This is a genomic window from Pseudobutyrivibrio sp. LB2011, assembly GCF_000701765.1.
Lineage (GTDB): Bacteria > Bacillota > Clostridia > Lachnospirales > Lachnospiraceae > Pseudobutyrivibrio > Pseudobutyrivibrio ruminis.
The window spans coordinates 461,374-509,073 of the sequence record NZ_JNJS01000002.1 but is presented as its reverse complement, the minus strand read 5'-3'; the positions used below and the strand labels follow the sequence as shown (position 1 = coordinate 509,073).

39 protein-coding genes (1 of these 39 only partly in view) are annotated in these 47,700 nt (G+C 38.9%); 4 read left to right on the top strand and 35 right to left on the bottom strand.

Features of this window, described 5'->3' with window-relative positions; translation table 11 throughout:
* Positions 1-263: 263 nt before the first annotated feature.
* Positions 264-515, bottom strand: a complete 252-nt coding sequence (locus tag T375_RS05820) for a heavy-metal-associated domain-containing protein (protein WP_044936103.1) — start codon at positions 513-515, stop codon at positions 264-266.
* A gap of 197 nt (positions 516-712) precedes the next feature.
* Between T375_RS05820 and T375_RS05815 the strand changes: the two genes are divergently transcribed.
* The gene (locus T375_RS05815) at positions 713-1,750 is read left to right on the top strand and encodes an aldo/keto reductase (protein WP_044936100.1); all 1,038 of its coding nucleotides are present in this window, start codon (positions 713-715) and stop codon (positions 1,748-1,750) included.
* Between the two features lie 50 nt (positions 1,751-1,800).
* Here T375_RS05815 and T375_RS05810 read toward each other — a convergent pair whose 3' ends face one another.
* The 10 genes from T375_RS05810 to pyrE form a co-directional block, all read right to left on the bottom strand.
* Entirely contained in the window at positions 1,801-3,237 is a 1,437-nt protein-coding gene (locus tag T375_RS05810) for a glycoside hydrolase family 1 protein (RefSeq protein ID WP_044936097.1), read from the bottom strand.
* Positions 3,238-3,305: 68 nt separating this feature from the next.
* Positions 3,306-5,174 (bottom strand): beta-glucoside-specific PTS transporter subunit IIABC, encoded by a 1,869-nt coding sequence (locus tag T375_RS05805; RefSeq protein ID WP_044936095.1) that lies wholly within the window; start codon positions 5,172-5,174, stop codon positions 3,306-3,308.
* Between the two features lie 156 nt (positions 5,175-5,330).
* Positions 5,331-6,158: a BglG family transcription antiterminator LicT gene (gene licT, locus T375_RS05800; protein WP_044936092.1), complete on the bottom strand. Its 828-nt coding sequence runs from the start codon at positions 6,156-6,158 to the stop codon at positions 5,331-5,333.
* Between the two features lie 242 nt (positions 6,159-6,400).
* Positions 6,401-7,669, bottom strand: a complete 1,269-nt coding sequence (purD, locus tag T375_RS05795) for a phosphoribosylamine--glycine ligase (protein ID WP_044936089.1) — start codon at positions 7,667-7,669, stop codon at positions 6,401-6,403.
* 2 nt (positions 7,670-7,671) lie between these two features.
* A complete protein-coding gene (purN, locus tag T375_RS05790) occupies positions 7,672-8,295 on the bottom strand; it encodes a phosphoribosylglycinamide formyltransferase (RefSeq protein WP_044936086.1) in 624 nt (207 codons plus the stop codon).
* A complete protein-coding gene (purM, locus tag T375_RS05785) occupies positions 8,295-9,320 on the bottom strand; it encodes a phosphoribosylformylglycinamidine cyclo-ligase (RefSeq protein ID WP_044936082.1) in 1,026 nt (341 codons plus the stop codon). Before purM ends, purN begins: the two co-directional genes overlap by 1 nt.
* 78 nt (positions 9,321-9,398) lie before the next feature.
* On the bottom strand, positions 9,399-9,902 hold the full coding sequence (gene purE, locus T375_RS05780) for a 5-(carboxyamino)imidazole ribonucleotide mutase (protein WP_044936079.1): 504 nt from the start codon (positions 9,900-9,902) through the stop codon (positions 9,399-9,401).
* Between the two features lie 112 nt (positions 9,903-10,014).
* Positions 10,015-12,066: an aminopeptidase gene (locus T375_RS05775; RefSeq protein ID WP_044936076.1), complete on the bottom strand. Its 2,052-nt coding sequence runs from the start codon at positions 12,064-12,066 to the stop codon at positions 10,015-10,017.
* 3 nt (positions 12,067-12,069) lie between these two features.
* Positions 12,070-12,408, bottom strand: a complete 339-nt coding sequence (locus tag T375_RS05770; RefSeq protein ID WP_044936073.1) for a hypothetical protein — start codon at positions 12,406-12,408, stop codon at positions 12,070-12,072.
* Positions 12,409-13,095, bottom strand: a complete 687-nt coding sequence (pyrE, locus tag T375_RS05765; protein WP_044936070.1) for an orotate phosphoribosyltransferase — start codon at positions 13,093-13,095, stop codon at positions 12,409-12,411.
* A gap of 97 nt (positions 13,096-13,192) precedes the next feature.
* Here pyrE and T375_RS05760 point away from each other — a divergent pair, with 97 nt between their 5' ends.
* The gene (locus tag T375_RS05760; RefSeq protein WP_044936068.1) at positions 13,193-13,825 is read left to right on the top strand and encodes an endonuclease III domain-containing protein; all 633 of its coding nucleotides are present in this window, start codon (positions 13,193-13,195) and stop codon (positions 13,823-13,825) included.
* 42 nt (positions 13,826-13,867) lie between these two features.
* On the opposite strand, the gene T375_RS05755 is transcribed toward T375_RS05760, so the two are convergent.
* The 7 genes from T375_RS05755 to T375_RS05725 form a co-directional block, all read right to left on the bottom strand.
* A complete protein-coding gene (locus T375_RS05755) occupies positions 13,868-14,728 on the bottom strand; it encodes a L,D-transpeptidase (RefSeq protein WP_049960312.1) in 861 nt (286 codons plus the stop codon).
* A gap of 275 nt (positions 14,729-15,003) precedes the next feature.
* The gene (gene pyk / locus T375_RS05750; protein ID WP_033151523.1) at positions 15,004-16,419 is read right to left on the bottom strand and encodes a pyruvate kinase; all 1,416 of its coding nucleotides are present in this window, start codon (positions 16,417-16,419) and stop codon (positions 15,004-15,006) included.
* A gap of 186 nt (positions 16,420-16,605) precedes the next feature.
* Complete coding sequence (fucO, locus tag T375_RS05745; RefSeq protein ID WP_044936064.1) at positions 16,606-17,754, bottom strand: lactaldehyde reductase; 1,149 nt, start codon at positions 17,752-17,754, stop codon at positions 16,606-16,608.
* A gap of 156 nt (positions 17,755-17,910) precedes the next feature.
* Positions 17,911-18,462, bottom strand: coding sequence for a TetR/AcrR family transcriptional regulator (locus T375_RS05740; protein WP_197019839.1), 552 nt, complete (start codon positions 18,460-18,462; stop codon positions 17,911-17,913).
* A 60-nt stretch (positions 18,463-18,522) separates the two neighbouring features.
* Positions 18,523-19,896 carry a rhamnulokinase gene (rhaB, locus tag T375_RS05735; RefSeq protein ID WP_044936058.1) on the bottom strand — a complete coding sequence of 458 codons (1,374 nt, stop codon included), beginning with the start codon at positions 19,894-19,896 and terminating at the stop codon, positions 18,523-18,525.
* Positions 19,896-20,741 (bottom strand): rhamnulose-1-phosphate aldolase, encoded by an 846-nt coding sequence (rhaD, locus tag T375_RS05730; RefSeq protein WP_044936056.1) that lies wholly within the window; start codon positions 20,739-20,741, stop codon positions 19,896-19,898. The genes rhaB and rhaD overlap by 1 nt, the downstream gene beginning before the upstream one ends.
* Positions 20,742-20,754: 13 nt before the next feature.
* The gene (locus tag T375_RS05725; protein ID WP_044936053.1) at positions 20,755-22,176 is read right to left on the bottom strand and encodes an arabinose isomerase; all 1,422 of its coding nucleotides are present in this window, start codon (positions 22,174-22,176) and stop codon (positions 20,755-20,757) included.
* Positions 22,177-22,336: 160 nt separating this feature from the next.
* Between T375_RS05725 and T375_RS05720 the strand changes: the two genes are divergently transcribed.
* The gene (locus T375_RS05720; RefSeq protein ID WP_049960311.1) at positions 22,337-23,251 is read left to right on the top strand and encodes an AraC family transcriptional regulator; all 915 of its coding nucleotides are present in this window, start codon (positions 22,337-22,339) and stop codon (positions 23,249-23,251) included.
* Positions 23,252-23,270: 19 nt separating this feature from the next.
* Here the strand turns inward: T375_RS05720 and T375_RS05715 are convergent, their stop codons facing one another.
* The 4 genes from T375_RS05715 to T375_RS05700 are packed head-to-tail and all read right to left on the bottom strand — an operon-like array spanning position 23,271 to position 29,122.
* Positions 23,271-25,502, bottom strand: a complete 2,232-nt coding sequence (locus T375_RS05715; protein WP_044936047.1) for a family 78 glycoside hydrolase catalytic domain — start codon at positions 25,500-25,502, stop codon at positions 23,271-23,273.
* Positions 25,492-26,352 (bottom strand): sugar phosphate isomerase/epimerase family protein, encoded by an 861-nt coding sequence (locus tag T375_RS05710; protein WP_044936045.1) that lies wholly within the window; start codon positions 26,350-26,352, stop codon positions 25,492-25,494. Before T375_RS05710 ends, T375_RS05715 begins: the two co-directional genes overlap by 11 nt.
* Before the next feature lie 5 nt (positions 26,353-26,357).
* Positions 26,358-27,818 (bottom strand): MFS transporter, encoded by a 1,461-nt coding sequence (locus T375_RS05705; RefSeq protein ID WP_044936043.1) that lies wholly within the window; start codon positions 27,816-27,818, stop codon positions 26,358-26,360.
* 11 nt (positions 27,819-27,829) lie between these two features.
* Positions 27,830-29,122 (bottom strand): glycoside hydrolase family 1 protein, encoded by a 1,293-nt coding sequence (locus T375_RS05700; RefSeq protein ID WP_044936040.1) that lies wholly within the window; start codon positions 29,120-29,122, stop codon positions 27,830-27,832.
* Between the two features lie 113 nt (positions 29,123-29,235).
* Here T375_RS05700 and T375_RS05695 point away from each other — a divergent pair, with 113 nt between their 5' ends.
* Positions 29,236-30,462, top strand: a complete 1,227-nt coding sequence (locus T375_RS05695; RefSeq protein ID WP_044936038.1) for a helix-turn-helix transcriptional regulator — start codon at positions 29,236-29,238, stop codon at positions 30,460-30,462.
* 17 nt (positions 30,463-30,479) lie between these two features.
* Here the strand turns inward: T375_RS05695 and T375_RS05690 are convergent, their stop codons facing one another.
* The 13 genes from T375_RS05690 to T375_RS05630 form a co-directional block, all read right to left on the bottom strand.
* On the bottom strand, positions 30,480-31,607 hold the full coding sequence (locus T375_RS05690) for a family 8 glycosyl hydrolase (protein ID WP_044936036.1): 1,128 nt from the start codon (positions 31,605-31,607) through the stop codon (positions 30,480-30,482).
* Positions 31,608-31,614: 7 nt separating this feature from the next.
* Complete coding sequence (locus T375_RS05685; protein ID WP_044936034.1) at positions 31,615-32,511, bottom strand: carbohydrate ABC transporter permease; 897 nt, start codon at positions 32,509-32,511, stop codon at positions 31,615-31,617.
* Between the two features lie 12 nt (positions 32,512-32,523).
* The gene (locus T375_RS05680; RefSeq protein WP_044936031.1) at positions 32,524-33,441 is read right to left on the bottom strand and encodes an ABC transporter permease; all 918 of its coding nucleotides are present in this window, start codon (positions 33,439-33,441) and stop codon (positions 32,524-32,526) included.
* On the bottom strand, positions 33,434-35,104 hold the full coding sequence (locus T375_RS05675) for an extracellular solute-binding protein (RefSeq protein ID WP_044936028.1): 1,671 nt from the start codon (positions 35,102-35,104) through the stop codon (positions 33,434-33,436). The genes T375_RS05680 and T375_RS05675 overlap by 8 nt, the downstream gene beginning before the upstream one ends.
* A gap of 131 nt (positions 35,105-35,235) precedes the next feature.
* Positions 35,236-36,819, bottom strand: a complete 1,584-nt coding sequence (locus tag T375_RS05670) for a response regulator transcription factor (RefSeq protein WP_044936025.1) — start codon at positions 36,817-36,819, stop codon at positions 35,236-35,238.
* The gene (locus T375_RS05665) at positions 36,819-38,405 is read right to left on the bottom strand and encodes a sensor histidine kinase (RefSeq protein WP_044936023.1); all 1,587 of its coding nucleotides are present in this window, start codon (positions 38,403-38,405) and stop codon (positions 36,819-36,821) included. Before T375_RS05665 ends, T375_RS05670 begins: the two co-directional genes overlap by 1 nt.
* Positions 38,406-38,416: 11 nt before the next feature.
* A complete protein-coding gene (locus T375_RS05660; protein WP_044936020.1) occupies positions 38,417-39,970 on the bottom strand; it encodes a glycoside hydrolase family 43 protein in 1,554 nt (517 codons plus the stop codon).
* A gap of 24 nt (positions 39,971-39,994) precedes the next feature.
* Positions 39,995-42,136, bottom strand: coding sequence for a glycoside hydrolase family 3 C-terminal domain-containing protein (locus tag T375_RS05655; protein WP_044936017.1), 2,142 nt, complete (start codon positions 42,134-42,136; stop codon positions 39,995-39,997).
* Positions 42,108-42,758 carry a YesL family protein gene (locus tag T375_RS05650; protein WP_049960309.1) on the bottom strand — a complete coding sequence of 217 codons (651 nt, stop codon included), beginning with the start codon at positions 42,756-42,758 and terminating at the stop codon, positions 42,108-42,110. Before T375_RS05650 ends, T375_RS05655 begins: the two co-directional genes overlap by 29 nt.
* 143 nt (positions 42,759-42,901) lie before the next feature.
* Positions 42,902-43,696: a pyrroline-5-carboxylate reductase gene (gene proC, locus T375_RS05645; RefSeq protein ID WP_044936015.1), complete on the bottom strand. Its 795-nt coding sequence runs from the start codon at positions 43,694-43,696 to the stop codon at positions 42,902-42,904.
* A gap of 11 nt (positions 43,697-43,707) precedes the next feature.
* Complete coding sequence (locus T375_RS05640; RefSeq protein ID WP_044936013.1) at positions 43,708-44,997, bottom strand: aspartate aminotransferase type Ic; 1,290 nt, start codon at positions 44,995-44,997, stop codon at positions 43,708-43,710.
* A gap of 22 nt (positions 44,998-45,019) precedes the next feature.
* Entirely contained in the window at positions 45,020-46,342 is a 1,323-nt protein-coding gene (locus T375_RS05635; protein WP_044936011.1) for a replication-associated recombination protein A, read from the bottom strand.
* A 221-nt stretch (positions 46,343-46,563) separates the two neighbouring features.
* Positions 46,564-47,700, bottom strand: partial view of a glycoside hydrolase family 32 protein gene (locus T375_RS05630; protein ID WP_044936009.1) — the 3' portion only. Its footprint extends 390 nt past the window's final position; the window shows 1,137 of its 1,527 coding nt (coding positions 391-1,527); its start codon lies beyond the right edge, outside the window; the stop codon is at positions 46,564-46,566.

Genomic DNA, 47,700 nt, shown 5'->3' with positions numbered 1-47,700 from the left:
AGGTTTGTTTCACTGTTCAGTTATCAATCTTCGTTTATTTGTTTTGCTCTGTGTGACTTGCTGTCCCTCAGTGCTCGATTATAATATCACCTGTAACTTCACTTGTAAAGCCTTTTTTGAGGATTTTATTAAAGTAAATCTATTCGCCAAAAATCACCTTTTTGTTTGAATTGTGTCAATTGTTTAAACATTTATCAAAACCCACTAAAAAAGCGGCTTTCACAAGCCGCTTTACCATTTTTGTTTTCTTATTATCAACTGTTCTAAAACAATCCAAATATTTTTTTCGTATATTCTTCTGTCTCAATGTTTTGCAAGGTATATCCAGTTTCAGCAATTGCAGCTGTAAGCTCGTCTTTATCTGGCTCTGTTTCAGATATAAATGTACTTACACCTTTTGCATATGAACTCTTTACCTTTTTTGCATCAGGAACCACTTTTCTAATCACATCATTAATATGAGCCTCACACATGCCGCACATCATTCCTTCAATCTTTAAAGTAACTTTTAACATTAATACTTCCTCCTATAATTAATCTATCTAAGAATTTCATCAATAGTCGATACTGTACTAAAGCTACCTGCATGTTCCCCTTATCCTTCTCCCATCTTTATTTATGATATTACCATATTTTAAGAAAATTAGACTTTATTCTCTCCTACATGATAAAATATCAGCAACAATTAAATATGTAATAGGAGGATTTCTAAATGAAAGATATCGTTTTAGGAAAAACTGGCATAAAAGTTCCTCAAAATGGATTTGGTGCATTGCCTATTCAACGTGTTAGCATTGAAGAAGCAGTTAGAATTCTTAGAAAAGCTTACGACGGTGGTATGCGATTCTTCGATACTGCAAGAGCATACAGCGACAGCGAAATCAAATTAGGTGAAGCATTTGGAACAGGCTATGTTGAACGTGAAGATATTATTATTGCAACAAAAACTGCTGCAAAAACACCAGAAGAATTTTGGAAAGATTTAGATACTTCACTAACAAACCTAAAGACCGACTATATCGATATATATCAGTTACATATGATGCCACAGTGTTTTAAACCAGGAGATGGCACCGGGCTTTACGAATGCTTAGTAGAAGCTAAGCGTCAAGGTAAGATTAGACATATTGGCGGTACAGCTCACAAGCTTGGAGTAGCAAAAGAAATCATTGAATCTGGTTTATACGAGACATTACAGTATCCAATGAGCTATTTAGCAACAGACAAAGAAGTCGAGTTAATCCATCTATGTAACAAGCATGAAATGGGATTTATTTCTATGAAAGGTCTAGCTGGCGGACTAATCACCAATTCAAAAGCTGCTATGGCCTTCATATCTCAATTCGATGGAGCCGTTCCAATTTGGGGTATTCAACGTGAATCTGAATTAGATGAGTGGCTTGCCTTTATGGATAGCACTCCTACCATGGATGACAGTATCAAAGCTTTTATCGATAAAGAGCGAAAAGAACTTATGGGTGATTTCTGCAGAGGCTGTGGCTATTGCATGCCTTGTACTGTGGGAATTCAGATAAACCAGTGCAATCGTATGTCTCTTATGCTTAGACGTGCGCCAAGTGCAAGTTGGTTAAATGAGTACTGGCAGGCAGAAATGGAAAAGATAAATGATTGTGTTGAATGTGGCAAATGCATGACACATTGCCCATACGAATTACAGATTCCAACACTTTTAAGAAAGAACCTCGAAGATTATCATGAAGTTCTTGCAGGAAATAGAAAAGTTCAATAACACTAAAGGCAGCCTAGCATCGCTAGACTGCCTTTTATTAAACACATGTATTAAAGATTCTCACCATTTGATTCGATTACGTTCTTGTACCAATCAAAAGATTTCTTCTTTCTACGAGCAAGAGTGCCTGTTCCATCGTCGTATTTTTCTACATAAATGAAACCGTATCTCTTTGCCATTTCACCTGTTGATGCACTAACCAAATCAATACATCCCCATGGTGTGTAGCCCATCAAATCTACACCGTCCTCTACTGCCTTTTTCATTTCTGAAATATGCTTTCTGAGGTAATCAATTCTATAGTCGTCGTTTATTGAACCATCAGCCTCAATCTCGTCCTTTGCTCCAAGTCCATTTTCAACAACCATAAGAGGAATACGATATCTGTCATAGATTTCATTAAGAGAATATCTAAGTCCTTGTGGGTCAATCTGCCATCCCCAATCTGATGATTCAAGGTATGGGTTCTTTCCGCCTGCAATAAGGTTTCCTTCGCCCTTATTTGCCTCTGGATCACCACTGATTACATTTGACATGTAGTAGCTGAATGTATAGAAGTCAACAGTACCCTGCTTAAGAATTTCTGCATCTCCTGGCTCCATTTTGATTGTGATGCCATGCTTGTCCCAAATGCTCTGAGCATATGCTGGATATTCACCACGAACCTGAACATCTGAACAATACCAGTTTACTTCTCTCATATGCTCCTGATTTGCAATAATATCAGCAGGATTGCATGTTGCTGGGTATGATGTTACGAAGCAAATCATGTTACCTAACTTGTACTCAGGATAATTGTCATGGGCATACTTAACTGCAAGTGCTGATGCAACAAACTGATGATGAAGTGCCTGGAATCTCTCCTGTGGCTTATTTGGAACTTCTGTAACAGGACCTGAATATCCCTTGATAGTACCTGTAGATAAAACTGCACCAAGTGGCATTGTACCTGCATTGATTTCGTTGAAAGTTAGCCAATACTTTACCTTTCCTTTATATCTTGCAAAGATAGCCTTGCAATAATTCATAAAGTACTCGATAAGCTCTCTGCCCTCCCATCCGTTGTATTTCTCAACAAGAGCATATGGCAACTCATAATGAGAAATAGTTACAAGTGGCTCAATACCATGCTTTTTGCAGCAATCAAAAACCTTGTCATAGAAAGCAAGACCTGCCTCGTTTGGCTCTGATTCCATTCCTGTAGGGAAAATTCTAGTCCAGTTAATTGATGTACGGAACACCTTGAATCCCATTTCAGCAAAGAGTGCAATATCTTCTTCATAGTGATGATAAAAATCTATTGCCTCATGTGAAGGATAGAGAGTACCCTCTTCGATTTTAGTAGTTACACGCTTTGGAGTTGTGTGGCTTCCATTTGTGCACATATCTGACACAGATGCTCCTTTACCATCTACGTCCCATGCCCCCTCAAACTGGTTTGCGGCTACTGCGCCTCCCCATAAGAAATCTTCTCTAAATGTACTCATTTTAAAGCCTCGCTTTCTAAATATTTCATAAGCCGGGTTGAAGTTAATCCTTCAACCCATTTTTATAACTATAGTAATGTAATAAGTGTATCACCTACTGCAGCTGAAGCAGCATCTGTAGGAATAACGTCATCATACTTTGGTGTATTTGTAATGATAACTGGTGTATCAACAGAGTATCCTTCTGAAGTAATATAATCAATATCAAATTCTAATAAAAGGTCACCCTTCTTAACTTTATCTCCCTGCTTAACCTTTGGTTCAAAGCCTTTACCCTCAAGCTTAACAGTATCCATACCTACATGGATGATAATTTCTGCACCCTTGTCAGTTGTAATACCGATTGCATGACCTGTTGCAAAGAATGCTGTAATTGTACCATCTGCTGGAGCGTAAACCTTTCCTTCTGATGGAGCAATTGCAATACCCTTGCCCATTGCACCTGAAGAGAATGCTGCATCAGCGATGTCTGATAACTGCTTTAATTCACCTTTGATTGGAGCTACAAGTGTCTCAGCCTGTGCTGAACCTTCAACCTTTACTTCCTTCTTTGCTGGAGCGTCATCCTTGTAGAAAATAAGCTCTGAAAGGAATCCTGCAACTACACATGCTAAAGTAACAACGATTGAGATAATCATACCTCTTGTATCATTTGTAGAAGTATTTACATATGCTGGGTATGCGAATACACCCATACCTGCCATCTGGTATGCCTTTACACCCATTGTACAAAGAACTGCACCTGCAACGCCTGCGATAACACATGTACGGAAGAATGGAGCCTTCTTTGGAAGTGTAAGACCGTAAATAGCTGGCTCAGTAACACCTGCAAGACCAGAAACGAATGCAGCTGGTGCAAGTGACTTAATCTTTTTATCCTTTGTCTTGAGCCAGATACCAAGAACAGCACCTGTCTGAGCAAATGTTGTACCAAGCATAGCTACAAGAATGATATCCTCACCTGATGTTGAAAGGTTTGATAATGCGATTGGTACAAGTGACCAATGAAGACCAAACATAACAAGTATCTGCCAGAAGAAACCAACAACTGCACCCATAAGGATTGGGCTTAATGCATTTAATGTATTGAAGAACAATGCAAGTACGTTAGCAATTGCAGATGCAACTGGTCCAATGATAAAGATTGTTAATACGAATGTTACAAACAATGTGATAAGTGGAACACCGAATAACTTGATTGTATCTGGAACAATTTTCTTAACACACTTGTTTTCAAACCATGCAGCAAATGCTACTGCAAGGATAACAGGAATAACTGATGATGTATAGTTTCCTGAAGGTGGCATTGAAACTGGGATTCCAAATAAGTTTGAAATATCATAATCTCCGCCTGTCAAGTATGGATAAACCATAGCAAGACCAATGAGTAAGCCTTCCATCTCTGGAAGCTTGAACTTCTTTGCTGCTGTCATACCAAGAATTGGTGGTAAGAAGTAGAATGCTGCGTCGCCAAGTGAGTAAAGGAAGTTGTATGTTCCGCCTGCTGCAGACATAACCCCAATTGCTGTAAGAAGAGCAAGTACACCCTTTAAAATACCGCATGCACAAAGCACTCCAAGGAATGGTGTGAACACGCTAGTAATGATGCTAATGAAAGCATTAAATGGATTTTGCTTTCCTGTTGATTCGATTTCATTTCCACCTGCTAATGCAGATTTGCTTTCAAGATGTCCTACGCTGATAACTGCGTCGAATACCTGTGGTACATGATTTCCAATAACTACCATGTACTGACCGCCAGACTGAATTACTGTAACGATTCCGTCTGTCTCTTTTAAAATGTCTGTGTTTGCTTTGCTTTCGTCTTTAAGTGAAAATCTGAGTCTTGTTACACAATGTGTAATACTTTGAATGTTGTCTTTTCCGCCCACATTCTGGATAATGATGCGAGCCAAGCCATCATATTTGCTTGCCATAATTTGTTTCTCCTTTTTCTCTTATATACTATACAGCCCCTGCGCACTGGACTGAATATTACCTAATAAAAAAACCCGCACGACAAAGCTATAGCCTGATTGACTATATGATTATCGTACGGGTCTAGCCGACTCTAACGCCGTAACCATCCCTGGTTAATCTCTATCTGTTATTCGAGCAATGTGTACTGTAAGGTACAACATTTCTTCGTCTGTAAGCTTTTCTGGATATTTTGATTCCATATAGCTTTTAATACGTGTGGCACAATTGTATGCCTCTGGGAATCTCTCCATAATTATTTCGAAGATTCCTGGATCCTGAGGTTCGTAATAAGCATTACGCTCAGCTCTCTGCAAAAAATATTTCAGATGAGTGATGAATCTTTCATATGAGAAGGAATCTTCATCCAAATCTTTCTTGTATGTATATTTAACTATGCTGATGATGTCATCGATGATTTCCGGAGCTTCCATAGTGTGATGGATGTTTCCATCTAATTCCGCATTTACGATATGAAGTGCAAAGAAGCCAGCCTCATCTTCTGGAAGTTCAACTCCAAGCTTGTCCTTTATAATTTCAAGGGCATGACATCCTAGGTTGTATTCAACTTTATAGTAGTTTTTGATTTCCCACAAAAGCTTGTTTTTTAAAAATGTACCGCTTTTGCTTCGTTCTATAGCAAATCCCAAATGGTCTGTGAGAGTGATGTAAATGTTGTTGCAAAGTCTTTTGCCAAGATTCTCAGATGCATATTTTATTATTTCATCTGCAACCTGAATCTCTTCGTACGGCATTTCAGAAACCAGCTTTAAGAACTGTTCATTTGCTTTTTCCATTACAAAGGTCTTTTCGATTTTGCTTTCCTCAAGCTCATCTCCTGGACGCTTCTGAAAACAAATTCCACAGCCTGTATATATTATTTCATTTCCGTTTTCATCTGATGCCAATGCAGCATTGTTGTTAAGAACTTTTTTAATTTTCATAAATACTCTCTTATAAACAAAAAATGACCGAACCTACCCCACCAAAAATAAAAGTCATACACACGACTCTGGGATATGATTCAGTCTTGCCTGTACGAACATCGAACAGTAACAATCCGAAATTTGTTATGCAACTACTTTACATGGAAATCCCTCTCCTGTAAAGAGCTGCACACAAATTTTGGAGTTTTGCAAAAAAGTGCTTTTGCCTTTTTGTACAAATTCACAATTAAAACACAATTTTATTTAAGGATGGCATTAGCAATGTCGTGTCTCATATATTTATTTTCAAAATCAATCCACTCTGTTGCTTCATATGCTTTTGCTCTAGCCTCTACTAAATCTTTGCCGAGAGCTGTGATACCAAGCACACGTCCACCGTTAGTAACGATTTCTCCCTTGTCATTTTTAGCTGTTCCAGCATGGAAGCAATAATAATCCTTGTTGTTGAACTTTTCGAAACCTGTGATAGGGAATCCCTTTTCGTACTTTACAGGATAACCATCTGATGCAAGAACTACACATACAGCTGCCTCATCTGAAAACTTAAGATCAATCTGATCAAGCTTTCCATCAATACAAGCTTCCATAACATCGATAATATCATTCTGAAGACGTGGAAGGACAACCTGAGCTTCTGGGTCGCCAAATCTAGCATTATACTCAAGAACCTTTGGTCCCTCTTCTGTGAGCATAAGACCAAAGAAAATTACGCCCTTAAACTCTCTTCCCTCAGCCTTCATAGCGTCAACTGTAGTCTGGAAAATATTCTTCTGGCAGAAATCCTCAATTTCCTTTGTGAAGAATGGGGATGGAGAGAAATTACCCATTCCACCAGTGTTAAGCCCTGTATCACCATCGCCTGCACGCTTGTGGTCCTGGGCTGAAGACATGATTTTTACTGTATTACCATCAACAAATGAAAGCACAGAAACCTCACGACCTGTCATGAATTCCTCTACTACCATTGTATTGCCGGCATCACCGAATTTCTTGTCCTGCATGATTTCTGCAACACCTGCAACCGCATCCTCATGTGTCTCACAAATAAGAACACCCTTGCCGAGAGCAAGTCCATCTGCCTTAAGTACGATTGGATATTTGCAAGTTTCAAGGTACTTTAAAGCCGCCTCAGGATCTGTGAAGTTCTCATAACCCGCTGTTGGGATATTATATTTTTTCATTAAATCCTTTGAGAAAGCCTTTGAGCCTTCAAGGATAGCAGCATTCTTTCTAGGACCAAAGCAACGAAGGCCAGCTTCCTCAAACTTATCTACAACTCCACCTACAAGTGGGTCATCCATGCCAATTATTGTCAAATCAATAGCATTTTCTTTTGCGAAAGCTACAAGCTTATCAAACTCCATCGCTTTAATATCTACGCACTCTGCAAGCTCCGCAATACCAGCATTACCTGGTGCACAGTAAATCTTCTCAACCTTAGAGCTTTTAGAAACAGCAAGCGCAATTGCATGCTCTCTTCCACCGCTACCTACAATTAATACTTTCATTCTTATTCTCCTATTTTTACCTTTCCATCAACCACAGATACACATCCACGGGCAATTAAATCGATTGCGCGTGGCATAATTATCCACTCAGCCTGCTCCATTACTCGGCGCTGAAGTGTTTCTGGAGTATCATCCTCCATTACCTCTACAGCCTTCTGGAGAATGATTGGGCCAGTATCTGTACCTTCATCCACAAAGTGGCATGTTGCTCCAGTGACTTTTACACCACGTTCAAGAACCCCTTCATGAACCTTCAATCCATAAAAGCCTGTACCGCAAAAACTTGGAATCAAAGATGGATGAATATTAATGATTCTATTTCTGTACTGACGAATCATTTCCTCCGGTATTACTACTAAAAATCCTGCCAATACAACTAGATCTACATTATATGAATTCAATTTCTCCAAAAAAGACTTATTAAATGCTTCTCGATTCTCATAATCCTTAGGCGAAATACAAACCCCTTCGATTCCCGCCTTTGCAGCACGCTCTAAAGCATATGCATTTTTATTGTTAGATATAACAACAGCTATTTCAGTGTTATGAATCTCGCCTGAGTTAATCTTATCAATGATTGCCTGGAGGTTTGTGCCACCTCCAGATACGCAAACTGCTATTCTCATTAAACTAAATCTACTCCCTTTTCTCCGTCAACAATCTTACCAACAACATATGGTGTGTCCCCAGCAGAGCGCATAGCTTCCATTGTCTTATCAACATCAGCTGGATCAACTGCCACAATCATACCAAGTCCCATATTGTATGTGTTGTACATCATCTGCTCAGAAACATTACCCTTCTTAGCCATAAGCTTGAAGATTGCAGGAATTTCATAAGAATCCTTCTCTACTACAGCACGCTTTCCTTCTGGAAGCATACGTGGAATATTCTCGTAGAAGCCGCCACCTGTAATATGTGAGCAAGCCTTTACTCTAACACCTGCATCCTTTACTGCCTTAAGTGCCTTAACGTAAATACGTGTTGGAGCAATTAAAGCCTCTCCAAGAGTTGTACCAAGCTCATCATAATATGTATCAAGACTTTCCTTTGTCATATCGAAAATCTTACGAACAAGAGAGAAACCATTTGAATGAACACCTGTAGAAGCCATACCAATAAGTACATCTCCATCCTTAAGTGTTTCACCTGTAATAATATCCTTTTTATCAACAATACCTACTGCAAAACCAGCAAGATCATATTCCTCCTCAGGCATAAGACCTGGATGTTCTGCTGTTTCACCACCTACAAGGGCGCAGCCAGACTGCTTGCATCCTTCTGCTACACCGCTAACGATTGTAGCAATCTTTTCAGGGATGTTCTTTCCGCATGCAATATAATCAAGGAAGAAAAGTGGCTCTCCACCTGCACATGCAACGTCGTTAACACACATTGCAACAGCATCAATTCCGATTGTGTCATGCTTATCCATAAGGAATGCAAGCTTTACCTTTGTTCCACAACCGTCTGTGCCAGATAAAAGAACTGGCTCATCCATGTTCTTAATGGCGCTTAAATCAAATGCTCCTGAAAATCCGCCAAGGCCGCCAAGTACCTCTGGTCTCATAGTGCCCTTTACAAACTTCTTCATGAGCTCCACTGACTCATATCCTGCCTCGATATCTACTCCTGAACTCTTGTAATCCATGTTTCTCTCCTTTGTTTCTTGTTCAAAATTTTATAAATAAAAGGAAACCCTTAATTAAAAGAGTTTCCTTCTACATATCTACAAAAATGATTTATAACCCTCAGCTTGAAGCTGGCTGTCTTTTTTCTCAACTGATTCTTTCTGCTCTACGATAAAATCGTGGAGTTTGCTTGCAAGTGCAGAGTCCGCCATAGCAAGCATTTTAACTGCAAGAATACCTGCATTTGCACCACCGTTGATTGCAACTGTAGCTACAGGTACACCTGTAGGCATCTGAACAATGGAATAGAGCGAATCTACACCACCAAGGTCGCTAGTCTTCATTGGGATACCAACAACAGGCCCTTCGAATAATGCTGCACACATACCAGGCAAATGTGCTGCCTTGCCTGCTCCAGCGATAATAACCTGAACGCCTCTATCCTTTGCGCCCTTTGCATACTCAAAGAAAACATCTGGCTCACGATGAGCTGAGATAATTCTCATCTCGTAATCTACGCCAAATCTCTCAAGTACTTCTACAGCCTTTGCCATTACCGGCATATCACTGTCGCTACCCATAACTATACTTACCTTTGCCATTCCATTATCCTCCATATATCTCGCAAGTCACGGCAACAAGCCTTAGTATTTCTCCACTCGACTAGAACGTCTCGCTTGAGAGATCTAAGAGCTTGTGGCCTACTTGCTATTTTTACATATCTAATGCCTTGTTGAGCTCTTCGGTACCAGCAACTACAAAGCGACCTTCGCGTATGATTGGAAGCTCACGGCCATCTGCTGTAATAACTGTGATATCCCCTAACTCATAGTAAGGAATTGTAATATCTGTGTGGCAATTAAAATATGCCTTTGAAAAGTCCGTCTTACGAAGTAGTGAGCAAGAATTGTCTCTTGCGATACATTCCTTGCCATCTGGATTGTACATAGGTACATCCTCGGCGTGAGAATAGCATGTATCACCTACTGCAAAGTGTGGACCTGTTTTTTCTGCTATAAGGATTGGAAGCTTATCTGCAATGGAGTATTTCTGTCCCATTACAAAAGCTCTGGTATTTGTTCCGATAGCAAACTCTCCCATAGGAAGAGTGTCATGCTTATGCAGAACATTGTCGTAAATATATTTTTTATTTTCTTCTTCAGTTTCAAAATTGCTACATGTGTATGAAACAATCTTGCCATCTTCAAACTTCATTTCAAGATTGCGGTATCCAAGCTCATTAAGATATACCTGAGTGACATGAAGAACACCATTTGTTCCCTCAAGCTCTGGGCTTGTGAATACCTCACCAACTGGGATATTAACATCTGCAACACAGTTCTCGAAATTAGTCTGGTGCGCAGGGTCATCCAAGTGATGAAGCTTAACTGTAATATCAGTGTGATTGTCTCCACGACCTGTAATGTGAACCTTTTCACCTTGGTCTAATACGTCGATGATATGCTGCTGAATATTCTTGTATAACTCATAATCCATTGTGTTAACAGCAACTGTCTCGTTAAAGATTTCATTGAAATCCTTACCAATCTCAGGGATAGGATAAGCAATAATTGTAAAGCTACGCTCTTCTCCCTTGATGTATTGATTGTTTATCTGACCATTCTGGCTTGCATAGTAAACATTAAGCTCATTTTGCTTGTCAGAGTATACTGCATTTGCATCTCTATTAGCTGGTTCAAATGGAACCTCTCCAAATGTCTCGATGACAGCTGGGCCACCATATACTGCAGCAAGCTCCTTGTGCTTTTCAAGAGTGTTCTTTTGAACCTCAAGGAATCTGTCTGCCATGCCCTTATCCCAATAGTATGCTCTGTCATCCTTGTGATCATACTCGCACTGCTTGTTAGGTACGCTTGAGAAAAGGTTGCGAGATGATGTGCCACCAAATCTAACAGTAGCTGCAAGGCCTGCTTCGTCGAAAAGGCGAATTGCTTCACGAGTCATAAGCTCAAATCCAACCGGAGCATTGACACCAACTGTATCTTTGATAGAAATATCCTTGCCAGTTACCTCAAAGCCTTTGATGTAGCCCTGAACGTAAGTCTGTGCCATAGCCACAACATCTTCGTGTGGAAGGCTACGCAAGTGGGCTGCAATTCCAAGCTCATTTGGTCCGATATACATACCATATTTGTACATATATCTATCATCTGAAAGATCGTCCTCCATGATGATTCTTGTGTAGAAATCATATTCAGGATCAACCATTGATATAATCTGCTCTGATAAGAACATCTGGCAATAATCATGCTTGAATGAGTAAAGAGCATTTAAAATGCTTTCACGACGATATTTATCTTCGTCCTCGATTTGGCATTCTCCATAAAGCTGAAGAAGAAGCTCACAATAGATTGTAAACTTATCAACTCTACCTGCAAAAGCAGCTTCGATAATGCTTGCGATAGAATAGAATGCTGCCGAAAGAGGCCCACCTACTTCTTCACCAAGCTTTTCTACTGCATATGTAGGGCAAAGAAAGCTATTCTCATAATTATCTTTTTCGTAAATAGAAAAAATAGTTTTATTGTCCGCCTGACACTGCTCGAGACTGCGCTCAGCAAGTGTTCCATCGATAGCTTTATTCATGATTGGAAGAACCGTCATCACAAAATCTGCCACCTGATTAAAATATGCCTGAAGATTCTCAGGTAATTCTTTATCTTCTTTTATCTGAGATATGCGCTCTGTAGCAAGCTCAAAGCGTTCCATTATATCGTCAGACTCTTTGTAAAAAGTACTGCTCATATGCTAACCTCTAATCAATCCAATAATAAGTGTTGCAATCCAAACTATCATAATAACTGAGCTGATAGCAAGGCATACAATTCTGTATTTAAGCTCCGTCTTAGTCTTCATTTGGCCCACATTGTAAACAAATGCTCCAAAAGCTACGAGAAAGCCTAAAGTTCCAAGGCCGCCGCCAAGCCAGCGAGGTGTCTCGCCTGACATATAAACTGAGGCGGTAATAATGCCACCATATATAATTAGTGAAATCAACGAAACTCCTGCTGAATACATAGCTTCCATTGGCAATGCTTTTAATTGATTGCCATAGGAGCTTCGTCTGTGAAAACGACTACGTGCCATTTACTGAACTCCATATTCCTTATAATATGCATCGATACGTGCCTTCATATCGTCGTCGATAACGACCTTGCCCTGGCACTCTCTGTTGTAAAGATGCTCTACAACTTCATCCATTGAAACAATTGCGCCTGTTTTGAAACCGTATGTTTCTGCAACTTCATCAAGTGCTGTCTTTGATTTGTCTCCTGAAAGACCAACCTCCTGGCGATTTAAAGAAACCATAAGGCCAACAATTGTAACATCACCCTGAGCTCTAACGATTGGAACTGTTTCTTCCATGCTCTTGCCAGATGTTGTAACATCCTCAATCATAACAACTCTGTCGCCGTCAGAAATCTTGTAACCAAGAAGTGAACCCATATCTGCTCCATGGTCCTTTTCTTCTTTACGATTACTGCAGTATTTGATTTCCTTGCCATAAAGCTTGTAAAACGCTTCAGCTGTGATGACTGCAAGAGGAATACCCTTGTATGCTGGTCCAAAAAGAACATCAAAGTCCTCGCCGTAAGCATCGTGAATTGCCTTTGCATAATACTCGCCAAGGCGCATAAGCTGGCTACCTGTAACGTAGGCACCTGCATTCATAAAAAAAGGAGACTTACGCCCGCTCTTCAATGTAAAATCACCGAATTTGAGGACGTCAGACTCCACCATAAACTCTATAAATTGTGACTTGTAGCTTTCCATACATTAATCTCCTATCGAAAACCCAAATATTTTTCAAAAACCTCTCAGATTGTAACATACACAGCCATTCATTTCAATTATATGTTAGAATAAGTCCATGAGAAAAAAAGAACTTGCTTTATTAGTAATTGAACGATTAGAAAAGGAATATCCATATAGCGATTGCACACTGGATTACGATGATGCCTGGAAGCTTCTGGTGTCGGTACGTCTTGCAGCCCAATGCACAGATGCAAGGGTCAATGAAATAGTACCTCACCTATACGAAAAGTTTTCTACAATTGATTCGTTAGCAAATGCTGATGTAAATGAAGTAGAAGCAATTGTTCGTCCATGTGGCCTGGGTAAATCAAAGGCAAAGGATATCGTTGCTTGCATGAAAATGCTTCGAGACGTGTATGATTCAAAGGTTCCTGACACTATGGAAGAGCTTTTAGCACTACCTGGAGTTGGTAGAAAATCTGCAAATCTCATTTTGGGTGATGTATTCGGCAAACCTGCAATAGTAACTGATACACATGCAATTCGACTTTCTAACAGAATTGGTCTTGTAGATAATGAAAAGGATCCAACTAAGGTAGAGATGGCTCTCAGAAAGATTGTTCCACCAGAGTCTGGGAATGATTTATGCCATAGGCTTGTGGATCATGGCCGTGCAGTTTGTACTGCCAGAACAGCTCCTTACTGTGATAAGTGCTGCTTGGAAGATATTTGCAAAAAACGTATATAATATAAAGAAGCTTTGCTACAAAACTGTAACAAAGCTTCTTTTTTATAATTGAATAGTATATTGTTTTTCAACTGATGTATATCCTCTGTTATCTGCAACCTTAATCCAAACAACATAAGTTCCTGAAACATTAGGATTGTAATTTCCATTTATCTGAATTGAATAATTCCAATTATCAACTTCTGTACCATCACTGTATCTTGCGCCGATAAACTGCTTAAGAGCCTCAGCATCCATTCCAACATATCCGTGAATAATTCCATCACCCGAATCCTGCTTCAAGTACTGTGTAGGAACAAGGTTCATCCACGGATTATATGCAGCTTCTTCTGTAGGATCATAGCCAATAAGACCTGCATTTACATCAAGCTTAACAGCTGCTGGTCTTCCAAGTGGTCCTGGATTTGCAGCATCATCGTAAACAATTACAGGTGTGCCAGCCTTACAGTTGTCATAAATCCACTTTAAATCACCAACCGCCATACGAACACAGCCCTGAGATGCGCCCTGGCCTAGCATATTAAACTGAGTACCTCTGAGAGAGTTAACTGTAGGTGCAGCATATGGAACTGAATGGAAAAGGATATGTCCATTAAATCTAATAGCATAACGTCCATAGCTATTTCCAAAGAGCTCTCTCCACTCGTAATAATTAGATGTAGTAAAAGAACCTGTTGGTGTATCTTCAATATTTGCTCCAACTGAGCATAAATAAGCCTTTACTGGTATTGTGTACTGCCCCTGTGCATCAAGAGACATTACAGTAACAACATTAGCTACACGATTTACATATAAAGCATATGGGGTAGCAGCTTTTGCTTCAATAGAAGTGCTTCTGATACTAAAGAATAAAGATAAAACTAGTGTGATTGCGATAAAACTTTTTTTGTGTCTGAAAAACATATATAACCTCTCTAAAAAAACATACTTGAGGATTATATGAAGTTTTCAAAAACAAATCAAGCATAAATATTATTTTTTATGAAATTTTTGAATATTGGAAAATTTATAACAAAAAGATGCCTATAAAATGTGAAAGAGACGCCAGCGGAGCGTCTCTTTCAAAAGGGAGAATAATGTTATGAAAAAATTGTATCTCTCTCGAGATGAGTATATATTAACTGAAAATTTTGTTTAAGTCGTGTAAAAGTTGTGAATTGTCTGTGAATTCTCAAATCTTACTGAATACTCTCTACCTTAATTGTATTTGTGTTACCTACGTTACCATCGATTGGGCCACCTGTAAGAACTACGCGGTCTCCGCTCTTAAGGTTAAGCATCTGCTTAGCACGGCCAACTGCATGATAGAACATAACATCAAGTGATGTGAACTTATCAACGAGAACTGGTGTAACACCCCAGCTAAGTGCAAGCTTTCTCCAAACCTTTTTGTCTGTAGTCATAGCGATAACATCTACTGGACAACGGAAACGGCTAACACGCTTTGCTGTGTAACCAGACATTGTGCAAGCAACGATAGCCTTTGCCTCAACGTCGATAGCCATTGAACATGTAGAGTGGCAAACAGCATCTGGAATAGAAGCGATTGCGATGTCATCCTTGTGGAAACGACCATTGTAGTTGATGTCGTTCTCTGTAGTCTCTGCGATTTCTGCCATTGTAGCAACAGCCTGTACTGGGAACTTACCCTGAGCTGACTCGCCTGAAAGCATGATTGCAGAAGTTCCATCGTATACAGCGTTAGCAACGTCAGAGATTTCAGCACGTGTAGGACGTGGATTTGTAATCATAGACTCAAGCATCTCTGTAGCAGTAACAACTCTCTTACCAAGCTCACGAGCTCTTGTGATAAGCTGCTTCTGAACTGCTGGAAGGTTTACAAATGGGATTTCAACACCAAGGTCACCACGAGCAACCATGATACCGTTAGCAATTTCAAGAATCTCATCAACGTTATCAACACCTGGCTGATTCTCGATCTTAGCGATAACTTCAACATCCTTACCACCATTCTCATCAAGGAATGTTCTAAGCTCGATCATATCCTGCTTTGTTGAAACGAATGATGCAGCGATGAAATCGATGTCATTCTCAAGACCGAAAAGGATATCCTTCTTGTCCTGCTCTGAAAGGTATGGGCCTGACATAACCTTGTTAGGGAAGCTCATTGACTTCTTGTTGCTCATAGTACCGCCGGCTGTACACTTTGTAATAACATCGTGGCCTTTGATTTCTGTAACTTCGAAGAATACGATACCGTTGCAAACTGAAAGTACATCACCTACGTTAAGATCCTTGTGAAGGTTCTTGTGAGTAACTGATACTCTAGTCTGATCACCTTCTACATCGTCAGTAGTGAAGATGAATGTGTCACCTTCGTTAACTGTAACTGAGCCATCCTTAAATGTTTTGATACGATACTCTGGTCCCTTTGTATCAAGCAAGATAGCGATTGGCATGTTAAGCTTTTTGCGGACTTTCTTAACTAAATCCATCTTCATGCCCTGCTCCTCATGATCACCATGAGAGAAATTCATTCTTGCTACGTTCATTCCGGCCTTAGCCATAGCTGTAAGAGTCTCCTCATTCATGCTGGCTGGTCCGATTGTACAAATAATCTTTGTCTTTCTCATTCTACAAAACTCCTCTATTTAGACTAAAACTTAGTTAACCTAAAAAATAAAAAAATCCTATCTATAATAGCATTAATTAAATTTTAAGTAAACATTTATCCTAATCATTTCTTATTATATATTAAAAAAAGTGTCCTGTGAAACTAATAATCACAGAACACTGTTTTTTAACTATTTGTTCATATTTTATGCCATGAGCATACGGAACATGTCAATTACCTGCTCCTTTGTAGCCTCACGAGGGTTTCCTGGGTAGCAAGCATCATTAAGAGCATCTGTTGCAAGCTGGTCTAAATCCTCTTCCTTGATCTTATCAAGAGTTTTTGGAATACCTACATCCTCAGAAAGCTTCTTAACAGCTGCGATAGCTGCATCACGGTACTCATCCTGTGACATGTTATCAACGCCTTCTACTCCCATAGCTCGAGCAACCTCGCGAAGTCTCTCCCCAGTATACTCGCGATTGAATTCCATAGAAATTGGAAGGAACATAGCACATGCTACGCCGTGTGGTGTATCATAGTGTGCTGAAAGTGTGTGAGCCATTGCATGGTCAATACCTAGACCAACGTTTGAGAAGCCCATACCAGCAATGTACTGGCCAAGAGCCATGCCCTCACGGCCTTCCTTTTTGTTTTCAACAGCATCGCGAAGATTCTTTGAAATAAGACGAATAGCCTCGAGATGGAACATATCTGTCATCTCCCATGCTGCCTTTGTTGTATATCCTTCAATTGCATGTGTAAGAGCATCCATACCTGTAGCTGCAGTAAGTCCCTTTGGCATAGAAGACATCATCTCTGGGTCAACAACTGCAACGATTGGCATATCATTTGTATCTACACATACAAACTTTCTTTCCTTTTCAACGTCAGTAATAACGTAATTGATTGTAACCTCTGCTGCTGTACCTGCTGTTGTTGGAACTGCGATAATAGGTACGCATGGGTTCTTTGTAGGTGCAACACCTTCAAGTGAACGAACATCTGCAAACTCTGGGTTTGTAATGATGATACCAATTGCCTTTGATGTGTCCATTGATGATCCGCCACCGATAGCAACAATACAATCTGCACCAGAAGTCTTAAATGCTTCTACACCATTCTTTACATTTTCGATTGTTGGATTTGGTTTAATATCTGAGTATACGCCATAAGGAATACCTGCTTTATCAAGTAAATCTGTAACCTTAGCTGTAACTCCAAATTTAATAAGATCTGGATCTGAAGCAACAAATGCTTTCTTGAAGCCATGAGCCTTAATCTCATTTACTACTTCCTGGATTGCACCAGCACCATGATAAGATGTTGGATTTAAAGAAATTCTGTTAGCCATAACAATACACTCCTTTTTTGTAACAAACATTGTGTTAAAAAAATAACACACCCTACGATTGATATTTTATCATCATAGGGTGTGTCAATATAAGTTACAGATATACGTATGTGTAACATTTTCATAAAATTCACAAATCGCTAAAATAAAGGCTTTCTAAACCAAATCAATCTCTTTGAATAGCTTGTGTAACATATCTGGCATTGCATCTATCATTAAATCAGCCAGCTCTTCCTCCGACTCTTTCATGCCCTTCATAAGCCACTGAACGGTCATGTAAATAGAAGCCTGACAATACATCTCAAGAAGCTTTCTCATATGTTTATCAAGATTATCACCAGTCTTCTCTCTTATCAAATCACAGTAGAACTCGTAAATCATGATAAAGTCATGATCCTTGAGATTGTTCTGGTCGTCCCCCTTAAAGCCTGCTGTAAAGAATAATCTCTCCTGCTTTATGTATGCAAACTTTTTAATAAGACCTTCACGAATAGTTTCGCCCTGTCCCATCTCCTTAAAGGACTGCTCCAAAAGCCTGTCGAAGTACCAATTTATAAGGTCATATTTGTCGATAAAGTTGCGGTAGAAGCTTTGTCTGGAAACACCACATACGTCCACAATCTGTTTGACTGTGATGTTTTCAACTGATGTTGTTTTCATGCAGGTTTTCATAGCTTCTGCCAGCTTGTATTTGATGTCTGATTTCATAATAAAACCTCCCGCAATCATTCTAAATGACTAAGGGAGGTTTTACAATTATATATGTACTTATGCCAATAGCTTTCGAAACTCCTTTAGCCCTGCCACTTCACCTGCAGCCACCAACTGAGCACCGATGTTGCCAAGGGCTGTAGCCTCTGATGGGCCAGCTATTACAGTTTTTCCAGTTGTTTCTGCTGTGAGTTTATTCAAGTAGCCAGCTTTTGAGCCTCCACCAACTACGTTGATAATATTAAAATACTTGCCTGTAATCTTTTCTACCTCATAGCAGGCCATTTTATAACATACCGCCAGAGACTGGTAAATAACCTTAGCCAGCTCTCCTGGTGTTTCAGGAATCTTCTGTCCTTGATTTTTGCAGTATTCTTTTACTGCATCAATCATGGAAGCAGGTGCTAAGAAGACTTCAGCATTTGCATCTACTATAGAATCTATATCTGCCTGCTCTGCTAAATTACAAAGCTCAGCAAATGAATATTCCTGGCCTGCTGCAATCAGCTCATTTCTTACCGACTGAATCATCCAAAGTCCCATGATGTTTTTAAGGAAACGGAAACGTCCTTCATAACCACCTTCGTTGGTGAAGTTGGCTTCCATTGCCTCTTTTGTGCATATGGCCTTCATGTTCTCACTACCTAAAAGTGACCATGTACCTGATGAAATATAAAGTACATTGTCGGATGTGTTAGGGACTGCAAATACAGCTGATGCTGTGTCATGAGTAGGTGGAAGCACAACCTTGCAGTCGAATCCCACTTCTGCCTTAACTGAATCAGAAAATATGCCAATGCATGCGCCTGGCTGCTTAATCTCTTCGAATAAATCCTTATTGAAACCTAGCATCTCAATAAGTTCATAGTCCCAGCTCTTAGATTCTGGATTGAGGAGCTGTGTTGTAGAACAATTGGTGTATTCATTCGACTTAACACCAGTCAATAAATAGTGCAGATAATCTGGAACCATCAAGAAGCTATTGGCATTCTCAAGATAGCCCGCCTTTTTATCTGCCATAAGCTGATATATGGTATTGAAAATAGCCTTTTGAATTCCAGTGCGCTCATATAGCTTATCCTCAGGAATGATTTTATAAACCTCTTCGTCCATTCCAGCTGTTCTGCTATCGCGATATCCAAAACATGGGCGAACCACATTATCATTTTCATCTAAAAGAACATAGTCCACTGCCCATGTATCAATGCCCATTGAGGTTGGGATTTTTCCAAGCTCCTTGCATTTCTTTAAGCCAATAATTATCTGTCTAAAAAGCTCATCAATATCCCATCTCTTATGACCATCCACCTCAATCATTCCATTGGAAAAGCGATGGATTTCCTCTAAAACCACTTTGCCATCTTCAAGATGGGCAAGCATATGCCTGCCCGAAGATGCCCCAATATCTACCGCTAAATAGTAATTTGCCATTATCTTTCTCCAATAACATTGCTCTTCTTTTCGTATAAGCATTCTTCATTAATCTGAACGCCAAATGGTGCATTTAATGCTCTAAACTCATCTGGCTGAATTGTCTGGCGCTTCTTATTTGTCATAGAAAGAACCTTTACAAGAACCTCTGCCGCCTTTTCTACTGTGTGCATAAGACCGAATGCAATATCAAAATCAGTACCGCATACAAACATTCCGTGATGAGCCCAAACAGCAACATCCTTTGTTGCCATGATTTCAGATGTTGCAACTGCAATATCTCTTCCGCCTGGAACCATCCAAGGTACTACTCCGATTCCCTGAGAGAATACGATTGGGCACTCTGTAGCCATCTCCCAGATTTCTCTTGTGAAGATTTCATCCTCAAGCGGAAGAACATATGTAAGAGCAATAACATTTGTTGGATGACAGTGATATACAACGCGAATCTCAGCATCTCTCTTCTTGCAAACCTCAAGGTTCATAAGGTGTGATGGAAGTTCTGATGTTGGTCTGCCACCATTTACGAATCCCCATACGATTCTGTATTTGCTACCAGTCTCATCTACTTCAATAATTCCTATAGAATCTGTTGGATCGATAATTACATTTCTAAAATACTTTCCAGAACCTGTAACAAGGAAATACTCTCCTGCTAAATCCTTAACTTCTGTTCCGATTTCTCTCCAATCCCCTGCTACAAACTCTTCCTTTACGCTTTCTACTTCCTCAGGCTTAATTCTATAAGAAAGGTTTCCGCCATTGCGCTCATGCCAGCCCTGCTCCCAGCCGTCATTTGCCATTCTCATAAAACCTTCTACAAACTTTGCTTCTAATACTTTCATTTCTATTTCTCCTTTATCTAACTACTACTTCAACTGGTACGTTAAATACCTTTGCAACTTTTTTGATTGTTTCAATATGGTGACCAACTGCTGCACCAAAATGATGTGTAGGACCAGTCTCGCTCCATCTGGTTACAAACTCTGCAGCGCTGCAGCTGAATCTTGTACGCATCATTGTGTCGCCGTTCTGAAGAATCTTTCCTTCTTCGTTAACACCCTCAGCAACTACGAACTTGAAGTGACCTTCGCCATCCTGCGTGATACCAAGGTAAGTGATAGGTCCTGTAGGTGGATAGAACTGTGTAAGATATCCGCCGCCTGTCTTGCCATGGAATACATCCATCATCTTCATTGTTGGCTTCTTGGCCTGAGAGATGGCTGCATCTCCAGATCCTGAATGTCCAATAAGTGTCACATCATCGTTGAAATCGATAGTGTACATTTCTGCCAGCTGACCTGTACCAGAGATAGTCTTCAAAATGCTCATTGCCATAGCAACCTTCATATCTCCTTCAACCGCACAAGCAGTTCCCTGCTTTATCAACATAGAGAAGGCTGGAATAAGAAGGCTGTCCACCTTTCCAGCAATTCCCTTAGCAAATCCATCATAGTGAGATGCTACGAGACCAAGCTGCTCGTCCTTAACCCACTGTTCAAAGGCAACAACATACTTTGCCATTTCCCATACTTTATCTACATCGCCACCACCAACAATGTCGAATGTATCTAAGATGTCCTCAGCCTTTGCTTTAATAACGGCCTCGTCTGTAATGTCATCTGCAATAGCCCAAATCTTTTCCCAGTCAAACTGCTTTGTGTAAAGCCCCATTCTTCTGTAAAGATTTGACTCATCGATATATAAATCCATCATGCCTGGATATGGTCTTCCAATCTGGGCAATGTTTGTATCTCTGAATCTGCGACGGCAATTTGCTGCAAGGCACCACTCACCAATTTCTCTTGCAACATTTTCATCGCCACCTTCTACAACACCTGTGATTACAGCGCTGCGCTTACCATAGCGATTAAGATCTGCCACCATTTCACCAACTGCACCACATGCATATGCCTCTCCAAGCCACTCTGCTGTACCAGCTGTATCATAATCAAGTGCCTTAAGCTTCTGTACATTTACAAGGACTACAGGAACATCTAGATCCTTTACTGCTGGAAGCATGTTGTAGCTTGTTGCATATGTAAGAAGCTGCATGAAAACTAAATCTACATCTGCTGCTCTAAACTTATCTCCTGCGGCCTGTGACTGCTCCTTTGTTGTAACCACACCGCCATCGATTATTTCTACAGTGTCCGGAATTGACTTTTTAAAATCCTCAAACTGCTTTTCAAATTCTGGTACCAACGATGGAAACTGTGGTAAATATGCGCCAAGGGCGATAGAAAACACACCCACTCTTGCTTTTGTTTCTACTAACATCTTAACCCTCCTAGAACTTTATTTGCTCTTTATTTAAGCCTATAATATAATGATTTTATTGATGTAACTAGAACAGCAGATTATATATTATGGGACCTTATTTGACATTATGAGAAATGATATTTATGAACTTCTAAACCGAATAACAGACGAGGAGAAAATGATTCTAGAAGGGGATACCAGCATCAGAAAAGAGCTGTATACCTCTGAGGATGAATTTGTAATAGATTCAGGAAAGCTACTGGCTCAAGGCAAGCTAATCGACATTAGGCCTCACACCAGATTTGCATATTTCCCTACACACAGACACAACTATATAGAAATGGTTTGTATGCTAAAGGGCCATTTAACAACTCATTTTGTGGATGGTGAAACTTTAACTCTACATGAAGGGGATATTTTGCTTTTGAACAGACATGCCAGACACGATATTGAGCCATGTGACAAAGATGATATTGCTATTAACTTTATTATTCTTCCTGAATTCTTTTCCCGCACTCAAATATTCTATGATAGAAATGATATTTTGAGAGATTTTATCGTAGCATCCCTTTCAGAAAGAAAAAATTATAATGACTATCTTCTATATCATGCCAAGGGCATACTACCTGTTGAAAATTTATTAGAGAACTTAATCTGGACTCTCACCTATCACAAAAACGATATGAACACTATCGCTATGTCCACAATGGATTTGCTTCTGATGAATCTTTGTACTCTCTCATCAGATACTTTGACTGATATGAGCCGTGGTAGTAACTCAATCACAATTCAAGCCCTTGAATACATTGATACCCATTTTGACAATGGCACACTGGATGAACTGGCTCAGCTAACAGGGTATTCAACCGCATATCTTAGTAGAATTTTGAAACAAAATACCGGCCTGAATTTCAAGCAGCTTCTTCAGCAGCGTCGCCTTCAGGAAGCTGCATACTTTTTAGAAAACACTACCCTTACAACAGAAAAAATCATAAAAAAAATTGGCTACGAAAACTCTGCTTACTTTTACAGAATCTTCGAAGCCAAATATGGTCTATCGCCTAAAGAATATAGAATTAGATCAGGGCGATAAGACAGATTTTTTTAACCTATTATAATTCACAAATATAGCTTCCTTGAACTATTACCTCTTCACCATTAGGCTTTATCAATTTTCCAGATAAACCATCAGGCAATTTTACACTATAAAGACATTTATCATCCTCATAGTGCCAACCTACTTTAATAACTCCCTTTTCGGATTTATAAGAGACTTTTGCATATTGTAGCTGTTTGCTTGGTAGTGGATTTAATACTAACTCGTCAAATGTGTATTTTAGCCCACAAACGCCCTCTATCAGCCACTCACAAATTGCTCCGTAACTATAATGGTTTTGAGATGCTTTTCCATCCCATGTTTCCCAAACGGTTGTAGCGCCTTGATTTACCTCATATAGCCAACTTGGTTTTGTTTCCTGCAAAAGTAGCTTGTAAGCAGTTTCTACATAACCGTTATCGGCAAGCACTTTGCATAAAAAAGGTGTCGATAAAAAGCCTGTATTTAAATGAAAATCCATCTTTTCAACTAAGGCATTTAGTTTTTTAGCATTGATGCAAATATCTTTCTCATCTAAAAGCCCAAAAGCGATTGGCCTTACGTAGTCCTTTTGTCGATCCGATTCAATGACTCCATTTGAAATAAAGCGATGTTGATATGCCTTTTTTGCTCCATGACTTATCTTTAAAAATTCTTTTGCATCTTCATGCTTTCCAATGATATCCGCCATTTCAGCTAAGAGCCTCGCAGAGTAGCTTAAATAAGCAGTTGCGACTCCACTCTTACCTTTCATATCTACTCCACTTGCAAATTCTATATCTGGTTCAGCCCATTCTCCATAATCAAGTCCTGATGTAACGTCATAAAAACTGTCTAAACTGCCGCTAAGAAGTTTTTTTATACAGCCTTTTTTAGCTCTTTTTCTGAGAAACATGAGCCACTTTCTCATTGCCTCATAGTTTTCACGAATAATCGACTGCTCACCATATCTCTTATACAAAGTGTGTGTAACAATAATAATTGCATCTCCCCATCCAGCAGATGCAGATAAAAGCTTTCCAAAGAAACTTTCCTCATTGTTTCTTGGTACGATATTTCTAACAGCTCCAGATTTATATTGATTTGCTCTGCAACTTGCCAGCCATTTTTCATAAATCCGTCTACAATCCATTAAATATAGACCAGTATTCACGAAAATCCCTGCGTCACCAGTCCAACCTGCTCTTTCTCGAGTCGGACAATCCGTTGGTATATCGCAGAAATTTCCTTTCATGCTCCACATTGCATTTTTGAACAAAGTATTGAGCTTTTCATTGCTTGACTCAAAGCTTGCTGTTTCTTCCATATCTGAATACACAGCAATTGCCTCAAACACTGCATCCTCTAACGAAATATCTGTTTCTATCAAGCAATATCTGAATCCAAAGATAGAAAAATGAGGCTTGTAAGTATTTTTGCCATCATGAGCTGTATACTCAATTCTTTGAAAAATACCACCTTCTTTGTGACGTTCTCCAGGTTGAAAATTTTCAATAGTAAATTCACCATTTTCATCTAGAGTTTCACCATGAGTCAATATGATTTTTTGACCAGACTTTGCATTAAATGTCATCTGAACATATCCTGCAATATTTTGACCAAAATCTATGACCGTTTTTCCAGATGGAGTTTTTATTTGCTTTCCCTTAAATCTTTCCTTCTCAACAATATGAGGATTATCAGTAAATATTAGATTGTTAAAGGAATAGTTCTTCTCGTATACATGTGATTTGTTTTCTTGTACGGTTTTAGAACAATCAATTACTTCTCCCTGACACATATCCGCAGACACAATTTCAGAATGAGGATAAGTCTCCCATGTATTATCAGTCTTCACAATAATAGTGTCTTCTGAAGAAATCCACGCCAAAAGCCCTATATGGGTTCCAAAAAGATTTCTTGCGCCAGTAACACCTGCTGCACTTCGATACCAACCATCTCCAAGCAATACCTTAATAGTATTTTTACCTTCCCTCAAAAGACCTGCAACGTTATACCTTTGAACATATAGTTCCTTTTCATATTCAGAAGTGCCTGGAGCAAAAACAAAGTCTCCTACTCTATGATTATTAATGTATGCCTCATAGCATCCATGAGCTGTGATAAATAGTTCCTCGTTACCATTTATAGTTTTTACATCAAAAGACTTTTCCACCCACTTTGGTCTTTGTCTTTTTTCTGTATCAATTTCCTTTTCTGGTTCTATCCAATGTACTAAGTTCGATTTTAGTATTCCGCTAATGTTCATTAGAATAATTCTCCTGCAAAAATGCTATACTTTTCTCCAAAGATTCAATGGGATTATTGTTGACCCAATTTCTATGGCTCTCAAGAATAATTGCATCAACATTTTTTATACAGTCCAAGCCAAGAATCCTTTTTAATGGCATATTACCATGCCCTAACTCTATTGAATCTGATTTAAGAATTGGAGTAATTGGAACTTTTTTTAATCTTGTCCCTCTATCGTTAATGTGATAAAGAACCAATCGCTCACCCAGTTGTTCCATCAATGGAATAAAATCAACACCAGCTTCTGCAGGCCAATATGAATCAAATTCTACCTTAACCAAATCAGGATCCGTATCCTTAAGTATCATTTCATATGCCGTATATTTATTATCAACCTTCAAAAATTCCACATTATGGTTGTGATATAGTAATTGCAAATCTGATTCATGTAGTCTCGCGCCTACTTTGTCCAATCTTTTTGCTAAAGACTTTACATCATCATAATTACCATAATCAAATCTGTACATTCCAGTTATTACTATTTTGTTTGTGTCTAATTCTCTCGCCTTTGAAATAACTTCATCAATTCTATTTTCCAAACTTCCTAAATCGGCATGAAGACTAGTAGCTTTAAGTCTACTTTCCTTTAGCATATCGGGCCAATATATATTGGCCCCCTTACCAACCGGCATACCTGCCATTTTTGTAAGTAATCGAACTATAAATGGTGTACTCTCAATCATAAATAGATTCAATTCTATTCCATCGTAACCAACCTGTTTTATTCGTTTCAAAGTACTTAACGTTGTCTTCTCATCTTTACATGCAGATCCAATCATTATCTGTTGCACAGCTAAATTATTCATTACTCTTATTTCACTTTCGCTTTCTGTTCTGCTATCTTTTCCTGAATCCTTACCATTTCTTCTTTAGATATAGGAGAAAGTTTCATTGCAAATAGATTACAAATCCAGCCAATAAGTGGTAATCCAATATAAATAAATATTGTCATATTTTTAATTGCAAGACTTGGTGTATCTGTTGGCTGTGGCATTGTAGATGTATAACCGATTAACGCTATTAGCGAAGTTGCCAAAACCGCTCCAAGTGATGAAAGAATTCTATCAAAAAAGTTATATGTTCCTGTAACAACTGCAGGCATATATTTTCCTGAACGGGCCATTTCATAATCAATCACATCCCCGCTCATAGAAGATGTAGCTGTTGTTACACACATCTTTGCGCCATTAACTAATAATGTAATTACAAAAAATACGGCAGTTGGAAGTATTTCAACAGTCACTTTTCTCATATCAACAATATACATAAATGCTGCCAATAATATGGAAAACGCCATACAAATTCCTGTCCAAAAATAAAGAGCTTCTTTGCTACCATGTTTACCTGCATATTTTGCTCCAAAAATTGCAAAAGCAATAGATGGCAACATCGCAACTACATTCAATATTGTTGATAATTGCATATTTCCAATCAATATACCAAATAGCATTGTGGTAATAATAGATTGACTAGCAGTCTGCTGTGCAAGCTTATCAGTAGCTCCTGCTACAATGTACATCTGCAAAGCCTTGTTTGATTTCAACAGCTTTATCATATCTTTTACTTTTACCTTTTCGCTTGCGCCCTGGCTATCTGTTCCAAAGTTTTCTGGCTTATCAGCCTCTGATATACCAATACAAGCAAGTATCGTAAATACGAATGATATAACAATTGTCACTGTCGCACATGCTGCAAGCATCTCTACTGTATATTCATTATTGTATCTAGGGAGTAAAACAACAGTAAAAAATACAGTCATTATCATTGGTGCGAAATAATTATATACCGTTCCCCACACACCAACGATTGGTCTTTGGTTTGGATCATTTGTCATAACAGGTCCGGCTATCATACCTGCAACATTGTTCATTGTGTATCCCACAATGTAAACTAAATACATCATTGTAAACAAAACAATTCCATGGCCTTTTCCTGAGCACCATATATAGAGCATAAAGATTGCCAAACTTTCTAAACCCCAACCTGCCAGCAAGAATAAACGAATTTTTCCATATTTTGTCATAGTCTTATCTATTAACATTGCTATAAATGGATTAATGAACCCGTCAAATATCCTTGTGGCAGTTAATAATACTCCTACAATCGCTGTTGCTATACCATATCCCACATTTGCCACATAACTAGCATAGGTTAAAAGCATATAAAAACACATTGCTCCACCTGAATTTATTGTGGTAAGTGCTATTTGCCAATTCTTTGCTTTTCTATAGATATCCTTTTTTTCTACGTTAGATGTTAAATTTTCTGTCATTATAAACCTCACTACTTTTCCATAAAGCTGCCAAGAACTTTAAGACTCTTTTTTGGTGTTCTTTCCATTGTATTTCTGTCAACTGCTATTAATCCAAAGGTCATTGAAAAGCCCTTTTGCCACTCAAAATTATCTAATAATGACCATGCAAAATAGCCCTTTAATTTAATGCCCTCGTTAATGCAATCATTAAGTCCTGTCAATGCTTCTTTTATAAACTCACATCTTCTTTCATCATCCGATGTTGCTATTCCATTTTCAGTAACGATAATATTGCCTTTGAATTCTTCAGCACATCTTCTAACAACATTTACTATTCCTGCAGGATAATCCTCATAGCCCATCTGTGTTTTAGTTCCTGTTTCAAACGAAGAATTTGCACCATTTTCGTCAAATATCTTTCTTGTATAACACTGAACTCCAAGGAAATCGTCCTTTTCAATATATGGAAGATAGTGTGTAAATTCATCATCCCATGCTTTTTTTGCGTTCTCTTCACCACCATCTACACATTGGATATCATGAAGAGAAAGGGTCAATCCAACCTGTATACTAGGATCAACTGATTTAATTGCATTTCGTGCAGCATTATGGGCTTTCATTACAAGCAAATCTCCTTCTTCACTAGCTTGTGAAACGAAATTTGCTACCTTTCTAGGATCATCTATATTAAATGCTTTTGCTGTTTCCATCATAGACATCATCATCTGTGATTGATTCTGAGAAAGATTTACTCCAACCTGTACTGAGCCTTCCTGATTTTGAATTTCTGACTGCTTAGACATTCTTTCCGTAATATCCTTAATTAAAAAGGCCATCTGAAGACGCATATTTGCTTCGTTAATTGTGCATACATATTTAACTTTACCTGCAACATGTTCTGTTACATATTTGGCATATCTTTCAAAATATCTAACCACATCTGGCGATTCCCAGCCCCCCTTAGTTATTAGCCATGCTGGTGACGAGAAATGATGATAGGTAACTACCGGTTCAATTCCGTTTGCAAGACAGTAGTCAATCACCTTAATATAGTGCTCCATTTCCTTTTCATTCCACTGACCTTCTACAGGCTCAATCCTTGCCCATTCGATGGAAAAACGATATGCATTAAGCCCTGCTTTCTTTAACAAATCGATATCTTCTTCATATCTGTTGTAATGATCTACTGCTGATCCTGATTTTTCTACAAAAACAGAATGTTCAAGATTCTCCATAATCCAATAATCGCTACCTACATTGTTTCCTTCTACCTGATGAGCCGCTGTTGCTGCACCTAACATAAAATCTTTGTTAAATAACATAAATACCTGTCCCCCTTTTGTATTATGGGTTAATTATATTTGACAGCGGGATATACAAATAATAAAATTGTACATATTTTATTAAAATAGTACACTGAACAGGAAGAATACATATGTCCCACAGATTACAGTTATTAGAATCATTACAATCTACCATCAATATTCCATTTTGCATATACAATACTCACACCGAAATCTCTTATTTCATTCCAGACATACCTATGCCTAGTTTGATGAAATATGTAGTCTCAAGATTTAATAATGAAGGGCACGATATAAATACCCCACTAATTATCATTGAAGAACCATCTATTTTTATTGCCATTTCAAAGCTATCCGATTATAGTTTTTTAATTCTTGGTCCCTGTTTGCCTCAAGAGCATAGTGATGAATTTATAAATCACTTTTTCTTTGGAAAGCCATATAGCAAGGACAAGGAAGCAATTAAGCTAAACATAAAACAAAGCAAGCTTATTTCCATAGAAGAATTAAAAAATGCACTTTGTTTAGCTTACTTTATAAACACTGCCAAAGAGCTGGACAAATCTAATATTTTAGTTGATGAAATAATTGCATCGAATGAGCCTTTACAAAATCTCCAATCTCTTCTAGAAGTTAATAATCTTGAAACCGAAGATAAGAATTACAGTAGCCCTGAATCCATTAATAACGACTTATACTCTTACTTCGCCATGGATGGAATTCCGGTCATGGAAGACTTATTTAAAAAGTTTTCAGAACCAAATCAGTATTCCTTTACGAAAATGTCCTTGGATCACGATCGCCAAACAAAATATGTTTTTATGGTAGTCGCCAACAAGATTTGTCAGGAAGCAATCCGTAGTGGTGTTGGAGAAGATGCTGTAAATGTGATTGCTGAAATAATATGTCAGAGAGTTGACTCAGCGCCAACTTATTTTGATGTGAGACCTTATTATGTAGAGCTTATTGCCGCCATCTCAGAAGTTGTAAATAACCATGCCACAGTTGAGAAAGGTTATTCACCTATGATTTCCAATTGTGTGTCTTATATAAATTCTCATGTGCAAAAAAAATTAAACTTATCTATACTGGCAGACATATGTAATGTTTCTGGGCGTTGGCTTTCGAAATGCTTTAGAAAAGAGGTTGGGGTTGCTATTCCTGATTACATTAATAACATAAAACTACAAAGAAGCACTCAATTGCTGCTTTATTCAAATGCAACTATAGAAGAAATATCAGATTTTTTTAGCTTTTCAAACCAAAGCTATTACTCGAAATTATTTAAAGAAAAATATTCCTGCACCCCATTGGAGTACAGGAATAATAAAAATCTAGATAACCCAGCTCACACCTAGTGTAAGCTGGGTCTTTTTTACCACTTTTTATAATTTCCACTTAGCGCCAGCATAGCAAACATGTAAAGACAATTGTCATAGTATCTTCTATCTCCAGTCCTAAGAGGAGTGTTCCAAAAATCTTCTACTGCTTTGAGGCTCCACTGATTGTCAGAAGCTAAGCTTGCCTGAGCAATGGTGGCAGTGAGTCCCACTGGATGAAGTGCTTTGCCTTCAATAGGTGTGCCGTCTATTGCGTAGATACCACGGTTGTTGTCTTCTGGCAGTGTATAGAAGAAGTTTTGTAGATTGTTTGCTGTATTTCTACTCCACTGTAAAAAGTCTTTGTCTACCGAATCATCTTTTGTCCATTCGTAATTCAAGCCGATATTTGCAATAGTTCTGTAGGCGTCACTGTAAAACCAATCATGTCTACCACCAAAATTACCATCATCAGGATATGGTATTCCATCGTAAAAGCTATACTCTGGAGAAAGTCCAGTTGATGGATGACAGGCTATCTTAAGGAAATCCCTGCTAGCCTGAGCCGCCTTCTTCCAAAACGCCTTATCCTCTGGATAGCAGTTTTCTGCAAACAACTCATAAAAATGAGGCAGATGATATGATGGATCTGTAAACTCCAAGCCTGGCACAAACTTGATTAAGCCTTCATCACTCCACATGTTGTGACCACCGTAAAGCTCTTCGTGATGAATACAGGTTTTCAGAAGTTCCTTAGCCATGTGGCTATAGTTATATATTCCAATCCCATCTCCCCATCTATGACTCGCAAAAATAAGGGCCATAGCGAAAAATTCTTCACCATCTGGAGCTGGGCCATCAGAATATTTCTCGCCATTGGTTCCAATGGACCATGCAAAATAGCCTTTGTTTTCCCCTTCACTTAAATGCATGTTTGTCATGGCCCAGTTCCAAAGCTGATCAAACTCCTTCTTCTTATCCATCTGAACACATATCATCATGCCATATGAAATGCCTTCAGTTCTGGTGTCGTTGTTTCCTGTATCAACAAGATACCCCATAGTCTGATCATCAGTTGTGTAAAAGAATTTGTCATTGCCATAGAAAATCTCATTAAATGTCTCTTCTACTCTGGCATTTATTTCTTCACCTGTTTTTCCTATTTCTAAAAATACATTTCTCATAATGCCTTTATTCCTTTACGCCTCCAAGTGTTAGTCCTGTTACGAAGTATTTCTGAAGGAATGGATAAATGCAAATGATAGGAAGCATTGTGATAATTGTCGCTGCTGCTCTAACGGATGTTGGAGTTACGGAGCCGTTAGAATTCTTCATAGACTCAGCAGACGAGCTTTGGTTGGTTACAGAGGAAAGGAGTTTCATTAATTCGTACTGCAATGTTGTTAAGTCATCACTCATTCTGTTATAGAGCATTGCATCGAACCAAGAGTTCCACTGACCAACAGCTACGAAAAGAGCGACAGTTGCATAAACAGGCTTGCACAGAGGTGATATTATCTTTAGGAAAATTGTTGTATAGCCGGCTCCGTCCAACTGTGCTGACTCTTCCAAACTATCTGGAATACCCTTCATGTAGGTTCTAATAACAAGCATGTTAAAAGCAGAAATCATTCCTGGTATTACATAGACTGCAAAACTGTTAGTTAAGCCAAGTGACTTATATAGGAGAAAGGTTGGAATAAGTCCGCCATTAACATACATTGTTATTACCCAAAATAAGGATACTTGTTTGGCAAATATAAAATCTTTTCTACTTACAATAAATGCTAAAATCGCATTTGATACTAAAGCTAAAAAAGTACCAATAATTGTTCTTGCAACAGTAATGAATGCTCCTGTAATCAGATTATCCTTCTGAAGTACAGTGGTGTAATTCTTCCAAGTAAATACACGTGGCCATAAATAAATTCCACCTCGCAGTGCATCAGTACCGTCGTTCAAGGAAATCGCTAAAGTATTCAATACTGGATAAAGGGTGATTACTACAAAAGCAATCATGAAAATTGTATTGAATATTCTAAAGGCCAAATCGGCACCAGAAATCTTCTTTCTCTTTTTCTTATTCATTGCCTAGCCCCCTTAGAATAATCTTTCTTCACCATGTCGTTTTGCAATTCGGTTACAAATTACAATCAACACTATACTTACTACACTCTTGAAAATACCTGCTGCAGTACCGATTGCATAATCGCCCTGGCTGATACCCCATTTCAATACGTAAATATCAATTGTCTGGGATACATTTACAACAAGGCCATTTCCAAGTAAGTACTGAATTTCAAATCCTGCATTCAACACATTTCCGATATTCATCAGAAGTAAAATCATGATTGTAGGTTTAATTCCTGGCAAAGTAACATGCTTTATTTTTGCCCATCTTCCAGCTCCATCGATTGCTGCTGCTTCATACAAAGAAGGATCGATAGCTGTGATAGCTGCCAAATAAATGATGGCATTCCATCCTGTTTCCTTCCATACATTTGCAAATGCAACGATAGGCCAGAAATATTTTTCGTGGGCAAAAAAGTTGATTGGCTGTTCCACTAAATTAAAGTTTAAAAGCAACTGATTAATAATTCCTGTTCCTGAAAGTGCATCATGAAGAATTCCTGTAACAATAATCCAAGAAAGGAAATGTGGAAGGTAAGAAATTGTTTGAACAACCTTTTTGCCACCTTGGCAGGCAATCTCATTTAGCAAGATTGCAAATAAGATTGCCATGAAAAATGTTACAGCCAAGTTGATAACACCCATTGCAAGGGTATTTCTAATTACTCTCAAAAATGTGACATCAGAGAACAAGCGAATAAATTTATCAAAGCCTATAAACTTGGAATGCAATAGTCCAGTTACTGGTTTGTAATCCTGAAATGCCATTACCCATCCTGCAAGAGGTAGATAATAGAATACAACTCCATATACAACTATTACTGCAGCCCATATCAAAAGTACCTTTTGATGTTTTAATTGTGTTAGGCTAATTGATTTTTTATTCATACTTAGCAGCCTCTTCTATTCTTCTATCAAGCTCTGTCTGCATCTCAGAGAGGAAATCCTCTGGATGACATGCATTGTATGCTTCCATGTACTCATCCCAAGCGGCATCGAAATCGTCAGCCATTACAACCTTTGGAAGATACTGGTGTTTTGTCTCACCCATAAGTGTCCAAGCTGTACCACCTGGTGTTGATGTTGTCATTGAATTTGAGTATGTGTACATTGGATACCATGGTCCTGGTGCTGGAGATGTACCAAGCATCTCTACGTATGTTTCTGCGCCATATGCTTCGAAGCACTCTCTTACTGTATCTGAAAGTCCATCATAGAACTCATCTTCCTGTCCTTCTGGCTTCATAGCATTCTTTCCATCACGGCTAGTTCCTAACCACTGTGGGAAGTATGAATATGGGCACATGTGAGCAGCCTTGTATGCTGCGTCTACAACATTTGTACGCATCTCTGGAGTTCTTGTGTACATTCCATCATCACCGATGTTGTAATCTACGCCTTCAACACCCCAGAATCTAAGGTCATGAACTTCCTGACCAAGAAGGTCGTTTACAAACTGAAGAGCTCCTTCAACATCAGCACAGTCTACTGTAATAGCAAGACCTGAAGATACGTTTAACTCTCCGCCTGAGTTGTGCCACTGATTCTTCATACCATCTTCAATTGTGATTGGAAGTGGAACGTACTGGCATCCCTGCTTATCAAGACCTGCTGTCTTAATAGCATCTTCTGCTGTGTATGCGAAATCCCACCACTGGTCAATCATACCAAGAACACGACCTGTAGAAAGCTTTGCAATATACTCATCATATGTCTGTGTGAATGATTCCTGATCTACGATACCCTTCTTGTACTCTTCATTTAACTTCTTGAAATACTTAACAGCTGTATCTGTTGTGTTGTAATCAATAATCTTTTGTGTTTCTGGGTCTACGATTACTGAACCATCATTTGGATAACCATCAAGGAACTCTGGTGCATTTTCCAAACAGAAATATCTCCAGTCATCACAAAGAATTGTGTAAGGAATATTCTCTGTACCATCTTCCATTGTTGGGTTAGCTTCGTTGTATGCTTCAATCAAATCGAAGTACTGATCCATTGTGTGAACTTCTGGATATCCTGCCCACTCAAGTACTCTTGTCTGAATCCAGAATGCTTCACCGTTTTGGATACATTCTCTTTCTTCACCATAGATGTTTGTGAACTGTGGAATCCAGTAAATATGTCCATCATCCTGACGAATTGCATCCCACTCCTGATCTGTGAAGAATTCCTTAATATTTGGATAGTTGTCAATATAATCATCAAGTGCAACTAATGCTCCAGCTTCATATAACTGAACAGAACCATCACCACCATCAATGAAGTCTGGATACTCGCCACCAGCGATAAATGTACCAACTGCTTCTTCAGCTGTCTGGCCTGTTAACCAAGACTCCTTAACCTTGCAGCCTGTCTTTTCAGCGATAATCTGCTGAATCTCGTTGTCATCATTAATTTCTGTACCTGGAACTGCAAAGAATGCTGTAAATTCTTTGATTCCATCTTCGTTAACTGCTCCACCATGTCCAGCTGTTTTGCCGCATCCAGCCAACATAGAGGTAAGCATTGTAGTAATTAATAATGCGCTTACTACTCTTTTTTTCATATAAACCCTCCTTTTATTCGGGAGCCTTTCTCCCTCTTTTATGATTTAATTGTAGGAAAATTTGATTTTGAATTCATCGGAGAAACTATAGATAAAAGGGGGAGAAACTTTATATTTCTCCCCCTTAAATTTTAGACGGCCATATTCTTTTTATACTTTGTAGGGGTACACCCCTTTGCCTCAATAAACTTATTTACAAAGTAGTCAACATCCTTGTAACCCACCATTTCAGCCACTTCGTAAATCTTCATATCGCTTTTACGAAGTAGCTTTGCAGCTTCATTTAGACGTTGTTCATTAAGATAATCCTTAAATGAACAACCATATTTTTTCCTAAAAACCTGACCTAGATATGCTGAATTTATATAATACTTTTCGCTTAACTCTCGAAGGGTTAAATTGCTGGCATAGTTTCTTTTGATTTCATCTTCTATCTGCCCGAGCACACCTTTTGATACGTTTTTACGAAGCTGAGTTATGTAATCTCCATAGGCATAAGCCATTTTGCAAAGATGGGTTCGTCCACCTCGTCTGATTCCTTCTTCCGAAGTACTTTCCAAAATCATTCTAAGAATTTCTTCCTGATTGACCTCGTTATCAAGCTCACTTGCCAAATGAATTAACTGAAACAGCAGATAATTAATATTTAGATTCATGGTAGATTCTGTGACACCAGTATTCTTCATTTCCTGATAAAACTCATCTACGCTCTTTCTTATCTCAACATGCTCTCCACCTTCAATTGCATCTATAAGGTTGTCCAGTTGTTTCTTGCAAATAAGAATGCCAGTATCATTAATTTTGTATTCATCTTCATAGTAATAGATGTTTTTCTTTTCTCTAAATCCCTGAAGGGAGCGAAGCATATTGGCTGTTCCATATGATTTAGAAATATTCCTTATACCTGACACTGTTTTTCCTACAAGCATGGTAATTTCAAGATTCGTATTTGCGATAAGGTAATCGTAGAACCTTTTCAAATATTCTTCCGTGGTAAGCTGTAGCTTTTGTCCCATTGAGTCTGTGTATATGAAGCCTATATCATAGGTTTTCTCGCTGTCAGAAACATCCATTATGCATAAAGCAAAATCGTTTTTTAGAAATTCATCCGCAGCTAAATAAAGCTTGTTTAGTTGTTCCTTCTTTTCTTCGTCTGAATAATCCTCAGACAAAGTAGCAACATCCAGCTGCACCTCCACATAACACATATCCTCATCCACATCGATTTTATCTGATATGCATTCAATATTTGTTCTATCGTATTTGCCCCTAAGAAGGGACATAATATTTCTATCAAGATAGGCCTTATCCTTCTTTGCCTTCTCTTGAATCTCAATAATTTTTTCCTTGTTCAAAGCAGCAATCTTTCTAAGAATGACTAGTAATTGCTCTTTTTCAACTGGCTTCAAAATATACTCTACGCATCCATGCTTTAATGCTTCCTGAGCATATCCAAACTCAGCATATCCGCTAAGAATCACATAGTATATTTCATCATTTATTTTTCGAACTTCCTTTAAAAGTTCTATTCCATCCATTAGTGGCATTTTTATGTCAGCTATGACAAGATCAACCGGCTGTTTCTCTATGAACTCAAGTGCTTCTTTTCCATTTACAGCAGTGTAGATTTCATAACCTTCCGCTTCCCAATCAACTAAAACCTTCAGACCTTGCAATATGAACGGCTCATCGTCCACTAACAAAACTTTTAACATTAAATCATCCCCTTTAAATACATCATCGGAATTGTAATTTGGAATAGGGTTCCTGTACCTATTTCTGAGTCCACATCAAACATGACGTTATCCTCTGATATCATCTTTAGTCTGACACATGCATTTACAATTCCAACTCTACCTTTCTCCTTTAGCATAGAAATTTCGGCATTACGCATATTCTCCAGCAGTTCATTTGCTATATCTTCTGGAATGCCACTTCCTGTATCCTCTATTTCTATAATTACATTTTCGTCCTTAACGTATATACGAACAAAAATCCAACCTGGTGTAGTTTTACTTTCAATACCGTGAACAACTGCATTTTCCACAAATGTTACAAGTGTTAGCTTTGGTATCAACAGCTTTCTACATTCATCCTCAATATCAATTTCAAAAGAAAGCCTGTCCCCAAATCTGTATTTTTGTAATTGCAAATATGCTTCTACAAAATTTAGCTCATTTTCAATTGCTATTATATCGTCGTTCCATTCGGTATATTGGCGCTGCAGCTTTGCTAAATGCTCCACCATTTTGGCTGTTTCCTCTTCCTTTTTAAGAAGAGAATGCATTCGGATGCTCTCCAAAGCATTAAACAAAAAGTGTGGATTTATCTGGCTATGAAGAGCTATTAGCTCTGCATTCTTTCTAGCTACCACTGCTTCCTGCTCTCGTAACCTATTTTTCAAATTCGTGTGCATCAAGCTGCTGACAAACACTGGCAAAGCGATATTTATTACAATCATGAACAACAACTGATACCACCGTTTTCTAAACAAATCCATAAAACTGTAATCAACATCTTTTATTTTGATTTCCAGTTCCTGTCCATAGACTGTGCAATCCTGAGAATACGCAATATTCTCTAACAGCGTCTTGTTAGCATATTCCTTGCTTACATTACTGTATTTACCATTAGACATTAACACTCTAGTATCGTCACATATGTATGCCTTATATGGATAATTCAGATTCTCGATATCATCAACACATTTTGAATAATCTATCTTTATCAGCAAGATATTGGGCGAATTATACTTGTAATAGTTCAATCGCTGAAAATAATAAATCGTCCTTTGCAGGGCTCCTGTTGGCTGTTTTGTCATTCCAAAGTAAAGCCCCTTGTTCAAATGGGATGTCAAAATATAGTCATACCAGTCTGTTCCAATAGCCTTGGTAATCTTCTGAAATTCCGCTCCGTTTGTGATGGTATTGTTGTCCAAATAAATACAATAATCCATACCTGACTGACCTGTTACAAGCTTTAAAAGTGTATCATCAAAGAATGTCTGGTAGGCGTTGTAATACTCAAGATTTGATGAGTATTCCTTATGTAAAAACCTATGTACGTAGAGGCTGCTGTATAAAGCATTTCCCAGCTTCGCAGCCTCGTCTACCTGATTAAAGAAAGTGTAATTGATGGCATTTGCTTCATTTTCCATCTGATGAAGAATGGAAGATTTTTCTGAATTATATATGGACTTGAAAACAAAACCATCTGAAATAATTATTGGAAGCACTACGCAAAGGATATACAAAAGGGCCATCTTCCTTTTTATTTCAAGCTTATTAAAAAACCTTTTCATATATCATGCCCTTAATTCTTTGTGTGACTAATCCATTTAAAGTTACATCTATTATCCGAATCAGCACCATTTGATGAAGTGTACATACCAACTGTGCAGCCAACAAATCCCCCTGCTTCCTCTGTTGTGTATGGAATCAAATCAACATCTTCCTTTACAGGCAACTGGCCATTTTCATCAACAATATAAATCTGGCACTTCTGTTCCTTTGCCCTTATTCCAATTTCAACCAATCCATCTGAAACTGGTATTGATTTTATAATTTCTTCTTTGCCAGAAATTACAGTTCTCACACGGAATTGATTTCCATTTACGCCTTTTACAATTTCCATAACCAAATGATTTTCATGGTTTTGGAACAACACAAGGCCACCGCATTCTTTTTCATTCTTAGGTGTAAAATCAATTCCGCAGCTAACAGCAAATGCATAATCCTTCTGACGAATTCCAAGATAAGAAGGGTTACAAATATCCTCGATTCTTTCTGGACCAGTGAAAAGGGTAAGGAATCCTGACTTTTCTGCAAGGGAATAGAAATCCTCACTTCTTCTTTCAATTCCAACTAATCTATCATCCAATTCTTTGCTGTCGAAATGAATAATGTCAGTATACGAGTTTTCCTGGTTGAATCTGTATTCCTCAAATGGAAGTTCAACCTGGTCTGTAAGCTTTCCAACCCCTTGGTTGATAACAGGCCATCCATCTTCCCATGTAACCTTGGCAAGGAATGTTTCTCGGCCCATGCTGCAGTGATTTTTACACTGTCTCGAGGCAAGCATTACTATATAGTAGTTACCGTCTTTGTCATCAACTAAATCTCCGTGACCTGCATAAATAACCGGATAGTTCTTGCCCAGATTTCTATGTGTAAATATAGGATTCCTTGGACAGCCTTCAAACCATTTAAAGAGTTCCTTTGATCTGGCAACTGATATGGCATGCTCTGGACCTGTGCCACCTTCTGCATGAATCAAATAGTAATAACCATCCTTCTTATAAAGATGAGGACCTTCTGGCCAAATAACATCCTTAACAGCTCCCTTCCATATAGCCATAGAAGGGCCAACAAGCTTCATAGAATCTAAATCCAGCTCCTGTACCCAGATTTCCCAATCCCCGTTGTATCTAACACCTTCTGGATTTGGTCTGGTTCCAACATAGTAGCAACGATCATCATCGTCAAAGAATAATGATGGATCAATACCTGGGCATTCTTTATCACCCAAATAGTATGGATCTGACCATGGTCCTGCTGGGTCCTTTGCTGTTACTAAGAAATTTCCTCCAGCATCCACATTTGTTGTAATCATGTAAAATGTGCCTTTGTGCTCTCTAATTGTTGGAGCAAAAATACCTCTAGATATTTCACCATGTAATGGAAGCTGACTTTCTCTATCAAGCACGTGTCCTATCTGCTCCCAGTGTGCCAAATCCTTGCTGTGGAAAATTGGCACGCCTGGAAAATATACAAAGCTTGAACAAACAATATAAAAATCATCACCCACTCTGCATATTGATGGGTCTGGATAAAAGCCCTTTAAAATCGGATTATTAGCAATTGTCATTATCTTCTCCCTAAACAAACTATCCTAGTATTCCACCTGAATAGTTTCCCCTTTCAAATCTATTTCAAATACATCACATTTATTTCCAGTAAGCTCTTCACTTCTACCATCAGGCTGACTTGTTCCAACAGCTATCTTAAACTTGCCTGGCTCTACAATAGCATTTCCCTTTTCATCGATGATTGCAAAATCTCTTGGAGCAAGCTCAAATGAAACTGTTTTTGTCTCCCCTGGTGTAAGTGAGACTCTCCTTACTTTTCTCAAAGACCACAATGGAACTCTTGTTGATGCTTCCACGTCCTTGATGTACAACTGAACCACTTCTTTTTGATTCATACTTCCTTGGTTTGTCACATCGATATTCACTGTAAAATGCTCATCCATGCTGCCTGAAAGCTTATCAATAGCTGCGTTGCCACATTTGACTTTCGAATAACCAAGTCCATATCCAAATGGATAAAGAGGAGTGCCCTTAAAATATCTATAGGTTCTATTCTCCATCGAATAGTCTTTGAAATCAGGCAAATCCTTATCTGATGCATAGAATGTGACTGGTAGCTTTCCACTTGGACTATCCTGTCCAAACAGTACCTGTGCAATAGCTTTTCCACCTCTTGCTCCAGGATACCAGCATTGCATTATGGCATTTACGTTTTCCTGTGCCCAAGACAAGTCAAGTGCTGAACCAGATAAAAGAAGAAGCACAACTGGCTTTCCTACTGCAGTTATTTTTTCCAGTAATTCCTGCTGTAACCCTGGAAGCTTAAGTCCCTTTTTGTCACCACTACCGAACTCATTTCCAGCGTCACCTTCTTCACCTTCTATTGTGGAATCCAATCCTAAGCACATAACCACTACATCTGAATGCTCTGCAACTGCCATAGCTTCTGCAAAATCATCTCTTGCTTCGCTAAGCACATGCATTCTATCCTTCCAAAGATGAGTTCCATCTGCATGGAATACTCTTACATCATCTCCAACAAATCTCTGGATACCTTCAAGTGGAGTGATATATTCAGATGAAATTCCTTCGTAATTTCCGACGAGCGCTATTCTTGAGTTTGAATTAGGACCAATGACTCCTATGGTCTTTAACTTGTCTTTATTCAGTGGCAAGACACCATCATTCTTTAATAAAACAAAGCTTTCCTTTGCTGCTTCATTAGCTAAATCCTTATGCTCTTTGCATTCCACCACTTCATATGGAATATCATCATACTTACTTTTTCTCTCTGGAAGTGTGCCCAGACGTAATCGAAGTTCAATCAATCTTTCGACTGCAGTGTTAATTTTCTCCTCTGAAACAAGTCCAGCTTTATATGCATAAATTAACTTTTCATATACACATCCGCAGTTCAAATCGCAGCCGTTATTCACAGCCAATGCTGCCGATTCCACTTCACAGCCTGTTACCTTATGGTTTTCATGGAAATCACGAATCGCCCAACAGTCAGAAACAACATGTCCTTCAAAGCCCCAGTCATCTCTCAGGATGTCCTTTAGTAAGCGTTTACTTCCACAGGCAGGCTCACCGTTTACTCGATTGTAGGCTCCCATAACGGACTCTACCTTGGCATCCTTCACCAGTCGCTTGAAAGCATACAGATATGTGTCATACAAATCCTGATCTGATACCCTGGCATCAAAATGATGTCTGTCTGCCTCCGGACCGGAATGAACTGCAAAATGCTTTGCGCAAGCAGCTGCCTTTGGATTATCCAGGTCTGGTCCCTGCAAACCTTTTACAAATGCCATTCCCAACTGTCCAGTAAGATATGGGTCCTCACCATATGTTTCATGGCCTCTGCCCCATCTTGGGTCTCTAAATATATTTACGTTTGGTGCCCAATATGTAAGTCCCTTATAAATATCTCTATCACCATGCTTGGTGAACTGATTATATTTTGCTCGACCTTCTGTAGAAGTAGCATCACCAATCTTTTCCACTAGCTCCTCATCAAAGGTTGCTCCCAGTCCAATTGCCTGAGGAAAAACTGTTGCATCTCCAGCTCTGGCCACCCCATGCAAAGCCTCATTCCACCAACAATATGCTGGTATCCCCAACCTATCTATAGCTGCTGCGTGATATAGCATCTGACTAGTCTTTTCTTCCATAGTCATTTGCGACACTAATTCTTTAGCACGCTTCATTGTTTCTTGATTCATTTTCATCTTCTCCTTTTGTTATCATTTCTAGCTGCGTATCGAACTCCTTACTGATGTAGTAAAGAGAGACAGTAGTGACAAGTATCCAAATCCCCAGCCCCCACTGGATATACCATGCACAAATAATATATGGTAAAAAAGTTACTATAAAAATCAGTACCATTCTTGGGATATTAAGTATTGCCATAACTATGGATGCCTTTACCAAATCCTTTGTAGTGGTCTGAAATCTTGCCATAAAAGGAAACATGCAATAAATAATTGACCATACCAAAAAAGTAATAACTGCCAGTACCACTCTCATAGGAATAGGCATTGATCTGGCCATTCCAAAGAAAAGGTTGTACCAATCAAAAGCTAAAATCAGTAATACCAACAACTCCGCAATCCATACTGGAGTAATCTGCTTGAAATTTAAGCAAAATGATTTAAAGAAGCTTTTTACTGCATTTGGTTCTTCACCCTTTGCTATCTTCATAGAAACATAGTATTTGGCAGTAAAAGACGCACCAATAGTGATTATTGGTATAGAACATAGAACACAAAGCAAATTTAATATAATTAAATCCGTCGCCTTTCCTAGAAATTCCATTACCTCGCTGTCCGGTCTTAGGATATTCATAACATTCTCTCCTTTTTTGCAAAAAAATAACTATTCAGCCTAATCTGATATACCCCAGATTATTCTGAATAGTTACATATTATCATTATAAAAAATATTGTGGCCCTTACTTTTTGTGCCTTTGATGTAAGATTTTTTACATATTATAAATCTCTAGATTTTTCGATACAGATTCGTTCTGCTTCGATAACTGCACTTCTGAATCCTGCTGCCTCAAGAGCTGCGACAGCCTCGATAGTAGTGCCACCTGGAGAGCAAACTGCATCCTTGAGAACTCCTGGATGCTCCCCAGTTTCAAGAACCATTTTAGCTGAACCAAGAACCGCCTGTGCTGCAAACTTGTAAGCTTGTGTGCGAGGCATTCCCTCTGCAACTGCTCCGTCAGCAAGTGCTTCGATGAACATATAAACATAGGCTGGTGAAGAACCGCTGATTCCAACTACTGCATCCTGAAGACGCTCTGGAATAATTTCTGCCTGTCCAAATGCTTCAAAAAGCTTTAATACAGTGGCTGCTTCGTCTTCTGAAACAAGCTCATTAGGACTAAGAGCGCTCATGCCTTCTCCAACAAGTGCTGGAGTATTTGGCATTACTCGGATAAGCTTGAGCTCCTTGCCAAACATTCCTGTAAGACGCTCCAATGACTGTCCAGCAGCAATACTAACAACAAGCTTATCACTGAAATCCATATCCTTGATGCCATCTACAACCTTAGCTAAAAACTGAGGCTTTACAGCAAGAAAGATGATGTCTGCAAATTCTACTGCGTCTCTGTTATTAGTGCTTGTGTGTACTCCAAACTCATCGCTGATTCTATCAAGCGCTGCCTGGAAAATATCTGTAGCCATAACATCAGTAGCTTCTACCATGCCTGAGGAAATGATTCCTCCCATCATGGCACTACCCATGTTACCTGTTCCAATAAAACCTATCTTCATAAAGAAACCTCCTATTCAGCCTTGGCCAAAATAAGCTTTTCAAGATATGCAATACGAGCACAAACTGTAAAGATTTTTGCTGCTTCCTCTAACTCCTCAATTGGTGGAAGAGATGGAGCAAATCTGATGATTGAATCGCCTGGATCCATGTGGTATGGGAATGGTGCACCAGCTGGTGTAAGCTTAACGCCTGCCTCTGCTGCCAAATCTACGATACGTGTAGCTGTTCCCTTTGGAGCCTCAAATGTGATGAAGTATCCACCCTTTGGAGAAATCCATGAACCACATCCTGGGCCTGTTAAATCCTCTTCCATTGTCTTGATAACAAGCTCAAACTTAGGACGAAGAATCTTTGCATGTCTTTCCATGTGCTTTGATACAGACTCAACATCCTGGAAATATCTAGCATGACGAAGCATGTTGATTTTGTCGAATCCAATTGTCTGAACTGTAAGTGTCTTCTTGAGCTCCTCACGGTTGTTGTGGTTGCATGCGATAGCTGCAATTCCACCACCTGCAAATGTGATTTTAGAAGTAGAAGCGAACTCAAATACGAGATTTGGATTGTCTGCTTCCTCGCACTCGTGAAGGATATTTAAAATCTTGCTCTTTTCTTTGTATAAGTGATGTACCGCATATGCGTTATCCCAGAATACTCTGAAATCCTTAGCTGCTGGCTTAAGATTTGCCATACGTCTAACAACTTCGTCTGAGTATACAATACCCTGAGGATTTGAGTACTTTGGAACGCACCAGATACCCTTGATTGTGTCATCTGCTGCAACAAGTCCCTCAACAACATCCATATCAGGACCATCCTCATTCATAGGGATGTTTATCATATCAAAACCAAAATGCTGTGTGATAGCAAAATGTCTGTCATAACCAGGAACTGGGCAAAGCCATTTAACTCTCTCAAGCTTGCACCATGGTGTGCAGCCATCAAAACCAAACATGTATCCACGAGCAACTGTATCAAACATGATGTTTAATGATGAGTTGCCGCATACAATTACCTGCTCTGGCTGGCAATCCATGATTTCTGCCATAAGATGCTGAGCTTCTACGATGCCTTCCAACTGTCCGTAATTTCTAGTCTCAACACCATTCATGCATTTCATAAGAGACTTTCCATCAAGGATGTCGAAAAGTGGCATAGAAAGATTGAGCTGCTCTACAGATGGCTTTCCACGGCTCATATCAAGCTTTAAGCCCTTTGCCTGCCAAGCAACATACTCTTTTCTAAGTAGCTCCTTCTCTGCTTCAAGTTCTTCGGGTGACATTTCACTGTACTTTTTCATTGTTGGTCCTCTTTCATTTACTTTATTTATTATTTCGTACTTTATCTAAGTACTCATTAATAACTTGTTCATAACCGAGATTTCCTGGTCTGTAAAAATCTCCCCTTTCAAGTCCCTCTGGAAGATATCTCTGGTGTGAGAAATGGTTAGGATAATCGTGAGCATATTCATAACCTATGCCATGTCCTAGCTTTCCAGCAGACTTATAGTGTGCATCCTGCAGATGTGTTGGAATTGGTCGCGTGTGGTTGTTTCTCACCTCCTGCATGGCTAAATCAATAGCTCCGTAGGCTGAATTTGATTTAGGTGCACATGCTACGTATGTAGCTGCGTGAGAAAGAATAATCTGACACTCTGGCATACCGATTCGTTCTGTTGCAAGGAATGCGCTGGTAGCAACTACCAGTGCCTGAGGATCAGCATTTCCTACATCCTCTGATGCACAAATACATATACGTCTTGCAATGAATTTGGGATCCTCTCCTGCGTAAAGCATTCGAGCCAAATAATAAACAGCCGCATCTGGATCTGAGCCTCTCATACTCTTTATAAAAGCAGAGATGGTGTCGTAATGATTATCGCCATCTTTGTCGTATTTGATAACTCTACGCTGAATGCATTCACTGGCAACATCTATGGTGATGTGGATTTTTCCATCATCGGATCTGTCTGTAGTGAGAACGCCAAGCTCAATAGCTGTAAGAGCGCTTCTGGCATCGCCATTGGCAATGTCTGCTAAAAACTCTAAAGCGTCATCATCGATAACAGCATCGTAGCTTCCAAGTCCCTTTTCTGAATCTGTTAAAGCTCTATTGATGAGTGTTTTAATATCCTCTATATCAAGTGGCTTTAGCTCGAAGATGATTGAACGGGAAAGCAACGCTCCGTTGACCTCGAAGTATGGATTCTCAGTGGTGGCCCCTATAAGAATGATGGTACCATCCTCAACGAATGGAAGCAGATAATCCTGCTGGCCCTTGTTGAATCTGTGAATCTCATCGATAAATAGAATTGTTTTTTTGCCGTATGCACCAAGTGTCTGTTTAGCTCCCTCAACAACTGCCTCCATGTCCTTTTTGCCGGATGTGGTGGCATTGATGGAAGTAAACTCTGCAGATGTGGTGTGGGCGATTACCTGTGCAAGTGTGGTCTTGCCTGTACCAGGTGGTCCATAAAATATAATAGAAGAAAGCTTGTCCGCCTTAATGGCTCTGTAAAGGAGCTTGTCCTTGCCAATGATGTGCTGCTGACCAACCACTTCATCAAGTGTGGTAGGACGAAGCCTAGCGGCAAGAGGCGATTCCTTTTTCTTTGCTTCCTGTCTCATGTAATCAAATAGATCCATGTAAAACCTTCCTTATCTTGATACTATCATACGCATCCATAATAGCACATTTGTTCTGTATAGGATAGAGTTTTCACATTCAAATCTATACAAAAAAAGTATCAAGAGGTCACTTTACTAAACTAAAGTAATCGCTCTTGATACTATACTATAATTTTTTCAGTATTACAATAAAAAATTTCCGTAGGGCGGACATTTGTCCGTCGCTGGCAATAATCAATTTAGTTTAGATCGTATTTTGTAATGTTGATAACTGCATCCTCATTTGTGTTGAAATAGATGCCATCGCAAGATACATCAGTTGGAAGCGATGCTGTCATAACGTACATTCCATCCTCGAAGAATACTTCCATGCTGTATCTGTCCATTACAATTCTAAGCTTGATTGTCTCGCTCTTCCATGGAATATGAGCTCTACGCTGATGCACTATTGCACGTCTTGAACCAGAAAACTTTCTGTCAATCTTTGCAATGTTTTCCTTTGGACGAAGAACGATATCTGTATGATACTTATCATCTGCTGCAATTGAGATAACGAATCTGTCATACATAGCCTGAATATCCTTAGGCTTAACTTCTAATTCTAGATCTAAACATCTGCCATTAATACCTTCTAATGAAACACCACCTGCAACGCTTTCGCTATCACTGTCTTTGATGTTCTTTGTAGCAGTAATATCGTAATTACGATACTCTACTTTATTAGAACGCATATCTTCTACTTCTTTAATTGGCCACTGGCATAATCTACCATCTCTGATAGAAAGCTCTCTTGGAAGTGACATCTGACCGAACCATGGCTCTGATCCATCATGGGCCCCCGTTGTATCCCAGTTCTGCATCCAGCCAATCATGACTCTTCTGCCATCTTCTGTGAGAATTGTCTGCATAGCGTAGAAATCAATTCCGTAATCAACTGCCTGAACATTTTCTTCTGTAAATGTATCTGTTGCAGAATCGAAATCACCAATTATGCAGAGGTTACCATTGCCGTTGTGGAATTCAAATCCTTCAGGAAGCATATCCTGTGGACTTGTTAAAAGAACACCTTTGCCTTCTAATTCAAAGAAATCTGGACATTCCCACATGAGACCATATCTGCGCTCATTCTTTGCAAATATTTTCTCGAACTCCCAATGAATGCAATCTGCACTCTTAAATAGAAGTAAATGTCCACTTCCATCTGGTGCTCTGTTGGCAACTAAACATCTGTAGCTGCCATCTTCTTTTTTCCAAATCTTTGGATCTCTAAAATCTGTTTTGCTTGACCCATCAGGGATAAGGTCTGAATTAATAACAGGATTATTTTCGTATTTCTCGTAATCTAATCCATCACCGACTGCTATACACTGTGTCTG

Excerpts from the sequence above, each read along its gene's own strand:
- T375_RS05820 (WP_044936103.1), bottom strand. The coding sequence starts at position 515 with ATGTTAAAAGTTACTTTAAAGATTGAAGGAATGATGTGCGGCATGTGT.
- T375_RS05815 (WP_044936100.1), top strand. The coding sequence starts at position 713 with ATGAAAGATATCGTTTTAGGAAAAACTGGCATAAAAGTTCCTCAAAAT.
- T375_RS05810 (WP_044936097.1), bottom strand. The coding sequence starts at position 3,237 with ATGAGTACATTTAGAGAAGATTTCTTATGGGGAGGCGCAGTAGCCGCA.
- T375_RS05805 (WP_044936095.1), bottom strand. The coding sequence starts at position 5,174 with ATGGCAAGCAAATATGATGGCTTGGCTCGCATCATTATCCAGAATGTG.
- licT (WP_044936092.1), bottom strand. The coding sequence starts at position 6,158 with ATGAAAATTAAAAAAGTTCTTAACAACAATGCTGCATTGGCATCAGAT.
- purD (WP_044936089.1), bottom strand. The coding sequence starts at position 7,669 with ATGAAAGTATTAATTGTAGGTAGCGGTGGAAGAGAGCATGCAATTGCG.
- purN (WP_044936086.1), bottom strand. The coding sequence starts at position 8,295 with ATGAGAATAGCAGTTTGCGTATCTGGAGGTGGCACAAACCTCCAGGCA.
- purM (WP_044936082.1), bottom strand. The coding sequence starts at position 9,320 with ATGGATTACAAGAGTTCAGGAGTAGATATCGAGGCAGGATATGAGTCA.
- purE (WP_044936079.1), bottom strand. The coding sequence starts at position 9,902 with ATGGCAAAGGTAAGTATAGTTATGGGTAGCGACAGTGATATGCCGGTA.
- T375_RS05775 (WP_044936076.1), bottom strand. The coding sequence starts at position 12,066 with ATGAGCAGTACTTTTTACAAAGAGTCTGACGATATAATGGAACGCTTT.
- T375_RS05770 (WP_044936073.1), bottom strand. The coding sequence starts at position 12,408 with ATGGCACGTAGTCGTTTTCACAGACGAAGCTCCTATGGCAATCAATTA.
- pyrE (WP_044936070.1), bottom strand. The coding sequence starts at position 13,095 with ATGGAAAGCTACAAGTCACAATTTATAGAGTTTATGGTGGAGTCTGAC.
- T375_RS05760 (WP_044936068.1), top strand. The coding sequence starts at position 13,193 with ATGAGAAAAAAAGAACTTGCTTTATTAGTAATTGAACGATTAGAAAAG.
- T375_RS05755 (WP_049960312.1), bottom strand. The coding sequence starts at position 14,728 with ATGTTTTTCAGACACAAAAAAAGTTTTATCGCAATCACACTAGTTTTA.
- pyk (WP_033151523.1), bottom strand. The coding sequence starts at position 16,419 with ATGAGAAAGACAAAGATTATTTGTACAATCGGACCAGCCAGCATGAAT.
- fucO (WP_044936064.1), bottom strand. The coding sequence starts at position 17,754 with ATGGCTAACAGAATTTCTTTAAATCCAACATCTTATCATGGTGCTGGT.
- T375_RS05740 (WP_197019839.1), bottom strand. The coding sequence starts at position 18,462 with ATGAAATCAGACATCAAATACAAGCTGGCAGAAGCTATGAAAACCTGC.
- rhaB (WP_044936058.1), bottom strand. The coding sequence starts at position 19,896 with ATGGCAAATTACTATTTAGCGGTAGATATTGGGGCATCTTCGGGCAGG.
- rhaD (WP_044936056.1), bottom strand. The coding sequence starts at position 20,741 with ATGAAAGTATTAGAAGCAAAGTTTGTAGAAGGTTTTATGAGAATGGCA.
- T375_RS05725 (WP_044936053.1), bottom strand. The coding sequence starts at position 22,176 with ATGTTAGTAGAAACAAAAGCAAGAGTGGGTGTGTTTTCTATCGCCCTT.
- T375_RS05720 (WP_049960311.1), top strand. The coding sequence starts at position 22,337 with ATGATTCTAGAAGGGGATACCAGCATCAGAAAAGAGCTGTATACCTCT.
- T375_RS05715 (WP_044936047.1), bottom strand. The coding sequence starts at position 25,502 with ATGAACATTAGCGGAATACTAAAATCGAACTTAGTACATTGGATAGAA.
- T375_RS05710 (WP_044936045.1), bottom strand. The coding sequence starts at position 26,352 with ATGAATAATTTAGCTGTGCAACAGATAATGATTGGATCTGCATGTAAA.
- T375_RS05705 (WP_044936043.1), bottom strand. The coding sequence starts at position 27,818 with ATGACAGAAAATTTAACATCTAACGTAGAAAAAAAGGATATCTATAGA.
- T375_RS05700 (WP_044936040.1), bottom strand. The coding sequence starts at position 29,122 with ATGTTATTTAACAAAGATTTTATGTTAGGTGCAGCAACAGCGGCTCAT.
- T375_RS05695 (WP_044936038.1), top strand. The coding sequence starts at position 29,236 with ATGTCCCACAGATTACAGTTATTAGAATCATTACAATCTACCATCAAT.
- T375_RS05690 (WP_044936036.1), bottom strand. The coding sequence starts at position 31,607 with ATGAGAAATGTATTTTTAGAAATAGGAAAAACAGGTGAAGAAATAAAT.
- T375_RS05685 (WP_044936034.1), bottom strand. The coding sequence starts at position 32,511 with ATGAATAAGAAAAAGAGAAAGAAGATTTCTGGTGCCGATTTGGCCTTT.
- T375_RS05680 (WP_044936031.1), bottom strand. The coding sequence starts at position 33,441 with ATGAATAAAAAATCAATTAGCCTAACACAATTAAAACATCAAAAGGTA.
- T375_RS05675 (WP_044936028.1), bottom strand. The coding sequence starts at position 35,104 with ATGAAAAAAAGAGTAGTAAGCGCATTATTAATTACTACAATGCTTACC.
- T375_RS05670 (WP_044936025.1), bottom strand. The coding sequence starts at position 36,819 with ATGTTAAAAGTTTTGTTAGTGGACGATGAGCCGTTCATATTGCAAGGT.
- T375_RS05665 (WP_044936023.1), bottom strand. The coding sequence starts at position 38,405 with ATGAAAAGGTTTTTTAATAAGCTTGAAATAAAAAGGAAGATGGCCCTT.
- T375_RS05660 (WP_044936020.1), bottom strand. The coding sequence starts at position 39,970 with ATGACAATTGCTAATAATCCGATTTTAAAGGGCTTTTATCCAGACCCA.
- T375_RS05655 (WP_044936017.1), bottom strand. The coding sequence starts at position 42,136 with ATGAATCAAGAAACAATGAAGCGTGCTAAAGAATTAGTGTCGCAAATG.
- T375_RS05650 (WP_049960309.1), bottom strand. The coding sequence starts at position 42,758 with ATGAATATCCTAAGACCGGACAGCGAGGTAATGGAATTTCTAGGAAAG.
- proC (WP_044936015.1), bottom strand. The coding sequence starts at position 43,696 with ATGAAGATAGGTTTTATTGGAACAGGTAACATGGGTAGTGCCATGATG.
- T375_RS05640 (WP_044936013.1), bottom strand. The coding sequence starts at position 44,997 with ATGAAAAAGTACAGTGAAATGTCACCCGAAGAACTTGAAGCAGAGAAG.
- T375_RS05635 (WP_044936011.1), bottom strand. The coding sequence starts at position 46,342 with ATGGATCTATTTGATTACATGAGACAGGAAGCAAAGAAAAAGGAATCG.